This is a genomic window from Micromonospora sp. LOL_013, from assembly GCF_048060315.1.
Lineage (GTDB): Bacteria > Actinomycetota > Actinomycetes > Mycobacteriales > Micromonosporaceae > Micromonospora_E.
On the sequence record NZ_JBHMIQ010000021.1, the window covers coordinates 54584 to 110480 of the forward strand.

At 71.5% G+C, this 55897-nt stretch carries 56 protein-coding genes and 2 pseudogenes (2 of these 58 cut by a window edge); 28 read left to right on the top strand and 30 right to left on the bottom strand.

The annotated features are described in order from the left end of the window. Positions 1 to 751: the 3' portion of a PaaX family transcriptional regulator C-terminal domain-containing protein gene (locus ACFHWS_RS15755; RefSeq protein ID WP_416556231.1), read on the top strand. The gene continues 62 nt to the left of window position 1, outside the view; 751 of the gene's 813 nt are visible here — the last part of the coding sequence; its start codon lies beyond the left edge, outside the window; it ends in the stop codon at positions 749 to 751. Between the two features lie 48 nt (positions 752 to 799). After that, positions 800 to 1591: an enoyl-CoA hydratase-related protein gene (locus tag ACFHWS_RS15760; protein ID WP_416556232.1), complete on the top strand. Its 792-nt coding sequence runs from the start codon at positions 800 to 802 to the stop codon at positions 1589 to 1591. Between the two features lie 52 nt (positions 1592 to 1643). Here the strand turns inward: ACFHWS_RS15760 and ACFHWS_RS15765 are convergent, their stop codons facing one another. From ACFHWS_RS15765 to ACFHWS_RS15780, 4 genes are read right to left on the bottom strand one after another with little or no spacing between them, the layout of a single operon-like run. Next, complete coding sequence (locus ACFHWS_RS15765) at positions 1644 to 2270, bottom strand: hypothetical protein (protein ID WP_416556233.1); 627 nt, start codon at positions 2268 to 2270, stop codon at positions 1644 to 1646. Between the two features lie 32 nt (positions 2271 to 2302). After that, the gene (locus ACFHWS_RS15770; RefSeq protein ID WP_416568435.1) at positions 2303 to 2905 is read right to left on the bottom strand and encodes a DNA-3-methyladenine glycosylase I; all 603 of its coding nucleotides are present in this window, start codon (positions 2903 to 2905) and stop codon (positions 2303 to 2305) included. Further along, positions 2902 to 3387 carry an SRPBCC family protein gene (locus tag ACFHWS_RS15775; protein ID WP_416556235.1) on the bottom strand — a complete coding sequence of 162 codons (486 nt, stop codon included), beginning with the start codon at positions 3385 to 3387 and terminating at the stop codon, positions 2902 to 2904. Before ACFHWS_RS15775 ends, ACFHWS_RS15770 begins: the two co-directional genes overlap by 4 nt. Beyond that, positions 3384 to 3938, bottom strand: coding sequence for a DivIVA domain-containing protein (locus ACFHWS_RS15780; RefSeq protein WP_416568436.1), 555 nt, complete (start codon positions 3936 to 3938; stop codon positions 3384 to 3386). The genes ACFHWS_RS15775 and ACFHWS_RS15780 overlap by 4 nt, the downstream gene beginning before the upstream one ends. Before the next feature lie 166 nt (positions 3939 to 4104). On the opposite strand from ACFHWS_RS15780, the gene folP reads away from it, so the two are divergent. Continuing rightward, positions 4105 to 4974 (top strand): dihydropteroate synthase, encoded by an 870-nt coding sequence (gene folP, locus ACFHWS_RS15785; protein WP_416556237.1) that lies wholly within the window; start codon positions 4105 to 4107, stop codon positions 4972 to 4974. A gap of 34 nt (positions 4975 to 5008) precedes the next feature. Here the strand turns inward: folP and ACFHWS_RS15790 are convergent, their stop codons facing one another. Beyond that, positions 5009 to 5386 (bottom strand): NADH-quinone oxidoreductase subunit A, encoded by a 378-nt coding sequence (locus tag ACFHWS_RS15790; protein WP_278171611.1) that lies wholly within the window; start codon positions 5384 to 5386, stop codon positions 5009 to 5011. Between the two features lie 325 nt (positions 5387 to 5711). Between ACFHWS_RS15790 and ACFHWS_RS15795 the strand changes: the two genes are divergently transcribed. Further along, positions 5712 to 7559 carry a 2-oxoacid:acceptor oxidoreductase subunit alpha gene (locus ACFHWS_RS15795; RefSeq protein ID WP_416556238.1) on the top strand — a complete coding sequence of 616 codons (1848 nt, stop codon included), beginning with the start codon at positions 5712 to 5714 and terminating at the stop codon, positions 7557 to 7559. Next, positions 7552 to 8616 carry a 2-oxoacid:ferredoxin oxidoreductase subunit beta gene (locus ACFHWS_RS15800; protein ID WP_416556239.1) on the top strand — a complete coding sequence of 355 codons (1065 nt, stop codon included), beginning with the start codon at positions 7552 to 7554 and terminating at the stop codon, positions 8614 to 8616. The genes ACFHWS_RS15795 and ACFHWS_RS15800 overlap by 8 nt, the downstream gene beginning before the upstream one ends. A 22-nt stretch (positions 8617 to 8638) precedes the next feature. Here ACFHWS_RS15800 and ACFHWS_RS15805 read toward each other — a convergent pair whose 3' ends face one another. Continuing rightward, the gene (locus tag ACFHWS_RS15805) at positions 8639 to 9658 is read right to left on the bottom strand and encodes a potassium channel family protein (protein ID WP_416556240.1); all 1020 of its coding nucleotides are present in this window, start codon (positions 9656 to 9658) and stop codon (positions 8639 to 8641) included. 336 nt (positions 9659 to 9994) lie between these two features. Between ACFHWS_RS15805 and ACFHWS_RS15810 the strand changes: the two genes are divergently transcribed. Together ACFHWS_RS15810 and ACFHWS_RS15815 are read left to right on the top strand one after the other, a co-directional pair. Then, on the top strand, positions 9995 to 10153 hold the full coding sequence (locus ACFHWS_RS15810; protein ID WP_416556241.1) for a hypothetical protein: 159 nt from the start codon (positions 9995 to 9997) through the stop codon (positions 10151 to 10153). 255 nt (positions 10154 to 10408) lie between these two features. Further along, a complete protein-coding gene (locus ACFHWS_RS15815; protein WP_416556242.1) occupies positions 10409 to 10939 on the top strand; it encodes a phospholipase in 531 nt (176 codons plus the stop codon). Between the two features lie 67 nt (positions 10940 to 11006). Here ACFHWS_RS15815 and ACFHWS_RS15820 read toward each other — a convergent pair whose 3' ends face one another. Both ACFHWS_RS15820 and ACFHWS_RS15825 read right to left on the bottom strand, forming a co-directional pair. After that, positions 11007 to 13787 (bottom strand): ATP-binding protein, encoded by a 2781-nt coding sequence (locus ACFHWS_RS15820; protein WP_416556243.1) that lies wholly within the window; start codon positions 13785 to 13787, stop codon positions 11007 to 11009. A gap of 92 nt (positions 13788 to 13879) precedes the next feature. Beyond that, on the bottom strand, positions 13880 to 14116 hold the full coding sequence (locus tag ACFHWS_RS15825; RefSeq protein WP_416556244.1) for an FmdB family zinc ribbon protein: 237 nt from the start codon (positions 14114 to 14116) through the stop codon (positions 13880 to 13882). 57 nt (positions 14117 to 14173) lie between these two features. Here ACFHWS_RS15825 and ACFHWS_RS15830 point away from each other — a divergent pair, with 57 nt between their 5' ends. Next, complete coding sequence (locus ACFHWS_RS15830) at positions 14174 to 15454, top strand: lytic transglycosylase domain-containing protein (RefSeq protein ID WP_416556245.1); 1281 nt, start codon at positions 14174 to 14176, stop codon at positions 15452 to 15454. Between the two features lie 70 nt (positions 15455 to 15524). After that, the gene (locus tag ACFHWS_RS15835) at positions 15525 to 16547 is read left to right on the top strand and encodes a GNAT family N-acetyltransferase (RefSeq protein ID WP_416556246.1); all 1023 of its coding nucleotides are present in this window, start codon (positions 15525 to 15527) and stop codon (positions 16545 to 16547) included. A gap of 36 nt (positions 16548 to 16583) precedes the next feature. Here the strand turns inward: ACFHWS_RS15835 and hemB are convergent, their stop codons facing one another. From hemB to ACFHWS_RS15860, 5 genes and pseudogenes are all read right to left on the bottom strand, one after another. Continuing rightward, on the bottom strand, positions 16584 to 17555 hold the full coding sequence (gene hemB / locus ACFHWS_RS15840) for a porphobilinogen synthase (protein WP_416556247.1): 972 nt from the start codon (positions 17553 to 17555) through the stop codon (positions 16584 to 16586). 75 nt (positions 17556 to 17630) lie between these two features. Then, positions 17631 to 19211 carry a uroporphyrinogen-III synthase gene (locus ACFHWS_RS15845; protein WP_416556248.1) on the bottom strand — a complete coding sequence of 527 codons (1581 nt, stop codon included), beginning with the start codon at positions 19209 to 19211 and terminating at the stop codon, positions 17631 to 17633. 92 nt (positions 19212 to 19303) lie between these two features. Then, a pseudogene (hemC, locus tag ACFHWS_RS15850) lies at positions 19304 to 20239 on the bottom strand (hydroxymethylbilane synthase); the annotation flags it as partial. Further along, entirely contained in the window at positions 20236 to 21555 is a 1320-nt protein-coding gene (locus ACFHWS_RS15855) for a glutamyl-tRNA reductase (RefSeq protein WP_416568437.1), read from the bottom strand. The gene ACFHWS_RS15855 and the pseudogene hemC, both read right to left, overlap by 4 nt. Beyond that, a complete protein-coding gene (locus ACFHWS_RS15860; protein WP_416556250.1) occupies positions 21552 to 22388 on the bottom strand; it encodes a redox-sensing transcriptional repressor Rex in 837 nt (278 codons plus the stop codon). The genes ACFHWS_RS15855 and ACFHWS_RS15860 overlap by 4 nt, the downstream gene beginning before the upstream one ends. 338 nt (positions 22389 to 22726) lie before the next feature. On the opposite strand from ACFHWS_RS15860, the gene ACFHWS_RS15865 reads away from it, so the two are divergent. After that, a complete protein-coding gene (locus tag ACFHWS_RS15865; RefSeq protein ID WP_416556251.1) occupies positions 22727 to 24025 on the top strand; it encodes a sensor histidine kinase in 1299 nt (432 codons plus the stop codon). A gap of 24 nt (positions 24026 to 24049) precedes the next feature. Next, complete coding sequence (locus tag ACFHWS_RS15870; protein WP_416556286.1) at positions 24050 to 24694, top strand: response regulator; 645 nt, start codon at positions 24050 to 24052, stop codon at positions 24692 to 24694. A gap of 5 nt (positions 24695 to 24699) precedes the next feature. On the opposite strand, the gene ACFHWS_RS15875 is transcribed toward ACFHWS_RS15870, so the two are convergent. After that, positions 24700 to 25347, bottom strand: a complete 648-nt coding sequence (locus ACFHWS_RS15875) for an HAD family hydrolase (RefSeq protein ID WP_416556252.1) — start codon at positions 25345 to 25347, stop codon at positions 24700 to 24702. An 84-nt stretch (positions 25348 to 25431) separates the two neighbouring features. Continuing rightward, positions 25432 to 25689, bottom strand: coding sequence for a glutaredoxin family protein (locus ACFHWS_RS15880; RefSeq protein WP_416556253.1), 258 nt, complete (start codon positions 25687 to 25689; stop codon positions 25432 to 25434). A 255-nt stretch (positions 25690 to 25944) separates the two neighbouring features. Here ACFHWS_RS15880 and ACFHWS_RS15885 point away from each other — a divergent pair, with 255 nt between their 5' ends. The 5 genes and pseudogenes from ACFHWS_RS15885 to ACFHWS_RS15905 all read left to right on the top strand — a co-directional run bounded on the left by ACFHWS_RS15885 (position 25945) and on the right by ACFHWS_RS15905 (position 30587). After that, a complete protein-coding gene (locus ACFHWS_RS15885) occupies positions 25945 to 26076 on the top strand; it encodes a hypothetical protein (RefSeq protein ID WP_416568438.1) in 132 nt (43 codons plus the stop codon). Beyond that, positions 26073 to 27011, top strand: coding sequence for an ECF subfamily RNA polymerase sigma factor, BldN family (locus tag ACFHWS_RS15890; RefSeq protein ID WP_416556255.1), 939 nt, complete (start codon positions 26073 to 26075; stop codon positions 27009 to 27011). Before ACFHWS_RS15885 ends, ACFHWS_RS15890 begins: the two co-directional genes overlap by 4 nt. Positions 27012 to 27254: 243 nt before the next feature. Next, positions 27255 to 28139: pseudogene (locus tag ACFHWS_RS15895) on the top strand (DUF5667 domain-containing protein); the annotation flags it as partial. 315 nt (positions 28140 to 28454) lie between these two features. Further along, complete coding sequence (locus ACFHWS_RS15900) at positions 28455 to 29330, top strand: HAD family hydrolase (protein ID WP_416556256.1); 876 nt, start codon at positions 28455 to 28457, stop codon at positions 29328 to 29330. An 87-nt stretch (positions 29331 to 29417) separates the two neighbouring features. Then, positions 29418 to 30587: a hypothetical protein gene (locus ACFHWS_RS15905; protein ID WP_416556257.1), complete on the top strand. Its 1170-nt coding sequence runs from the start codon at positions 29418 to 29420 to the stop codon at positions 30585 to 30587. Positions 30588 to 30592: 5 nt separating this feature from the next. Here ACFHWS_RS15905 and ACFHWS_RS15910 read toward each other — a convergent pair whose 3' ends face one another. The 6 genes from ACFHWS_RS15910 to ACFHWS_RS15935 form a co-directional block, all read right to left on the bottom strand. Further along, entirely contained in the window at positions 30593 to 31456 is an 864-nt protein-coding gene (locus tag ACFHWS_RS15910; RefSeq protein WP_416556258.1) for a lysophospholipid acyltransferase family protein, read from the bottom strand. Next, positions 31453 to 32520 (bottom strand): NAD-dependent epimerase/dehydratase family protein, encoded by a 1068-nt coding sequence (locus ACFHWS_RS15915; protein WP_416556259.1) that lies wholly within the window; start codon positions 32518 to 32520, stop codon positions 31453 to 31455. Before ACFHWS_RS15915 ends, ACFHWS_RS15910 begins: the two co-directional genes overlap by 4 nt. A gap of 64 nt (positions 32521 to 32584) precedes the next feature. Continuing rightward, complete coding sequence (locus tag ACFHWS_RS15920; protein WP_007465623.1) at positions 32585 to 32686, bottom strand: 30S ribosomal protein bS22; 102 nt, start codon at positions 32684 to 32686, stop codon at positions 32585 to 32587. A 221-nt stretch (positions 32687 to 32907) separates the two neighbouring features. Further along, positions 32908 to 33120, bottom strand: coding sequence for a helix-turn-helix domain-containing protein (locus ACFHWS_RS15925; RefSeq protein WP_123605749.1), 213 nt, complete (start codon positions 33118 to 33120; stop codon positions 32908 to 32910). A gap of 195 nt (positions 33121 to 33315) precedes the next feature. Next, complete coding sequence (locus ACFHWS_RS15930) at positions 33316 to 34929, bottom strand: hypothetical protein (protein WP_416568439.1); 1614 nt, start codon at positions 34927 to 34929, stop codon at positions 33316 to 33318. Between the two features lie 71 nt (positions 34930 to 35000). Further along, the gene (locus ACFHWS_RS15935; protein ID WP_416568440.1) at positions 35001 to 35921 is read right to left on the bottom strand and encodes a proline dehydrogenase family protein; all 921 of its coding nucleotides are present in this window, start codon (positions 35919 to 35921) and stop codon (positions 35001 to 35003) included. A gap of 92 nt (positions 35922 to 36013) precedes the next feature. Between ACFHWS_RS15935 and ACFHWS_RS15940 the strand changes: the two genes are divergently transcribed. From ACFHWS_RS15940 to ACFHWS_RS15950, 3 genes are read left to right on the top strand one after another with little or no spacing between them, the layout of a single operon-like run. After that, a complete protein-coding gene (locus ACFHWS_RS15940) occupies positions 36014 to 36319 on the top strand; it encodes a hypothetical protein (protein ID WP_416568441.1) in 306 nt (101 codons plus the stop codon). A gap of 2 nt (positions 36320 to 36321) precedes the next feature. Continuing rightward, positions 36322 to 37488 carry a glutathionylspermidine synthase family protein gene (locus tag ACFHWS_RS15945; protein ID WP_416556263.1) on the top strand — a complete coding sequence of 389 codons (1167 nt, stop codon included), beginning with the start codon at positions 36322 to 36324 and terminating at the stop codon, positions 37486 to 37488. An 18-nt stretch (positions 37489 to 37506) separates the two neighbouring features. Beyond that, positions 37507 to 38058 (top strand): CGNR zinc finger domain-containing protein, encoded by a 552-nt coding sequence (locus tag ACFHWS_RS15950; RefSeq protein ID WP_278171648.1) that lies wholly within the window; start codon positions 37507 to 37509, stop codon positions 38056 to 38058. Between the two features lie 37 nt (positions 38059 to 38095). Here the strand turns inward: ACFHWS_RS15950 and ACFHWS_RS15955 are convergent, their stop codons facing one another. Continuing rightward, on the bottom strand, positions 38096 to 38935 hold the full coding sequence (locus ACFHWS_RS15955) for a sugar phosphate isomerase/epimerase family protein (protein ID WP_416556264.1): 840 nt from the start codon (positions 38933 to 38935) through the stop codon (positions 38096 to 38098). A gap of 10 nt (positions 38936 to 38945) precedes the next feature. Beyond that, on the bottom strand, positions 38946 to 39944 hold the full coding sequence (locus ACFHWS_RS15960) for a Ppx/GppA phosphatase family protein (RefSeq protein ID WP_416556265.1): 999 nt from the start codon (positions 39942 to 39944) through the stop codon (positions 38946 to 38948). A gap of 100 nt (positions 39945 to 40044) precedes the next feature. On the opposite strand from ACFHWS_RS15960, the gene ACFHWS_RS15965 reads away from it, so the two are divergent. Continuing rightward, entirely contained in the window at positions 40045 to 40860 is an 816-nt protein-coding gene (locus tag ACFHWS_RS15965) for a hypothetical protein (RefSeq protein WP_416556287.1), read from the top strand. Positions 40861 to 40903: 43 nt separating this feature from the next. On the opposite strand, the gene ACFHWS_RS15970 is transcribed toward ACFHWS_RS15965, so the two are convergent. Both ACFHWS_RS15970 and ACFHWS_RS15975 read right to left on the bottom strand, forming a co-directional pair. Then, entirely contained in the window at positions 40904 to 41587 is a 684-nt protein-coding gene (locus tag ACFHWS_RS15970; protein WP_416556266.1) for a response regulator, read from the bottom strand. A gap of 41 nt (positions 41588 to 41628) precedes the next feature. Then, positions 41629 to 42945 (bottom strand): sensor histidine kinase, encoded by a 1317-nt coding sequence (locus ACFHWS_RS15975; protein WP_416556267.1) that lies wholly within the window; start codon positions 42943 to 42945, stop codon positions 41629 to 41631. Between the two features lie 198 nt (positions 42946 to 43143). Between ACFHWS_RS15975 and phoU the strand changes: the two genes are divergently transcribed. Further along, entirely contained in the window at positions 43144 to 43791 is a 648-nt protein-coding gene (gene phoU / locus ACFHWS_RS15980) for a phosphate signaling complex protein PhoU (protein WP_416556268.1), read from the top strand. An 88-nt stretch (positions 43792 to 43879) separates the two neighbouring features. On the opposite strand, the gene ACFHWS_RS15985 is transcribed toward phoU, so the two are convergent. Beyond that, on the bottom strand, positions 43880 to 44629 hold the full coding sequence (locus tag ACFHWS_RS15985; RefSeq protein WP_416556269.1) for a phosphoglyceromutase: 750 nt from the start codon (positions 44627 to 44629) through the stop codon (positions 43880 to 43882). Positions 44630 to 44802: 173 nt separating this feature from the next. On the opposite strand from ACFHWS_RS15985, the gene ACFHWS_RS15990 reads away from it, so the two are divergent. Next, positions 44803 to 46122 carry an MDR family MFS transporter gene (locus ACFHWS_RS15990; RefSeq protein ID WP_416556270.1) on the top strand — a complete coding sequence of 440 codons (1320 nt, stop codon included), beginning with the start codon at positions 44803 to 44805 and terminating at the stop codon, positions 46120 to 46122. A 321-nt stretch (positions 46123 to 46443) separates the two neighbouring features. On the opposite strand, the gene ACFHWS_RS15995 is transcribed toward ACFHWS_RS15990, so the two are convergent. The 3 genes from ACFHWS_RS15995 to mshA all read right to left on the bottom strand — a co-directional run bounded on the left by ACFHWS_RS15995 (position 46444) and on the right by mshA (position 49228). Further along, positions 46444 to 47250, bottom strand: a complete 807-nt coding sequence (locus ACFHWS_RS15995; protein ID WP_416568442.1) for a hypothetical protein — start codon at positions 47248 to 47250, stop codon at positions 46444 to 46446. Between the two features lie 86 nt (positions 47251 to 47336). Beyond that, positions 47337 to 47852 (bottom strand): YbjN domain-containing protein, encoded by a 516-nt coding sequence (locus ACFHWS_RS16000; protein ID WP_416556272.1) that lies wholly within the window; start codon positions 47850 to 47852, stop codon positions 47337 to 47339. 11 nt (positions 47853 to 47863) lie between these two features. After that, positions 47864 to 49228 (bottom strand): D-inositol-3-phosphate glycosyltransferase, encoded by a 1365-nt coding sequence (mshA, locus tag ACFHWS_RS16005; protein ID WP_416556273.1) that lies wholly within the window; start codon positions 49226 to 49228, stop codon positions 47864 to 47866. Positions 49229 to 49417: 189 nt separating this feature from the next. On the opposite strand from mshA, the gene ACFHWS_RS16010 reads away from it, so the two are divergent. Both ACFHWS_RS16010 and ACFHWS_RS16015 read left to right on the top strand, forming a co-directional pair. Continuing rightward, positions 49418 to 50206: an SDR family oxidoreductase gene (locus ACFHWS_RS16010; RefSeq protein ID WP_416556274.1), complete on the top strand. Its 789-nt coding sequence runs from the start codon at positions 49418 to 49420 to the stop codon at positions 50204 to 50206. 11 nt (positions 50207 to 50217) lie between these two features. Next, entirely contained in the window at positions 50218 to 51054 is an 837-nt protein-coding gene (locus tag ACFHWS_RS16015) for a class I SAM-dependent methyltransferase (protein ID WP_416556288.1), read from the top strand. Positions 51055 to 51321: 267 nt separating this feature from the next. Here the strand turns inward: ACFHWS_RS16015 and ACFHWS_RS16020 are convergent, their stop codons facing one another. Continuing rightward, positions 51322 to 52443, bottom strand: a complete 1122-nt coding sequence (locus tag ACFHWS_RS16020; protein ID WP_416556275.1) for a UDP-N-acetylmuramate dehydrogenase — start codon at positions 52441 to 52443, stop codon at positions 51322 to 51324. A gap of 69 nt (positions 52444 to 52512) precedes the next feature. Between ACFHWS_RS16020 and ACFHWS_RS16025 the strand changes: the two genes are divergently transcribed. The 4 genes from ACFHWS_RS16025 to ACFHWS_RS16040 all read left to right on the top strand — a co-directional run. Beyond that, a complete protein-coding gene (locus tag ACFHWS_RS16025) occupies positions 52513 to 53274 on the top strand; it encodes a maleylpyruvate isomerase family mycothiol-dependent enzyme (protein WP_416568449.1) in 762 nt (253 codons plus the stop codon). A gap of 222 nt (positions 53275 to 53496) precedes the next feature. Further along, a complete protein-coding gene (locus ACFHWS_RS16030; RefSeq protein WP_416556277.1) occupies positions 53497 to 54801 on the top strand; it encodes an ABC transporter substrate-binding protein in 1305 nt (434 codons plus the stop codon). Between the two features lie 11 nt (positions 54802 to 54812). After that, complete coding sequence (locus tag ACFHWS_RS16035; protein ID WP_416568443.1) at positions 54813 to 55814, top strand: carbohydrate ABC transporter permease; 1002 nt, start codon at positions 54813 to 54815, stop codon at positions 55812 to 55814. A gap of 74 nt (positions 55815 to 55888) precedes the next feature. Next, positions 55889 to 55897, top strand: partial view of a carbohydrate ABC transporter permease gene (locus ACFHWS_RS16040; RefSeq protein ID WP_123607253.1) — the beginning only. 765 nt of this gene lie beyond the right edge of the window; 9 of the gene's 774 nt are visible here — the first part of the coding sequence; its start codon is at positions 55889 to 55891; the stop codon falls past the right edge of the window.

Below are 55897 nucleotides of genomic sequence, written 5' to 3' on the forward strand. Positions count from 1 at the left end.
CGCGCCCGTTGCTGCCCTGGTCAAGCTGCTGGCCCCACTCGGGATCGCGCCGCCCGCCGTACGCACCGCCGTCTCCCGGATGGTCCGGCAGGGATGGCTGCAACCGTCTCGGCTGGCCGCTGGCCCGGGCTATCTGCTGACCCCGAAAGCCGCCCGACGGCTGGACGAGGCGGCCGCCCGAATCTACCGCACCGGCAGAATCAGCTGGGACGGCAAGTTCGACCTGCTGGTGCTCGACCCACCCGGCGGTCGGCGGGAGCGGCGACGGCTGGGCGCCAACCTGAGCTACCTCGGCTACGGGATGTTGGACGAGCACACCTGGGTGGCTACCCGGGCCGCCGGCGAGGTCGACGGCATGCTGACCGAGGCCGGCGTACGGTTCGAGCGGTTCACCGCCGCGCACGCCGCCGGCACCGCCGGGGCCGCCGCGCTGGTCCGCCGCGCCTGGGATCTGACCGAGATCGGACAGGCCTACGAGCGGTTCGTCGCCGGGCAGCGACCACAGTTGGCCAAGGTGACCGTACGCAGTGACGACGAGCAGGCGTACGCCGCCCGGTTCCAGTTGGTCCACGCCTGGCGCGGGTTTCTGTTCCGGGATCCGCAACTCCCCCCGGCGCTTTTGCCGGAACGCTGGCCTGGGACGAGCGCGGCGACCTTCTTCGACCGGCACGCCACCCGGCTGCGCCCGGCCGCCGACCGGTACGTCGACAAGTGCCTGGAGCTCGGCCAGCGCGACGGCGGCCCGCGCTGAGCCGCACCGACGCAAACTCCAGCCAGCCTAACGAAAGGGGCGTCCGAGGTGACCGAGGCACTGATCGTCGACCGTCGGGGTGCGGTCGTCACGTTGACCCTGAACCGACCTGACTCGCTCAACTCGCTGAACGTCGAGCTCAAGGAGGCGCTGCGCGACGCGCTGGCCGAGGTGGAGACCGACCCCGGCTGCCGGGCGGTGCTGCTGACCGGCGCCGGACGGGCCTTCTGCGTGGGGCAGGATCTGCGCGAACACGTCGAGACGCTGGAATCCGAGACGGCTGAGCCGCTCGACACCGTACGGGAGCACTACAACCCGATCGCCACCCGGCTGGCCGGGCTGTCCAAGCCGGTGGTCGCCGCGGTCCGCGGCGCGGCGGCCGGTGCCGGCGCCTCACTGGCCATGCTGGCCGATCTGCGGATCGGCGGGCCACGGACCAGCTTCCTGATGGCGTTCGCCAACGTCGGGCTGGCGATGGACACCGGCGCCTCGTGGGCGTTGCCCCGGCTGGTCGGCTACCCGAGGGCGACCGAACTGCTGCTGCTGGCACAGCCGGTGCCGGCCGCCGAGGCGCACCGGATCGGGCTGCTCAACCAACTGGTCGACGACGACGAGCAGATTCTGCCGGTAGCCCACGAACTCGCCGAACGGTTGGCGGCCGGGCCGACCGTCGCGTACGGGGCGATCAAGCGGGCGCTGTCCATCGGCGCTTCCGGTTCGCTGGCCGACGCGCTGGCTGCGGAGACGCAGGCCCAGTCGATCTGTGGTGCCACCACCGACCACCGGCAGGCGACAGCGGCGTTCGTCGCCAAGCAGCGGCCGGTGTTCGACGGGCACTGAAGCCGGCACGGCCTGACCAGGAGCCGCGTGCCCGCTGACCGGGCCACAGCCGTCAGTCGTCCTCCTCCGGGTCCTGGTTGGCCTCGGCACCGAGCACGAACGCCTGCATGGCCAGCTCGTTGCCGCTCGGACAGACGAAGGCCGGCAGTTCGCGGGGGCCGAGCTCACGCACGTACGACCAGAACAGCCGGACCGCCTCCGCCGCCGTCGGTGCCTCGATCGGCAGATCGAGGCTGACCAGCCAGGCACGACGATCACCGGCCGGGGAGAGCCGGCTGGCCAACGACCGGTAGGTGGTCACGTCCACCGGGGTCACCGCCCCGGTCAGCCGCAGGGCGGCCGCCGGCACCGGCTCGTCAAAGGCCCGGCAGGTGTAGTGCACCACCAGCGGTTCGGGCTCGGCCGCCCGGGTCTCCCCGCCCTCGACGCCGCCGCCGGCGCCACCGATCCGGCCGAGCGCGACGACGAACCGGGGGTCACCGTCGGTGACGACCAGCACTGGCGCGCCGTACGGCGGCCGGGGGTCACCGTCGAGGCCGGTCACCTCCAGGGTGTCGTGGTGGAACAGCCGCTCCGCCTCGTAGCGCTGGGCCGGGATGACCACCGCCCAGGCACCGGTGCCGGGCCGGGCCGGGCCGGGCGTCGCGGGCTGATCGTCGAGCTGGCTGGTCTCGCGCATGCTCCTATCTCATCACGACGCGGGGCGGCGGATCACCGGACCACGACCGGACCGCCGGGCCGCGTCGACGGCGGCACGTGGCAGCCAGCGACATGGTCGTCGACCATCCCTGTCGCCTGCATCAACGCGTACGCGGTGGTGGGTCCGACAAACCGGAGGCCGTGTCGTTTGAGCGACCGGGCCAGCACGGTCGACTCGGCGGTGACCGCTGGCACCTGGTCCATCGAGGCGAGCCGGGCGGACCGGGGCGGCGGGGCGTGTCGCCAGAGCAGCTCGGACAGATCGGTGGGCAGGTCGAGCACGGCCCGCGCGTTCGACACGGCGGCCTCGATCTTGGCCCGGTTGCGGACGATGCCGGCGTCGGCGAGCAGCCGCTCGACGTCGGCCGGGCCGAACCCGGCGACCTTTTCGATCCGGAAACCGTCGAAGGCAGCCCTGAACGCCTCCCGCTTGCGCAGGATCGTCAGCCAGGACAGACCGGACTGAAATGCCTCCAGGGTCAGTCGTTCGTACAGCGCGTCGTCGTCGCGGACCGGTCGACCCCACTCCTGGTCGTGATACCGGCGGTAGTCCGCCGAGCCGGCGCTCCAGCCGCACCGGGCCAGGCCGTCCGCCCCGACGCTCAGCCCGGTCACGGCAGTGCCCCGGTCTCGACCAGCCGGCCGAACTTCTTCAACGCCTGGGTCAGGCTCACCTTGGATCCGGGCCAGAGCAACGGCCAGGCCATTCGGCCCGCGGCGCCGCCGGGCAGGTGGAACCACTCGTGCCAGACGACCTGGGTGCGGTCGTGGTCCATCTGGGTACAGCGCAGCACCCCCGGGCCACGCAGCAGGGTGCCGCAGTGCACCACCCGGACCTCGTAGGGAGCGTCGACCCGGACGACCCGCATCTCGTCGCGCAACGCCACCGGGCCGACCGCGGTGACCGCCGCGATCAGGCTGCCCTCGCCGCCGTCGCCCGAGACGACCTTCACGTCGGTGAAGGGAATCCACTCGGACTGCCGCTCCCAGGCGGTGAAGGCGGCGAAGACCCGTTCGGCCGGGGCCCGGATGATGACCGTCGCGGTCACCTCTCCGGCTCCGGGGGTGCCGGCGGCAGCCTCGTTCGGACCACTCACCTGGCAGCACCGTCCGCCGGGCGGACCTCCGGCCCGGCGGCTGCGTCGGCCGTGGGCGACAGGGCGGACTCCGACCCGTCGGCAGGCCCGGACTCCGACCCGTCGGCAGGCCCGGACTCCGACCCGTCGGCAGGCCCGGACTCGGTCGCGGACGTACCGGCCACCGGGTTCCCCGCCAGGTCGGCGGCCGGCACGAGGGCCGCGTCCCGGGCCCGCCGCAACTGGTCGGCGTCCTCGGTACGCCCCTCCCGCAGCGCGGCCACCTCGGCCTGCAGCACCTCGATCAACTCGTCCTTGTACCCGATGTCGTACGCCGCCCGGCGCAGTGCCTGGTCGACCTGCGCCATCCGGTACCCGCGCAGCGCGGTGTCGAACCGGACCTGACTGACGTCGTGCTCCAGCAACGGCCGGGTGCCGGGCAGCGGGACCGCCCGCCCGTCCGGCTCGACCGGGACCAGCCCCGGATCGTTGCCGGTGACGAGCACGGTGACCCCGAAGACGACTGCGGCGACGGTCAACGCGGCGACCAGAACGAGGAGAAACTGATCCATGACCGAATCGTGGCATGCCGGCACGGCGAGGGCGACCCCCTGCGGCGCGTCGTCGGTCGGCGGCGGGCTCTCCCGCCCCGGTGACCGCCGCTTGCGGCGACCGCCGGCAGTCGGCGTACCGCAGCCGGCTAGCCTCCTGGCAGGCGGGACGGGATCGGAGGCACGGATGGGGCGTACGCTGCGGCTCGGCCGACGGTCCCTGGCACCCGGGGACCTCGCGGTGATGGCGATCGTCAACCGTACGCCCGATTCGTTCTTCGACCGCGGCGCGACCTTCGCCGCGGACGCCGCGCTGCACGCGGTCGCCGCCGCGGTCGACGCCGGTGCGGACATCGTCGACATCGGCGGGGTGAAGGCCGGGCCCGGGACCGCCGTCGACGTGGCCGAGGAGATCGACCGTACGGTCGGCACGATCGCGACGGTCCGGGCTGCCTTCCCGGATCTGGTCATCTCGATCGACACCTGGCGGGCCGAGGTGGCCAGTGAGGCGGTCGCGGCCGGCGCCGACCTGCTCAACGACACCTGGGCCGGTGCCGACCCCCGGCTCGCCGAGGTCGCGGCGGCGACCGGGGCGGGGCTGATCTGCTCGCACACCGGTGGGACCACGCCGCGCACCCGACCGCACCGGGCCGCGTTCGACGACGTGGTGGCCGACGTGGTAGGCACCGTGACCGGCCTTGCCGAGCGCGCGGTCGGTCTCGGGGTACGACCGGACGGCATCCTGATCGACCCGGCGCATGACTTCGGCAAGAACACCCGGCACTCGCTGGAGGTCACCCGGCGGCTCGCCGAACTGGTCGACACCGGCTGGCCGGTCCTGGTCGCCCTCTCGAACAAGGATTTCATCGGCGAGACCCTGGATCTGCCGGTCGACCAGCGGCTGGAGGGCACCCTGGCGGCGACGGCGGTCTCCGCCTGGTTGGGTGCCCGGGTGTTCCGGGCGCACCAGGTGGCGGCGACCCGGCGAGCGCTGGACATGGTGGCGTCGATCCGGGGCGACCGCCCGCCGGCGGTGTCCCGCCGGGCGTTGGCCTGACCGGGTTCGGGTACGGGTGCAGGTCAGGTCGCGGTCAGGTCCAGCGGAGCACGTTCTTGCGCCAGGCGTAGAGGATGCCCAGCGCCAGGACCGCCACGAAGACGCCCATCTCAGCGACGGTGACCGGGCCGAACCCCGGCCGGTCGAAGATCACCGCCCAGGGGAAGAGGAAGACCGCCTCCACCGCGAAGAGCACGTACAGAAACGCGTACACGTAGTAGCGGATCTGCGCCTGGGCCCAGTCGCCGCCCACCGGGTCGAGGCCGCACTCGTAGCTGGCCCGTTTGCCGACCGGGTCGGCCGGCTGCCCCGGCCGCAGCAACCGGTTGGCGCCGTAGCCGACGGTGAAGAAGGCGACGCCGACCAGCAGCAACAGCCCCAACGTCGCGTACGAGCCGAGGTAGCCCTGCATGTCCGACAGCCTACCGTCCGACAGCCGACCGTCCGGTCGTCCGGTCGTCCGGGCCGGCTCGGACGACCGGCGGAGACCGGCGTCACCGCCCCGCGACCGTTGGGTGATTCCAGTCCCACCGGGCGGACCCGAGCCGGGTATCCGACCCGATCCGACGTAGGCTTCCCTCAGAGTGTCACCATGGTTAGGACGCCCTTACCGGGACACCCATCGTGGCACCGGGCAACGACAGCGCCACGGCCGGCAACAGCCGCAGGACGCCGGCAACCGCCCCAGCACAGCCGGCGATCCACGCCGCCGGCAGGAATCGAGGAGGTCAGCTCACGTGACCAAGCAGGTCCGTCAACTGGATCGGGTGGTCATCCGTTTCGCTGGCGACTCCGGTGACGGCATGCAGCTGACCGGCGACCGGTTCACCTCGGAGACCGCGCAGCTCGGCAACGACATCTCCACGTTGCCGAACTTCCCGGCCGAGATCCGGGCCCCCGCCGGCACCCTGCCCGGGGTGTCCAGCTTCCAGGTGCATTTCGCCGACTACGACATCCTCACTCCCGGTGACTCGCCGAACGTCCTGGTCGCCATGAACCCGGCGGCGCTGAAGGCGAACCTCGGCGACCTGCCGCGCGGCGCGGACATCATCGTCAACACCGACGAGTTCACCCGGCGCAACCTCGCCAAGGTCGGATACGCCGCCAGCCCGCTGGAGGACGGCTCGCTCGACGGGTACGCCGTACATCCGGTGGCGCTGACCTCGATGACCATCGGCGCGCTCGCCGAGTTGTCCGTTTCGAAGAAGGACGCCGAACGGGCAAAGAACATGTTCGCGCTGGGGCTGCTCTCGTGGATGTACTCCCGGCCGTACGAGTCCACCATCCGGTTCCTGGAGCGCAAGTTCGCCAAGCGTCCGGACCTGGTAGCAGCGAACATCGCCGCGTTCAAGGCCGGCTGGAACTTCGGCGAGACCACCGAGGACTTCTCGGTACGCTATGAGGTCAACCCGGCCCGGATGCGCCCGGGCACGTACCGCAACATCACCGGCAACGCGGCGCTGTCGCTGGGGCTGGTGGCCGCCGGGGTCCGGGCCAAGCTGCCGATCTTCCTCGGCGCCTACCCGATCACACCGGCCTCGGACATCCTGCACGAGTTGAGCAAGCACAAGCGGTTCGGTGTGGTCACCATGCAGGCCGAGGACGAGATCGCCGCGGTCGGCGCGGCGCTCGGCGCGGCGTACGGCGGCGCCCTCGGCGTCACCACCACCTCCGGGCCCGGCGTGGCGCTCAAGGGCGAGACCATCTCGCTCGCCGTCGCGTTGGAGCTGCCGCTGGTGATCGTCGATGTGCAGCGGGCCGGGCCGTCTACCGGCATGCCGACCAAGACCGAGCAGGCCGACCTGAACATGGCGCTGTTCGGCCGGCACGGCGAGGCACCGGTCGCGGTGATCGCGCCGCGGTCGCCGTCGGACTGCTTCCACGCCGCCATCGAGGCGGCCCGGATCGCACTCACCTACCGCACCCCGGTGCTGCTGCTGTCCGACAACTACGTGGCCAACGGTTCCGAGCCGTGGCTGCTGCCCGAGGTCGACTCCCTGCCCGACCTGCGGGTCGAGTTCGCCACCGAGGCCAACGACGACGACGGCAAGACCTTCCTGCCGTACCTGCGCGACCCGCAGACGCTGGCCCGGCCGTGGGCGATCCCCGGCACCCCCGGCCTGGAGCACCGCATCGGCGGTCTGGAGAAGGCCGACCGCACCGGCGACATCTCCTACGACCCGGCGAATCACGACTTCATGGTGCGGACCAGGCAGGCCCGCATCGACGCGATCCCGGTGCCGGACGTCGAGGTGGAGGACCCGAACGGCGACGCCCGAACGCTGGTGCTCGGCTGGGGGTCGACGTACGGGCCGATCGGTGCCGCTTGCCGGGCGTTGCGCCAGCGTGGCCTGTCGGTCGCCCAGGCGCATCTGCGGCACCTGGCACCGCTGCCGGCCAACCTCGGCGAGGTGCTGCGCAACTACGACCGGGTAGTGATTCCGGAGATGAACCTCGGTCAACTGGCCCACGTGATCCGGGCCCGTTACCTGGTCGACGCGATCGGTTACAACCAGGTCCGTGGCCTGCCGTTCACCGCCACGGAGCTGGAAACCATGCTGGAAGAGGTCGTGAAGAATGTCTGAGCCCGCCCGCAACGGACGCCCCGGCGGTACGCCGGTGGCGGTCAAGCTCACCGCTAAGGACTTCAAGTCCGACCAGGAGGTGCGCTGGTGCCCCGGGTGCGGTGACTACGCGATCCTCGCCGCGGTGCAGTCATTCATGCCGGAGCTGAACATGCCCCGGGAGCGGATCGTCTTTGTCTCCGGCATCGGCTGCTCGTCGCGCTTCCCGTACTACATGAACACGTACGGCATGCACTCCATCCACGGCCGGGCGCCGGCGATCGCCACCGGCCTGTCGGTGTCCCGCCCGGACCTGTCGGTCTGGGTGGTGACCGGGGACGGTGACGCGTTGTCGATCGGCGGCAACCACCTGATCCACGCGCTGCGCCGCAACGTCAACCTCAAGATCCTGCTGTTCAACAACCGGATCTACGGGCTGACCAAGGGGCAGTACTCGCCGACGTCGGAGCTGGGCAAGATCACCAAGTCGACGCCGGTCGGCTCGGCCGACTCGCCGTTCAACCCGCTGTCGCTCGCCCTTGGCGCCGAGGCGACGTTCGTCGCTCGGACCATCGACTCCGACCGTAAGCATCTGCAGTCGGTGCTGCGTGCCGCCGCCGAGCACCAGGGTTCGGCGTTCGTGGAGATCTACCAGAACTGCAACATCTTCAACGACGGCGCGTTCGAGCAGTTGAAGGAGCCGGCGACCCGGGACGACTACCTGATCCGGCTGGAGCACGGCAAGCCGATCACGTTCGGGGCCGACGGGCAGTTCTGCGTGGTCCACCCGCCCGGCGGTTTCGGGCTGGAGGTCCGCGAGACCGCGTCGGTGCCGGCCGAGCAGATCGTGGTGCACGACGCCACGATCGCCGAGCCCGCCTACGCGTTCGCGCTGTCCCGGCTGCCCGCCGCCGATCTGCGCAACACGCCCATCGGGGTGTTTCGCAGCGTGTCCCGGCCCAGCTACGACAGCTTGATCCAGACCCAGGTCGAGCAGGCCCGGGCAGCGGCCGAGGGCACCCCGGAGGAGCAGTTTGCCGGGCTGCTGCGCAGCGGCGACACCTGGTCGATCAACTGACCGGCGCCGGTCGGCTCGGCGGTCAGCCGATCGACGGCGTGCTGGCCGAGGTCCGGTCGTCGCGGACATAGACCAGCAGGTCACCTGTCTCGATCTTGACGCTGTCCGGGTCGGCGAGCGACACCACTCGGCCGCGCCGGATCAGCGCGATCACCAGGTTGGCCAGTTCCCGCGGTGAGGTGCCCACCTCGTCGCGGTTCGCCGAACGCATCGCCAGCGCCATCCCCTGTCCTGGGGTGAGCAGATCCTCGACCACGTCGATCAGCGGCGGCGCCGACGTGGACAGGCCGAGCAGCCGGCCCGCGGTGGCGGACGAGACGATGACATGGTGCGCGCCGCTCTGCCGTAGCAGCGGCGCGTTCTCCGCTTCGCGGGCGGCGGCGATGATCCGTACCTTCCCTGCGGTCAACTGCCGGACGGTCAGCGTGACCAGGACCGAGGCATCGTCGCTGTCGGTCGCGATGATCACCGCCTTGGCGTGCTTGACGTGCGCCTCGTTGAGCACCGACGAGCGGGTGGCCGATCCTTCGATGGCCACCAGCCCGGCGGAGGTCGCCTGCCGCAGAGCGATCCCGCTGCTCTCCACGACGACGATGTGCTGCTTGTCGAAGCCGTTCTCCAGCAGCGCGGAGACGGCGCTACGGCCCTTGGTGCCGTAGCCGCAGATGATCACGTGGTCCTTCACGTTCTTTCTCCACCGGGTCAGTCGAAGGTTCGTCCGGTACTGCTCGGTGAGCACCTCCAGGGTGGTGCCGACCAGGATGATCAGGAAGACCACTCGGGCGGGCGTGATGATCAGGACGTTGACCAGCCGGGCCGCCTCGGTGACCGGAGCGATGTCGCCGTACCCGGTGGTGGAGAGGCTGACCACCGCGTAGTAGAAGCTGTCGAGCAGCGAGACGCCGTCGCCGTTGGCGTCCCGGTAGCCGTCGCGGTCGGCGTACACCACGGCCACCACGCCGAGCACCAGTCCGACCGCCGCCATCAGCCGCAGACTCAGTGCCCGCAGCGGCCCCTGCCGTACGGCGGGAAAGTGGATCACCGCCGGCCCGCCTCCGCCTTCATGTCCCCGTACACGCCCACAACATAGCTGTTCCGTACCGCCTGATCTTGATCGCCTGGACAACACCTTGTGCCAGGTGCGTCCGGGACGGAAGCGGTCGTATCCCGCTGCCTCAAATCTTGCTTAGAGACATTGCATCGGGACGCAGTGTTGTCGATGCTCACCCAGCAGCCATCCATCCGCCAGCTTCCGGAGCAGTCTGTGCACCCACCACGACCGAACGCCATTCCCATGATCGCCCCGGGGACGGTGTTACGACTCAGCAAGGACGACTGGCGGTACGGCGGACACAATCTCATACTCCAGGTGCAGCAGATGCGACCCGATCTGTCGGTCTATTACGACAATCGGTGGGTGTGGATCGTCGGACGTTCCCTCGGAACGGATGGCGGCGGGCTCGGCCGAGTGGTCGCCCTGGTCCGGGTCGCCGCGCTGCCCGGTGCGACCCGAGCCGACGCCACCGACGTCGGCTGATCACGGGCCGTCCGGGCGGCTGATCACGGGCCGTCCGGGCGGCCGGGGACCAGACGGCAGGGAGGGCCGAACAGCCGAGACGGCCGGGCGATGTGACCGGTCCGGCCGACTCGTCTGTTCACACACTGGTCGACAAACAATCAGGCCACCTAAGGATCGACTCTAGCTGATACCACGAGACTGTGGACCCGCTTGTGACCCGCCGGTAACAAGCGCGCCGACACCACCCACGGACCGTCCACCGGAGGTATCGCGATGTCCCGACGCCTGACCACCCTGCTCACCGCCGCACTGCTCGGCCTCACCGCCGCCCTCGGCTCGGCCGGCCCAGCCGCCGCCGTGCCCGCTGACAAGCCCGCAGTGCTGTCCGGCTGGACCCAGACCAGCGCGAGCAGCTACAGCGTCTGGAACTCGGCCCGGCTCAACCAGGGAGCCTGGGCCGCCTACCAGTTCGACTGGTCGACCGACTACTGCTCGTCCAGCCCGGACAACCCGCTCGGCTTCGACTTCCGGCTCTCCTGCCACCGGCACGACTTCGGCTACCGCAACTACAAGGCGATCGGCCAGTTCTCCGCCAACAAGGCACGGGTGGACAGCGCCTTCTACGAGGACCTCAAGCGGGCGTGCGCCCGCTACAGCAGCTTCGTCCGGCCGGCATGCCTGAGCCTGGCCTGGACGTACTACCAGGCGGTGCGCATCTTCGGCGCGCCGGTCGTGACCGCCGCCGACCTGGAGCGGGCCCGGCAACTGCGGGCCGCCGGACCACGGCTGGCCGGCACCGATTGACCGGCACCGCCCCGCACCGCGCCGCACCGGCCGGCCCGCCCTCTCCCAGTGCCGGGCCGGCCGCCGGTCACCACGGCCGGGCCGGCCGCCGGTCACCACGGCCGCCGAGCGGGTCGGCGTCACCGACCGCGCCAGCGGACTCGTCGGCGAGCCACCGGGCGACGGTCGTCAGGTCCGGATGCTCAACGGCGAGCGCCAACGCCGCCGCCTCGACCAGACTCATCCGGCTACCCTGCGCGTACCCGGCGTCGAACGCCCTGTCGCCGATCGCCGACCGTACCTTGGCCTGCTCCTGCGCCCAGTAGCCGCCGAACATGCCGGCCGTGCTGCGCAGCGCCGAGCGGGTCGCCTGAGCGGCACCGAACAGGCGGGCAGCGGTCGACGGGTCACCGCCCAGCGCGCACCGGACCGCCATCGCGTTCAGCGTGTCGCAGGCCCGCCGGTGGAACCCGTACCGCATCCGGGAGCGCAGCGCCACCACCAGATGGTCGTGCGCGGCGACCAGGTCCCGGCGGCCCAACGCCACCAGCCCGAGCAGCATGTCCACGGTCCGCCGGCCGCGCTCCGCCGGCCGGGCGGCCTCCGCCGGCCGGGCGGTAGCCAGCACCTCGGCTGCCTCGTCCAACGCCCCTCGCCGGCAGAGCAGCTCGGCCAGGCTGTACACGGCGAACAGCGCGTCGCCGACCGCGCCGTTCGCCGCCGCCCAGTCGATCACCCGCCGGCACACCTGCTCGGCCTCGACGAACTGCCCGAGATCGATGAGCGAGGCGCCCCGACCGGCCAGCACCCGGGCCAGCAGGCCCGCGTCGCCGGCCTGCCGGGCGGCGGCCTCCGCCCGGTGCGAAAACCGCATCTCCTCGCCGAACTCGCCGTCCGCGCCCGCGTGCTGCGAATGCATGTGGTACGCGGCCGCCAACTCCGCCTCGGGAATCGCCTCGCCGGTCTCGGCGATCCGCCCGTACAGCCGGAACAGCCACAGCCGGCCTTCCCGGGCCAGGCCGCGTTCGCGCCACCACTGGTCGAGCCCGCTGGCGAGCTGCAGGCCACGCCGGGCACTGCCACCTGTGGTGCTCCACCGAAGCGCGGCCCGCAGCTCGTCGGCCAACGGATCGAGGGTGTACAGCGAAAGGGTGACCGGCTTGCCGTCCGGGCCCAGGTAGGCACGCTGCAACGCGTGCAGGGCCCAGGCCACGTGCCGGTCCCGGGCAGCCTGCTCCTCACCCGCTTCGACCAGCCGCCGTGCCGCGTACGCCCGGATCGGGTCGAGCATCCGGTAGCTGGTGCCGCCGGCCGCCGGCTCGGCCTGGATCATCGACTTGTCGACCAGCACCGCCAACGGCCCCAGCGGATCATCCTCGAGCAGCCACTCCACGGTGCCCAGATCGATCGGTCCGGCAAAGACCGACATCCAGCGCAGCAGGCGGGCCGCCCGGGGGGCCAGCGTCCGGTAGGACCAGGTGACCGTCGCCTGTAGTGTGCCGTGCCGCCGCCCGGCAGGGCGCTGCGCGCCGACCGGCTCCTCCTGCCCCGCGTCCAGCACCCCCAGGACATCGTCGAGGCGGTCCACGAGCTGCCCGACGGAGAGCACCCGAAGCCGGGCGGCGGCGAGCTCGATCGCCAGCGGCAACCCGTCCAGCCGAGCCGCCACCCGATGCAGCTGGGCGGTCTCGGTCGGACCCGGCGGGTGACCGCCCCGGGCCGCCGCCGTGCGGTCGAGCAACAGCGCCACGGCGTCGCTGGGGCCGCCGGCCGGCCCCGGTTCGGCCGACATCGGCGGTATCCGCCACACCACCTCGCCGGGCACCCCCAGCGGCTCCCTGCTGGTCGTCAACACCCGGACCTGCCGGCCACCGCCGAGCAGCCGGGCGATCACCTCGGCACACGCCGCCGGCTGGGCGTCGCAGGTGTCGAGCACCAGCAGCAGCCGGCGGGCGGCCGCATACTCGACGACGGTGTCCAGGATCGGCCGGCCCGGCTCCGGCCGCAGGCCGAACACCGCGGCGACGGCGAACGCGACCAGGCCGGGATCGGTCACCGTCGCAACATCGACGAACCACACCCCGTCCGGGTGGCCGGCCCTGGCCGGGTCCACGGCCGGTGGTTGCGCGGCGTCACCGCTGGCGTCGACCGCGACCTCGATCGCCAGCCGGGTCTTGCCGGCACCGCCGGCACCCACCACGGTGACCAGCCGGTGTTCGGCGACCAGCTGGCGCAGCTCCTGGCGTTCGATCCGGCGACCGACAAAGGAGCTGATCTGATTGGGCAGATTGTGGCTGGCCGAGTCGGCCGTACGCGGTCTGGGGAACTGGCGCTCCAGCCCGGCGGCGATCAACTGGAACAGCCGCTCCCGGTCGTCGAACCCGCGCAGCCGGTGCAGGCCGAGATCGAGCAGCGAGACGCCGACCGGCAACGGATCGGCGGCCTGGGCGGTCGCAGCGGAACAGAGGACCTGGCCACCGTGCGCCGCCGCCGCGATCCGCGCCGCGCGGTGCACCTCCGGGCTGGCGTACTCACCCCCGACCGGCTCGGCGTGCCCGGTGTGCAGCCCCATCCGCACCCGGGGTGCGACATCCGGGGTCGGCCACTCGTGCGCGGCCAGCGCCCGCTGCGCACGCCGGCAGGCGTCCAGTGCGGCGGACGCGTCGGCGAACGCCACAAAGAACGAATCCCCTTCGGTGAACAACTCCGTGCCGTCGCTGGCCGACAAGGTGCGCCGTACCAACCGACGGTGTTCGCTGAGCACCGGGCGGTAGTCGCGGCCGAGCAGTCGGGCCAGCCTCGTCGATCCTTCGATGTCGGTAAACATGAAGGTGACCAGTCCGCTCGGCAGTGCGATCGGTGCCGACACCCGTGGAACCTCCGCCCCGCTGGGAAGTCGCGTTCATGCTGCCGCAGTCCGGCAACCCAGCTCATCGCGAACCGGTCACCGCTGTGGGTCAACTAGCATCCGCACCCGCCACCGCAGCAGCCGCCACCGCCGCCGGCCGGGGCTGGCGGCATGACCGGCACTCCACCGGAGGTCCCGGCACCACGGCCGGTGATCGCGACGGTGGACAGCAGTTTGACCGAGTCGGAATGTCCCTGCGGGCAGGACGCCGGATCGCCAGCCTGAGTCATCGGACGGTTGACCTCGAAGGTGTCGCCACACGCGCGACAGCGGAACTCGTACCGGGGCATGTGGATAGGGTACGGCGGGAACTGACGCTTCCGGCCGGATGGGTGATACTCGACGGCATGGTCGAGGACGGGTCGGGCACGCCACCACCACATCGGTTGCGTCCGGCGGTGCCGACGGCTGCCCGGCCACCGCGGCAGGAAAGCATCCCGGGCCCGGACCCGGTACGGTCGACCGACGCCGCGTCGACCGGCGATATCGGACCAGGCAGCGACACCGGACCGACCAGCGAGCCCCGACCACCCGGCGATACCGGACCCACCGCAGGGGGCGGCGACGACACCCGGCCGACCGCCGACAGCGGCACCCAGCCGACCGGGGCCTGCGCAGACGAGCAGGCGCGACCGGCGACCGATCTGCCCGGGCCGGCACCGGCACCGGCACCGGCCACCACGCTTGCCGTGGTCGGCCGGCACCGGCGAGAGGACGCGCCGTTCGGCACCCGGATCGGCTGGCTGCACCCGGCGCGGCTGCGACCGGTCCGGCGTGGCCTCCGCCGGGCGGCCCGAGCGGCCGGCGCGTGGAGTCGCCGGCCGGCCGGGCGGCTGGCCCTGCCCGGGCTGCTCCTGCTCGCTCTGATCGCTGGCAGCGGTGCCGCCGGTGCGGTGCTGGTCCCAGCGGCCGCCGGCGACCGGCAACCGGCCGCCTCGCCCACGGCGCTCGGCACCACCGCCGTACCGCAGTTGCCCGAGACCACGGACCCCGACCTGCTCGAGCCACCGGCGGTTCCCCCGCTCGACGGCGGGCTGAACCCGGGTGCCCCGACCCGGCCGGCCACGGTCCTCGCCGCCTGGGCGACCCGCACAGCCAGCCGGGTCGACATTCCGGTAGTGGCGATGGAGGCGTACGGCTACGCCGAGTTGGTGCTGGCCACCACCACGCCGGACTGCCGCCTGTCGTGGACCACGCTGGCCGCGATCGGCATGATCGAGTCGACCCACGGCCGGGCGAACGGGTCACGGTTGGACGCCGACGGCCGCGCCGTACCGCCGATCACCGGGCTGCCGTTGGACGGTGCCGGCGGACGTCAGCGGATCACCGACACCGACAACGGCGAGCTGGACAACGACCCGGTGTACGACCGTGCGGTCGGCCCGATGCAGTTCATCCCGACCACCTGGGCGGAATTCGCGGTGGACGCGGACAACGACGGTGTCATCGATCCGCAGGATATCGATGACGCCAGCCTCGCCGCTGCTAACTACTTGTGCCGGAACGGGCGCGATCTGTCCACACCTTCTGATTGGTGGAGTGCGATCCTGTCGTACAACAACGTGCAGCCGTACGCCCAGGCAGTCTTCGACACCGCCAACGACTACGGCGTACGTAGCCGTACTTAGTGCAATCAGATAGCCACAATTTCCGGCCCGGCCACTTTCGCAACCGGCGACTTGGCGGCAAGCTAGACGCGTGAAGGTACGCGAGTGGGACCCCCGAACCGCGTCGTCCGCCGAGATCTCATCTCTGCTGGACTGTCTCAACCGGGTATTCGAGGCTGACCTGCCAGGCGATCCGTACTGGCGGCCAGACTCCCTGCGGGAGTACCTGACCGAAACGATGCCCGGGGTCCGACGGATCTGCTGGCTGGCCGAGGAGGCCGCCGGCGACGGCCGGCCAGGGCCGGTCAACGGGCACGTCAACGTGCTGCTCCTCGGCGACATCGGGGTGCTCGAGATCCTGGTCCGGCCCGACGCCCGGCGCACCGGCCTGGGCCGGGAGCTGCTGGCGCTCGCCGTACGCCGCGCCTACCACGAGGGGTTCAGCTCGGTCGGCGTCGAGGTCATCGGGGGCACCTGCGCCGTCGATTTCTACGATTCATTGGGGTTCGCCCGCCAGTTCCGGGAAATCCGCAGCGTGCTCCGGTTGCCGGCGGTCGACTGGACCGCGATCGAGAAGACGGCGCAGGACCCGGTCCCCGGGTACCAGATCGAGTTCCATCCGGGCGGGCCGCCGGATGCTCTGGTCGATGCGTACGCCCGGACCAAGGCCGAGCAGAGCATACCGGAGGACGGCGACCTGGATCTGCGGCCCAGCTCCTACGACCCGGACCGGCTCCGGGACAGCCTCGACTGCCTGCGTCGCCGCGGCATGACGCCGTACATCGTGCTGGCCCGGCACCTGGCCAGTGGTGCGGTGGCCGGGCTGACCGAGGTGGTGGTGCCAGCACAGCACCCGACCCGGGCCGACCAGTACGACACCATCGTCGCCCAGGCCCACCTGGGGCACGGCATCGACCGGGCGATCAAGGCCCGGATGCTGCTGGAGCTGCGTACCGTCGAGCCGAGGCTGGCCGAGGTGCAGACCTGGAACGCCGAGGGCGACGAGGATCTGATCGCAATCAATGCCGAGCTCGGCTACCAGCCCGACCGGGACTGGTGGGACTACGGAGCCGACATCCCGACCCTGATGCACCGGCTCGGCGTGCGCAGCTGAACGACCCGGGTCGGCGGCTGGCTCCGGCAGCCCCGGTCAGAGGGTGTTCGCGACCTCCGTCGCCCAGTAGGTAAGGATGATCTGCGCGCCGGCCCGCCGGATCGACGTCAACGTTTCCAGGATCACCCGGTCCCGGTCGATCCAGCCGTTCGCGGCAGCCGCCTCGACCATCGCGTACTCGCCGGAGACCTGGTAGGCGGCGACCGGAACGTGCACCCGCTGGCGGACCGCCGCGATCACGTCCAGGTACGGCAGCGCCGGCTTGACCATCACCAGGTCGGCACCTTCGGCGACGTCCAGCTCGACCTCGCGCAGCGACTCCCGAAGATTCGCCGGATCCTGCTGGTAGGTCCGCCGGTCACCGACCAGTGCCGACTCCACCGCGTCGCGGAACGGCCCGTAGAACGCCGAGGCGTACTTCGCCGCGTACGCGAGCAGTGCGGTGTCGGTGTACCCGGCCGCGTCCAACGCCCGGCGCACCACCCCGACCTGGCCGTCCATCATCCCGGACGGGCCGAGCATGTCCGCGCCAGCTTCGGCCTGCGCGATCGCCAGCTGCGCGTACGCGGCGAGCGTCGCGTCGTTGTCCACCGTCCCATCGGCGGCGAGCAGGCCACAGTGCCCATGCGAGGTGAACTCGTCGAGGCAGAGGTCGCTCATCACCACGGTAGCGTCACCGACCTCGGCGACCACGTCCCGGATGGCGACGTTCAGCACCCCGGCCGGGTCGACACCGGCGGAACCGGTCGCGTCCCGGCGCTGCGGCACGCCGAACAGCATGATCCCGCCGACCCCGGCCGCCGCCGCCTCGGCGGCGGCCTTGCGCAACGAGTCCCGGCTGTGCTGGACCACACCGGGCAGCGACGGGATCGGTCGCGGCCCGGTGAGCCCTTCCTTGACGAACATCGGCAGCACCAGCTCGGCCGGGGACAGCCGGGTCTCCTCGACCAGCCGCCGCACCGCGGCGGTGCGGCGCAGCCGGCGTGGCCGGCTCTGCGGATACGTCATCGCCCATCGTCTCCTGGCTCAGGCGTTCGCCGGCTCGGTGGCCGCCGGCTCAGCGGTCAGCCGGCGGCCACCGGCTCAGCGGAACCGCAGCGCCGTCGGACCCTGCACCTTGGAGCCGCGCCGCTGCTTGGCCGGCATCGCCACCAGCTTCTCCCGCAGCTCGACCGCGTAGCCGGCCAGCGCCTCGACCAGCTCCGGCACCGACGCGTGCGCCGGCTGCACGTCCACCCGCAGGCCGAACTCGGTGGCGGTCTCGGCGGTCTTCGGGCCGATCACCGCGACCACCGTCCGGGCGTGCGGCTTGCCGGCGATGCCGACCAGGTTGCGAACGGTGGACGAGGAGGTGAACAGCACCGCATCGAATCCGCCGGACTTGATCGCGTCGCGGATCTCGGCCGGCGGCGGCGCGGCCCGCACCGTTCGGTACGCGGTGACGTCGTCGACCTCCCAGCCACGCTCGGTCAGCCCGGCGGCGAGGGTCTCGGTGGCGATGTCCGCCCGGGGCAGCAGCACCCGGCCGACCGGGTCGAGGATCTCGTCGTGCGGCGAGAACTCGGCCAGCAGCCCTTCGGAGGACTGCTCACCGGCCGGCACGAGCTCAGGCTGGATTCCGAAGGCGCGGACCGCGTCAGCGGTCGCCTCCCCGATGCAGGCGATCTTGACCCCGCCGAAGTGCCGGGCGTCCAGCCCATGCTCGGCGAACTTCTCCCACACCGCCCGTACGGCGTTGACCGAGGTGAAGACGATCCAGGCGTACCGGCCGTCGACCAGGCCCTTGACCGCCCGCTCCATCTGCGCCGGGGTACGCGGCGGCTCGACCGCGATGGTCGGCACCTCGCACGGGATGGCGCCGTAGGCGCGCAGCTGGGCGCTCATCACGCCGGCCTGCTCCTTGGTCCGCGGCACGAGCACCTTCCAGCCGTACAGTGGCCGGTTCTCCCACCAGCTCAGCTTGTCCCGCTCGGCGACCCCGGCACCGAGGGTGAGCACCACCCGGCCGGTGAAGCCGAGCGCGGCGGCGACGAAACTGTCCACCGTCGAGGTGGTGGTGTACTGGGTCTCGCCGGTCCCGTCCCCGGTCACCGCGACCGAGGTGGCACCGTCGACGCCGGCGGCGAGCAGTCCGTCGCGGACTGCGGCGAGCTCCCCTGCGTCCACCGCCAGGGCGAGCGAGCCCCGGCCGACCGCCGCGGCGAGCGCCTCGAAGTCGAGGCCGGCGGTGTCGTCGACATCGGCCACCGTACGGATGCCGGGCAGCGGCACCCCGGCGTAGCCGGCCACCCCTTCGGCCTGGCTGACCCCGGGCACCACCTCGAACGGCACCGCGGTACGCGCGACGGCCTGTACCTCGGTCACCACCGCATGGTGACCGAACGGGTCGCCGCAGACCAGCCGGACCGCCGCCTGCCCGGACCGGGCAGCGGAGATCAGCACCTTGGCCACGTCGCCTGGCGCGCCCTCGGCCGGGCTGAGCTGGGTGTCCGCCTTGGCGCTGGCGCGGACCGCAGCGAGCAGGGTCTCCGGGACACCCCGGTCGTAGACGACCTGGTCCGCCTCGACCAGGGCGTCGTGCGCCCGGCGGGTCAGCAGGCCCGGGTCGCCGGGGCCGGCGCCCACGAACGCGATGTGGCCGGCGAGCTTACGGGTGCGAGTCATTTATGCTCCCCATGTTCTGGGTCGTCGCGCCGGACGGATTGGGCGCTGAAGGTCGCTGGGGGCACCGCGCCGTCGCCATCCGCGGCCCTGGACGGACCGCCGGGCGTGGCCCCCGGAAGGATCGTGTCGGCTCCGGCGTCGAGCAGCTCGGCGGCGAGTGCCGCGCCGATCTCGACGGCGGTGGCCGGGGGACCGGTGCGCGACAGTCTGATCTCCCGGAGTCCGTCCGGGCTGATCACCGCCCCGCGCAGGTAGATCTCGTCGCCGTCATCCCCCTCGGCGACTTCCGCGTACGCCGCGACCGGTGCGCTGCAGCCGGCCTCCAGCGTCGCGAGCAACGACCGTTCCGCGGCGACCGCGGCTCGGGTCGGTGCATGGTCGAGCATGCCGAGCAGCTCGACCAGGTCGGTGTCGTCGGCCCGGCATTCGACGGCCAGGGCGCCCTGGGCGGGCGCCGGCAGCATCAGCATCGGGTCGAGAGTCTCGGTGATCTCGGCGGTCCGGCCGAGCCGGGCCAGGCCGGCCCGGGCCAGCACGATCGCGTCGAGATCGGGCTGCGGGCCGCGCACCCGGCCGATCCGGGTGTCCACGTTGCCCCGGATCGGGGTGACCACGAGCTGACGCCCGAGGGCGTTCAGCTGGGCGATCCGGCGCAGTGCCCCGGTGCCGACGGTGGCCCCCGGCGCGAGTTCGGCGAGCATCCGGCCGTCCCGGCTGATCAACGCGTCGCGCGGATCCTCCCGGGGCGGCACCGCCGCGACCAGCAGCTCCGCCTGACCGGCGGTGGGCAGGTCCTTGTACGAGTGGACCGCGAAGTCGATCTCCTTGGCCAGCAGCGCGTCGCGTAGCGCGGAAACGAACACGCCGACGCCGAGCGCGGCGACCGGCGCGGTGGACCGGTCCCCGGCGGTGACGATCTCCACCAGTTCGACGTCGCGGCCGGTGGCGGCGCGCAGTGCGGCGGCGACCCGACCGGACTGGGCGGTGGCCAGGGCGCTGCCCCGGGTGCCCAGGCGCAACACACTCATCGGTCGGCCTCCAGGTCCGGCACGTCGCCGGCGGCGGAGGTGCCCGGCACCTCCAGGTCGAACAGTTGGCGCAGCAGCGCGGCGTACTGGTCACCACCGGGCTCGGCGGCGAGCTGACGCACCCGTACGGTCGGCGAGTGCAGCAGCCGCTGGACCACCCGGTGCACGGTGTGCGCGACCTCGGCGCGCTGGTCGTCGGTGAGGTCCGGCCGACGCTGCGCGAGTCGGCGCAGCTCGGCGCCGACCACGTCGTCGGCCCGGCCGCGTAGCGCGGCCACGGTGGGTGCCACGTCCGCGCCGCGCATCCAGCTGAGGAAGGACTCCACCTCGGTGTCGACGATCCGGGTGACGGCCGCCGTGTCGGTCGCGGCGGGCGCGTCGGTGAGTGCGCCGGCCAGGCCGTCGATGTCGATCACCGCGACGCCGGGCAGCGCCGCGGCGGCCGGCTCCACGTCCCGGGGCACTGCGAGGTCGAGCAGGACCAGCGGGCCGGTCCGGTCGGCCGGGCGGGCAGCCAGGACCCCGGTGACGGCGTCGCGAGTGAGTACCGGCTCGGCCGAGGCGGTGGCGCTGATCACCAGGTCGACCTGGCTGAGCGCGGCCGGCAACTGGTCGTACGGCACCGCAGTGGCACCGTAAGCACCGGCCAGCCGGACCGCCCGGTCGTCCCGGCGGTTGACCACCCGGATCGACTCGACTCCCAGCCGGGCCAGGGTGGCGACCGCCAGGGCGCCCATTGCGCCCGCGCCGAGAACCAGCACCGGCCGGCCGGGCAGCCCACCGGGCAGCAGGTCGCCGCCGACCCGCAGGGCCGCGCTGACCACGCTCTGCCCGGCCCGGTCGATCCCGGTCTCGGCGTGTGCCCGCTTGCCGACCCGCAGCGCCTGCTGCATGAGCTCGTGCAGCAGCCGGCCGGTGGCGTCGGCCTCGTTGGCGACGTGGTAGGCGTCGCGCAACTGGCCGAGGATCTGCGCCTCGCCGACCACCATCGAGTCGAGCCCGGCCGCCACCCGGAACGCGTGTTCGACGGCGGCCTGGCCGTAGTGCACGTACAGGTGGTCGGCCAGTTCGCCGGGGGCGCTGCCGACCCGCTCGCCCAGCACGCCGCAGATGTCGGCGAGACCGCCGTGGAAGCCGGTGACCGCCGCGTACACCTCCACCCGGTTACAGGTGGAGAGCACGACGGCGGCGTCGACGTACGGCTGGGCGAGCAGCCGGCGCAGCGTCTCGGGCACGTCGGTGGGGGCGACGGCCAACCGCTCCAGGGTGGCGACCGGCGTGGTCCGGTAGGACGCGCCGACGACGAGAAGGTTCATGAGCCGACCGCCTCCGCCGGGCCGGACGCGTCGAAGCTGGCACCGGACGCGTCGAAGCTGGCCGCTGCGGCGTCGAAGGATGCCGCGGCGGCGGGCCCGCCGCCCAGGCCACCCGGCAGCGCCGTCAGCCCCGGCACGCCGTGGTCGTGACCGGAGGCCGACTTGCGGTGCTCGTGGAAGGAGAGGATCTGCAACTCGATCGCCAGGTCGACCTTACGCACGTCTACTCCGGCGGGCACCACCAGTACGCACGGTGCGAAGTTGAGGATGCTGGTGACTCCGGCGGCCACCAACTGGTCGGCGACCTGCTGCGCGGCGGCGGCCGGGGTGGCGATCACCCCGATGGCGATCGACTCCTCGGCGGCCACCGCCGGCAGGTCGTCGATGTGCCGGACCACCAGTCCGTTGATCTGTTCACCGACCCGGTCGGTGTCGGCGTCGAAGAGCGCGGCGATGCGGAACCCCCGGCTGGCGAAGCCGGCGTAGCCGGCCAGCGCGTGGCCGAGGTTGCCGACCCCGACGAGCGCGACGGCCCGCCGATGGGTGAGCCCGAGCACGTACTCGATCTGCTCGATCAGCAACGCGATGTCGTAGCCGACGCCACGGGTACCGTACGAGCCGAGTTGAGACAGGTCCTTGCGCAGCTTGGCGGAGTTGACCCCGGCCGCGCTGGCCAGCCCTTCGCTGGAAACGGTCTCGTGACCGGCGTCGGCGAGAGTGTGCAGGGCACGGAGATACTCCGGGAGTCGCGCGACCGTCGCCTCAGGGAGGTCCGGCAGCGCCGGAACGGCGTCGACCCGGCCGGACGCGCCTGGCTGGCGGTGCTGACTCATGTGTCTCCGTGCGATGCGATCATTGACCCGCCGGCCCGGCCGGTCAGTCCGGTGCCCCTGTGGCAACCGCCGCCACCTGTTGTGCTATCGGGGCTCGTCAGGATTACAGCGTAGGCGCTTGTGAACGCGTGCACAAATCGCGATCTTGATCGACGGTGATAGACGAACCGCTGGATCCACGCTACCCGCCACACCGGTTCCATCCGGCGACAGCAGCACCATTATTACCAATTTCCGGCTTTTTGCCGCGCGCCGCTCCGACCGGGGGGACAACCCCACCGCGATCGGCGGGCCGGCAGGAGTGACCAGCCCGCCACCTCGCACCTAGCGTCACTGCCATGACCGCAGTCGGCATTCCGCCCGCCCTCGCACCGGCCAGCCGGCCGACGACGTTGCGCCGGCTGGCCAGCGACTCCCTCTACGTACTCACCAGCCTGCCGCTCGCGCTGGCGAACTTCGTCGTCGGCGTCGTCGGTTTCGCGCTCGGCGTCGGTCTGGTGGTCACCGTCGTCGGCCTGCCGGTGCTAAGCGGCACGCTGGCCACCGTCCGCGGGTTCGCCCAACTCGAACGGCACCGGATGGCGGGGGTCCTGGCCACCGCCCAGGTGCAGCCGCGATACGTGACGCCGGGACCGGACGCGGGCACCTGGCGACGGGTCCTGGCCCCGATCACCGACCCCCAGTCCTGGCTTGACCTGACTTTCGGCGTGCTGCGCCTGCCGGTGGCCCTGATCGCCGTGCCGGTCACCGTCACCTGGTGGGCCGGGGCACTGGCCGGCTCGCTCTACTGGACGTACGACTGGTTGCTGCCCGCCGACCCGGACGACGGCCTGGCGCCGCTGCTCGGCCTCGGCGACGCACCGGGCACCCGGGTCGCGTTGTACACCGCCATCGGACTGTTCTTCCTGGTCACCCTGCCGATCGTGGTACGCGGTTGTGCGTTGCTGCAGGCCGGCTTCGCCCGCGGTCTGCTCACCGGGGTGGCCCAGATGCGCGACCGGATCACCGACCTGGAGGAGCAGCGGCAGGCCGCGGTCAGCGCGGAGGCCACCGCGCTGCGCCGGCTGGAACGCGACATCCACGACGGGCCGCAGCAGCGACTCGTCCGGCTCGCCATGGACCTGGGGCGGGCCCGCGAGCAGTTGGCAGCTGACCCGGACGCCGCCCGGCGTACCCTGGACGAGGCGCTGGACCAGACCCGGGAGACACTGGCCGAGCTACGTGCCCTGTCCCGTGGCATCGCACCGCCGATCCTGGTCGACCGAGGGCTGCCCAGCGCGCTCGCCGCCCTGGCCGGACGCGGCGTGATACCGGTAGACCTGTCGGTCGACCCCCGGCTCGGCACGGCCGCGACGCGACCCGACCCGGCGGTGGAGAGCAGCGCCTACTTCGTGGTGGCCGAGGCGCTGACCAACGTCGCCAAGCACAGCGGGGCGGCCGCCTGCAGTGTCGGGGTACACCGCCACGACGGCGGGTTGACGATCGTGGTGGCCGACGACGGGACCGGCGGTGCCCACCTCGCCAAGGGGCACGGACTGGTCGGACTCGCCGACCGGGTACGGGCGCACGGCGGCACTCTCGCGGTGCACAGCCCGCCGGGCGGGCCTACCGAGATCCGCGCCGAGCTGCCCGGCTGAACCGCGATGGTAGACATGGCACCCATGCGAGTGGTGATCGCCGACGACGCCGTACTGCTGCGAGAGGGCCTGGTCCGGCTGCTGAGCGAGCACGGCCACCGAGTGGCGGCCGCGGTCGGCGACGGCCCGGCCCTGGTCGAGGCGGTCACCGAACACCGTCCGGACGTCTCGATCGTCGACGTACGCATGCCGCCGACGCACACCGACGAAGGGCTACGGGCGGCGGTGCGGATCCGCGAACTGGTCCCGGGGGCGCCGGTGCTGGTGCTGTCCCAGTACGTCGAGGTGTCGTACGCCGACGATCTGCTCGCCGACCGCGCCGGCGCCGTCGGCTACCTGCTCAAGGACCGGGTCGCCGCGATCGCCGAATTCCTCGACGCCCTCGCCCGGGTGGCCGCCGGCGGCACGGTGCTCGACCCGGAGGTGGTCGGTCAGCTGCTGGTCCGGCGCCGCCGCGACGACCCGCTGCGCCAGCTCACCCCGCGGGAACGGGAGGTGCTCGGGCTGATGGCCGAGGGGCGGTCGAACACCGCCATCGCCCGGCTGCTGGTGGTCACCGACGGGGCCGTCGAGAAGCACATCCACAACATCTTCAACAAACTCCAGCTGGCGCCGGACACCGAACAGCACCGGCGGGTGCTCGCCGCACTGACCTACCTACGAGGCTGACCGGATCAGTGATCGGCCGCCAGCCGTACCGCCTCGGTGAGGGACTCCGCGACCGGCACGCCACGGGCCCGGAGCCGGTCCGGGTCGGTAAAGCCGCCGGTGTACAGGATGCAACCTGCACCGACCGCCTCGGCGGCGTCCGCATCGTCGATCGAGTCGCCGATCAGTACGGTCCGGGCCGGGTCCACACCCAGCGCGGTCAGGTGCCGGTCGAGGTGACCGGCCTTGCGGTCGCCGCCGACCGCTGTCCGCAGCCCGTCGATGCGGCGAAAGGTCCGGGTCAGGCCGTACGTGTCGACCAACGGGACCAGCTCGTCGTGGAACCACATCGAGAGCAGCGACTGGCTGCCCGACCAGCTGAGCAGCGCCCGTTCGGCGTCCTCGGCGAGTCCGCAGGTGGTCAGACCGGCCCGGTACGCGGCGTGGAAGATCTGGTCCAGCCGGCCGAACTCCTCGGCGTCGACCGCCCGGCCGAGAACGTCTGCGTAGTAGTCCGCGACCGGCCGACGGAAGGCCACCCGGTGCTGCTCGGGGGTGAGCACCGGGCCGTCGACGGTGGCGATCGCGTGGTTGGTCGAGGTGACGACCAGCGCCAGGTCGTTGAGCAGGGTGCCGTTCCAGTCCCAGACCAGATGGGTGTCAAGCGGGGCCACGGCGGCACGATACCGGCCATTGGCGTCACCGGACCAGCAGGTCAGCCGACCGATCGGCCGCAGGCCACTCGACCGGTCACCCGGTCAGCCGACCGGTCGGCGCAGATCGTCGAGCAGCCGCTGCTCCTCGACCCGCCAGTACCCGTGTTCCCGGCCGTCGAGCAGCACCACCGGGAGCCGTTCGCCGTAGTCGCGCTCCAGCTCGATGTCAGCGGTGACGTCCTGCTCAACCCATTCGTCGCCGGTCTGCCCCGCCACCCGGGCGATCGCCGCACGGGCGTCGTCGCAGAGGTGGCAGCCGGGGCGGGTGATCAAGGTGATTCTGGGCTGGCGGCGCGACACGCCGGGGAGCTTACCGCTTCCCGACAAGCAAAGCGTCGGGTAACCGACAGCGGACAGCCAGTGCGACATGGGCACGCCGCCCTGCGGAAATACTTCGTCGTTGTGTAACGGACTCCACACGCGTGGGTGACGTTGGCCCTATCATCGCCTTGGGTCGACTCACCCGTTTTGCCGTGAGTCGCCACCCCTCAGCCCGAGGAGGCCGCCGTGCCCGTTGTCGCACCGCACCAGCACCTCAGGAGGGTTCGCCGGTCCATGAGGCTCACCACCGACCCGCCGGTCTGCGCCGGCATCAGCGCCGGTACCAGCACCCAGCTCACCGACCCAGGTGCCCGGGCCCGGCAACACGCCGGGTCGCCGCAGGCACGAACGGAGGACGCCCAATGAGTGTCTACTCCCCGCAGATCGTTCTCCCGTCGGCCAGCCGCGAGGTAGCTGCCGCCCGGATCGCCCTCGGCGAGGGGTTGTCGCTGCTACGTGCGTCGATGCACGAGATGCTCAGCATCACGATGCGCGGCGACGGCGACACCCGAGGTACCAGGCCACGCACCCAGCCCAACGAGGGGCCGAGCCGACGTCAGCCCGGCGCCAACAGCAAGCCGATGGGTGGCGCGGTGGCCGCCCCGGCCCGGCCGACCATGCCGACCCAGCCGGACGGCAACGAGGCGGAGACCACCGTTCTGCCGGTCATCCCCGACCAGGGCAGTCGGTCCGGCGCACCACCAGGCGGCTATCCGGACCGGCCGGACCCGTCCGATCCCGCCCGCGAGGTCTGGGCGCTGGTGGAACGGGCCCAGGCTGGCGAGACCGAGGCGTTCGGTCTGATCTACGACCGGTACGTGGACACCGTATTCCGATTTGTCTACTTCCGGGTGGGCAACCGGCAACTCGCCGAGGATCTCACATCGGATACCTTCCTGCGCGCCCTGAAGCGGATCGGCAGCTTCACCTGGCAGGGCCGGGACCTCGGGGCCTGGCTGGTGACCATCGCCCGCAACCTGGTCGCGGACCACTTCAAGTCGGGACGGTACCGACTAGAAGTTACTACGGGTGACGTGATGGATGCGGAACGCGAGGATCGCGGCCCGGAGGGAAGCCCCGAGGCAGCGGTCGTCGACCACATCACCAACGTCGCCCTACTGACCGCCGTCAAGCAGCTCAACCCGGAGCAGCAGGAGTGCATCGTTCTCCGTTTCCTGCAAGGCTTCTCGGTCGCCGAGACCGCCCGGGCGATGGGCAAGAACGAGGGGGCGATCAAGGCCCTGCAGTACCGGGCGGTACGGGCGCTGGCCCGACTCCTGCCCGACGGTTTCCAACCGTGACTAAGCCAGCACAGAAAGCAACTGCGGTCACGCGTAGTGATGAATCTCGCCACCGGCCCGTAACCCAACTGACCGCTCAGGCGTTTCTTGGGTTGCGACCGATGATGCCAGCACCTCGCCAGCCATCAGGCAGCGTGCCAGGACCCGCAACGGGTCACCTCCCCAGCGACCCTGGCCGTGGTCGCACCGGATAGTGGCGACACCCGCCACTGAAGCCGTGACCCGCGAAGGGAGGTGTCCGCGATGAGCAAGCTCTATCTCTTCCGCCGACGCGCCGAACGATTCGCACAACTTCTCGACCGCGCCGAGGGCGGAGGGCGGCACCAGGTCCGCGATCCGCTGGACGACGAGCTGGCCGGGCTCACGGCACTCGGGCGCCGAATGTCCGAAATGCCGAAATCACCGGACAGCGGCGTGGACCCGGACTACCGGGCACACCTGCGCGCCGTGCTGATCGCCACCGCCGAGCGCGAAGGCATCGGCGCCGGCGCGCCGACGGCTCCGTACGGCCGCCTGCCCGAACGGCCCCGGTCCCGCTGGTTCGCCGGTCGGGCGGCGGGGGCCCGCGCGGCGACGACCGCCGGCCGGGCCCGGACCCGCGCGGTCATCATCGCCACCGTCGCGTTCGGGGCGATCACCGTCTCCGGCATGTCCGCCGCCACCGAGCAGGCGGTGCCGGGCGACACCCTGTACGGGATGAAGCGGTCCACCGAACGGGCCCAGCTCGCTCTGGTCCAGTCCGACTCCTCCCGCGGACAACTGTTCCTCAGCTTCGCAGAAGTACGGATGGGCGAAGCGCTCATCGTGTACGACGAGCCCACCGCGTTCAGCGCAGTGCTGGACGACATGGACGGCCAGACCCGGGAAGGCGTCCGGCTGCTCACCTCCGCCGCCGCTGTCGGCGGTGACGAGAGCCCACTGGACGTGATCGACTCTTTCGTGTCCACGCAGCGTCCCATGTTGCGGCAACTCGCCGACGGGTCGGCGGCGAACCGGGACCGGGTCGGCGAATCACTCACCCTCCTCGACCGGGTCCGGGCCCGGACCACGGCATTGCGCGACGAGCTGACCTGCTCGGCTCCGGCGACCAGCGCCAGCGACGAACTCGGCCCGCTGCCGACCAGCTGCGTATCGGCCGAGCCGGCCGGTAGCATTCGTGTCCCGGGCGGCCTGGTCGGGCCGCCCGTCGGCGAGTCGTCGGGCGACCAGGGTCGCGCTGACGTAGCACCCGCCCCCGCCGCAGGTGCCGACTCGTCGATCGACCCGGAGGTCGACGACCGGCCGTCGACCAGTCCGCAGCAGCCGAGCCTCGCCGAGCCACAGGTCGGCGAGGCCACCGAGACGGATCTGCCAGGCCCGCGCCCGGCGGTCAAGGACAACCCGGCCGCTGACCGGTGACCTGACCGGGCCGGTGGCGCCGCCCGACGGGAGAGTGATGCCGGCGTGCCCCGCACCCGCAAGGTGACCATCAGTACGGACGCTGCCGGTCACACCACGGGTTGGGCGACCATCGGGCTGGCAGCCGCGACACCGGTGGCCGCTGACCAACGGGCAGCGGCCTTCTTCGACGTCGACAACACCATGCTGCGCGGTGCGTCAATCTACTGGCTGGCGCGCGGCCTGGCCGCCCGCAACTACTTCACCACCGCCGACCTCGCCCAGTTCGCCTGGCGGCAGGCGCGGTTCCGGCTGCTCGCCGCGGAACACGCCGGGGACATGTCGCACGCCCGGGAAGCGGCCCTGGCGTTCGTCGCCGGTTGGCGGGTCAGCGACGTGGAACGCCTCACCGAGGAGATCTTCGACGAGTTGATAACGTCGCGGATCTGGCCCGGCAGCCGGGCCCTGGCGCAGGTGCACCTCGACGCCGGGCAACGGGTGTGGCTGGTCAGCGCAACTCCGGTCGAGGTCGGCCGGGTAATCGCCCAGCGTCTCGGGTTGACCGGTGCGCTCGGTACCGTCGCCGAGGTCGTCGACGGAACGTACACCGGTCGGCTGGCTGGCGAACTGATGCACGGCCCGGCCAAGGCCGAGGCGATCGTGCAGCTCGCCGCAGTCGAAGGGCTCGAGCTCGCCCGCTGCAGCGCGTACAGCGACTCCGCCAACGACCTGCCGATGCTCACCGCCGTCGGACACCCGGTCGCGGTCAACCCGGACACCGCGCTGCGCCGCCAGGCACGGGAGCGGGGCTGGCAGGTCCGGGACTTCCGGACCGGTCGCAAGGCGGCGCGGATCGCGGTACCGTCGACGGTCGCCGCCGGTTTCCTGGCCGGCGCGGTGACGGCCGGCCTGGCCATCCGCCGCCGCCGGGCAACAGGCTGACCAGGACAGAGACATCCGGCTCATTCGGGCCGGGCATCCGGCCCACCCCGGCCGGCGACGCCGGCATCGGATCAGGAAGGCATCGGTGTGACGGTCACCGCACGCCCGGTCGAGTCGACCGGGGCACCCAGCCACCCGCCGGGTCGGCACCGCCACCACCGTCCGTGGCATCTGGCCGGGCTGGCCGGGGCGCTGGCAGCTGCGGTCCTGCTGGTCGTGTTGCCGCAGGCCGGCCCGACGACCAGCGCGGACGAGCCGGACCGGCTGCGTACCGTCGCCGAGGTCTGGCCGGCGGTTGAGATCACCGAGGTACCCGCCAACCTCACCGACGGGCCGGCGTACAGCCCGGTGCTGTTCCTCGACGGCGCCACCTCGGTCGGCACCGCGCCGAGCCCGGACGGCACCGCGCTGCGGCTGGTCGTGCGGGCCGCCGACGGATCGGTCCGGGAACTGCGCCGGCTCCCGCTCGGCGCTACCCCGCAGTTCGGTGGGTTCACCACCAACGGGGACACGTTGGCCTGGTCCGAGTCGGTCGCGGACGAGGACGGCCGCGGGCGGACCGAGATGTGGGCCGCCGGCTGGGCCGACGACGCCGAGCCACGCCGGCTCACTACCGACACCGGCGACGTGGTCTTCTTCAACTCCCAGTACGACATGGTGATCAACGAAGGCAGTCTGTACTGGGTCGCCGTGGCGCCCGGGACCGAACCGGCGACCGAACTGCGATCGGTCCCGCTGGCCGGCGGCGAGGTGACCGTACGCACCGATCCGGGTGCCTGGGCGTTGTCCAGGTGGCCGACGATGGTCAGCGCTGGCAGCGGCGGGACCGGCCCGATCCGGATCCGTGACCTCGTGCAACGCCGGATCACCGACGTCCCCGCCGGCCCGACCGAGCTGGTCACCTGCGGTCCCACCTGGTGCCGGGTGCTGGTGCTGGCGGCGGACGGCCCAGGCCGGATCGACCTGATGCGCCCGGACGGTACGGACCGTCGGCGCATCGGCGACGGCTCGGTGACCGCAAGCACAATCGACGTCGCCGTGCTGGACCGGTTCGAGGTGCTGTCGCTGTCGTCGGCACCCACCTCACTGACCAACTCGCAGCAGTTGATCATTTACGATCTGCAGCTCGACGAGGCGATCGTGGTGAGCGACGACGTGGGCATGGTGCTCTGCCGTGGCGGTATGCTGTGGTGGTCGGTCGGCGACGACAGCGCCGCCTCCTGGCAGGTGCTGGATCTGCGAAGCTTGACGGACTGACCGGCTCAGCGGCCGAACGGGTCCGGCCGACGATCCAGCAGCCGGTGCAGGGCCTGCTGGATCGTCTCCCGCACCTGATCAGCCAGGTTGAACACGACCAACGGGTCATCGGCGTGGTCGGCGAACTGGGTGGTCGGGATCGGCGGGCAGAACTCGATCAGCCATTTGCTCGGCAACGGCACCAGGCCAAGCGGCCCCAGCCACGGAAAGGTCGGCGTCACCGGGAAGTACGGCAGGCCGAGAATCCGGGCGAGCGGGGCGATGTTCGCCAGCATCGGATAGGTCTCCTCGGCGCCGACGATCGCCACCGGAACGATCGGCGATCCGGTCCGGATGGCCGCCGAGACGAACCCACCCCGACCGAACCGTTGCAGCTTGTAACGCTGCGAGTACGGCTTTCCGACTCCCTTGAAGCCCTCCGGGAAGACCCCGACCAGTTCCCCACCACCGAGCAACCGCTCGGCGTCCGGGTTGCAGGCCACCGTGCCGCCGAACTTGCGGGTCAGTTCGGACAGGAACGGCAGCCGGAAGACCAGGTCGGCGCTGAGCAGCCGCAGGTGCCGATGCTGCGGATGCTCGTCGTGCAGGATCGCGGTGAGCACGGCCGCATCCAGCGCGACCGTGCCGGAGTGGTTGCCGACCACGAGCCCGGCACCGTCCACCGGCAGGTGTTCGATCCCGGACACCTCGGTGCGGAACCACTCGCGGTAGAGCGCCCGCAGCACCGGCAGGAACACGCTTTCGGTGAGCTCGGGATCAAAGCCGAACTCGTCCACCTCGTACTCGCCGGCCAACCGGCGGCGCAGGAACGCCAGGCTGGCGGCCACCCGTTGATCCCAGACGTCGCCGGGTCGGTCCGGCACGGTCATGCCAGTTTCCGCTGATCGCCGACACGGGCGGCGCGGGCCCGGCGGATGCCGGCCAGGATCGCCTGTTCGGCGGCGGCCAGCCGGTCACCGGCGAGCAGCGTTCCGTCCGGGTGGGCGCGCAGGAAATCGTCGAAGGCGGCCTGCGTCGACCGCGGCTCGAACCCGAACTCGCGGATCAACCGGGAGGTGTCGACCACCCGGCCGTGGACGAACAGGTCGATTTGGTCGAACCCGTAGCGCCCTACGCCGAAGGCCCGGGTGACGCCAGCAGCGCCGGACAGCCCCGGCTCCAGCACCGGTACGGCGACCCGGCCGGCCCGCCGGATCGCCTGGGAGAGGGTGAGTACGCCCGGACCGGCGACGTTGAACGTGCCCGGACGGTCTTCCACCACGGCCCGGTGTAGCACCTCGAGCGCGTCGTCGACGTGCACGAACTGCAGCCGGGGGTCCCGTCCGAAGACGGTCGGCACCAGCGGCTGGGCGAAGTAGCGGGTCAGACTGGTCTCGGCGGTCGAGCCGATGAACGGGGCGAACCGTAACACGGTGGCGGTGACGTCGGGCCGGCGGCGGCGGAAGCCGCGCACGTACGCCTCGATGTCCAGGATGTCGCGGGCGAACCCGCCGCGCGGCACCTCACGGGGCTCGGTGTCCTCGGTGAAGACCGCCGGATCGCGGAACGAGGCACCGTACGCCGCCGTCGACGAACGCACCACCAGCTTACGCAGACCAGACGCCCGCTGGCAGGCGGCGAGCAGCTGCATGGTGCCGATGACGTTCTGTTCCTTCATCGCAGCGCGGCCGCCGTACTGCTGATCCGGTCCACTGACCACGGCCAGGTGCACGACGGCAGACGCATCGAGGTCCGCGATGATGCCACTGGCCGCACCAGCGTCGGCGCGGACCTGGTCGACGTCGCGCAACAGATCTGCGAAGTCCGGCACCGGTGTGGCGGTGTCCAGCCCGACGACCCGGCCGACCCGGGGGTCGGCGGCTAGTCGACCGGCGACCCGGGCACCGATGAATCGACTCGTTCCGGTTACCACCACGGTCGGGGACCTCACCATCGGGCCCTCCAAGTGCCGGCGGGTGACCGGAGCGTTGCTGAGCCGGGCCTGGGCCCGGCCACGGTCACTTGCCGAGACGTCGACGCTGGACGCGGGTCTTGCGCAGCAGCTTGCGGTGCTTCTTCTTGGCCATACGCTTGCGGCGCTTCTTGACCACCGAGCCCATACGAAAGCCTTTCCAACGAACGTTCGGGTCGGCCCGTGCGCAGCATGCGGGGAGGCTGACGCGTGGACCGAACGGGACAACCGGCCGGGCCGGCGGGCGGACTCACCCGCGCATACGACGGCACGGCCGGCGTCAAGCCTAGCCCGCGCGTTTCATCAGCACCAACGCGGCCCCGGCGCCAGCCGGGGGACGCGTCGGTGCTGGGCATCTCCGGATACCCGCTAGGCGGTCTCCCGGAAAGCCCCTCGCAGGTACTCGTGCACCGCGTGTTCCGGCACCCGGAACGACCGGCCGACCCGTACTGCGGAAAGCTCACCGGAGTGCACGAGTCGATAGACGGTCATCTTGGACACCCGCATCACCCTCGCCACCTCGGCGACGGTCAGGAACTTGACCTCCGACAGCCTGTCCTCGGACTGTGGTGATCCTGCCATGGTTCACCGATCCATCCCATTTCCCCGGCGCGTGCCGCCCGGCGGGACCCTTCCGCGCCGCGACGGACAACGCACGTGTTACCAGTACGGTAACGGGGTCGCTGTGACCGGCGCGATCCGTTCCGTCATTTGATCCCGACGGCGGGGCGGCCGACACCCGTACGAGCTACCGGCACGACGGCGGCGGGTGACGGCTCAGCCGACCGCCCGCCGGACGTAGTCGACGCACGCCTCCTGCAGGCCCTCCCAGGCTTCACCGAACTGCGTCCGGGCGGCCTCGTCGAGACCCACGCCGTCGTGCACCACGGACCGGAAGAACGCCAACGTCCGCTCCTCGCCGAACCGGTCGACCAGGTGCCGGACCGCCAGGTAGCCCACCCCGTACCCGGCACCTACCTGCCAGTCCTCGGCGTCCGCGGTCGGCTCGACGCTGCTCAGCGGCCCCTGCCAGTCCTGTTCCAGGACCAGCCGGCGGACGTCGTCCAGCCCTTCGTAGCGGACCACCGGCCGGCCGCCGGCCGCCGCATGCTCCGCCAGTCCCTCGATCAGCCACCAGGCGGCCCGCTCCCGGTTCCCGCCGTCCGGCAGGGACGCGGCGTGGGTCAACTCATGACGCAGCAGGTCCGGCCGGACCACGTCGCGCAGATTGGTGCCGTTGAGCACGATCTCGTAGTGTCCGCCGCCGACCGCCACCGCATACCCGGCGGTCCAGTCCGGACGGTTTCCGCCGTACCAGCTGCCCCATTCGTCGGCACCGGCGTAGAAGACCCGGTACCGGTCCGGGGCGGCACCGGAGACCGCGTACCGGTCCGCGACCGCCGCCGCCTCCTCGGCGTCGCGCAGCAGGTCGGGCAGCAGATCCCGGTACTGCGGGGTGGTCGCCACCAAGGTCCGGTTGCCGGTCGCGACGACCAGTTCGCTGACCTCCCAGGGCCGGGGCCCGTCCTGCAGGGTCAGCGACGGCTCGACCGCCACGAGGCGCAGCCGTCCGCCCTCGGTGCTCCAGCGCTGACCGACCACCACTTCGCTGGTCTCGCAGGAGGGCGCCACGAAGCAGTGCTGGTAGCTGACCAGCAACCGCCATTCGGTGCCGGTCGGTGACGGGGCGGTCGGTGACGGTGGCGGGCCTGCGGTTACCGGCGCGGTCGCCGTCGGTGCGGCGGTGACCGTGGCCATGGCCGTCGGTGCGGTGGTCGTCGTCGCGGTCGGCGCGGCCGACCCGGTGGCCGCCGACGTGGGCGTGGCGCTGGCGGTCGGGTCGAACTCGACCGGCAGCGTACTGACCGACGGGCGCCACGTCGTCACCTGCATCGCGCGCAGGGTCTGGAACTGGCGGGCCAGATCGTCGTGGGCGGCCGAGCCGGGTTCGGCGACCGCGAGGAAGCCCCGTTCGTTGCCGGCGATCAGCGCGGCGGCCTGCTGGTCGAGCAGGGCGTTGATCTGGGTACGCAGCCAGGCCTGGACAGCGGCCGGCGGATCACCCGGCACCGGGCTGGCCGGCGGGCCGGTCTGCGGGGTGGCCGTCGGCTCGATCACCGGCGGTTCCGGGCTGGGCAACCGGTCGATCAGCGCCACCGCACCGACCACCGGCACGGCGCAGAGCAACACCGTCGCGACGATGCCGAGCACCGGCCAGAGCGACCAGCGCCGCTCCGGCGGCGGGATCACCGGGATCGGCGCAGGATCCGGCCGCTCCGGCTGGTCCATCGGGGACGAATCTGGTTCGTCCGATCCATCGGACTCCGGCCGGTCCGTCGAACTGTCCGGCTCCGGCTCATCGGTCGGTACGGAGTCCTGCCGGTCGGTCACCCGCCGAATGATACGGGGGCCGGAACCATCCCGGTCCAGCCCGGGTTGAGCGGCAACACAGGGTGCCGGCGTCAGTCGCGGGAGAGCAGCGCCCGGCCGAGAAACGCCACGTTGGCTGGACGCTCAGCGAGACGGCGCATCAGGTAGCCGTACCAGTCGGTGCCGTAGGGCAGGTAGACCCGCATGGTGTAGCCCTCCCCCGCGAGCCGGGCCTGTTCGGCCGGTCGAACCCCGTACAGCATCTGGAACTCGAACTCCTCCGGCGCCCGGTCGAACCAGCGGGCCCGGTCCTCGGCGATCGCGATCAGGCGCGGGTCGTGAGTGGCCAGCATCGGGTAGCCGGCGCCGGAGAACAGGATGTTGAGGCACCGCACGAAGGACTTGTCGACGTCGATCGCCGACTGGTAGGCGACCGACTCCGGCTCCGCATACGCCCCCTTGCACAGCCGCACCCGGGAACCGGCGGTGGCCAGCTCCCGGCAGTCCGTCTCGGTACGCCGCAGGTAAGCCTGCAGCACCGCCCCGGTGGATGGATGGTCGGCACGCAGCGTCTGCAGAACGTCCAGGGTCGAGTCGGTGGTGCTGTGGTCCTCCATGTCGAGGGTGACGGTGCCACCGACGGCGGCCGCCGCCGCGCAGATCGCCTGGGCGTGCCCGGTCGCCGCCGGCTCGTCGAACCGCTGCCCGAGCGCGGAGAGCTTCACGCTGACATCGGCGCCGGCGGCGAGACCGGCCCGGTCCAGCGCGTCCAGCAGGGCCAGGTACTCCGCCCGCACCGCGCTGGCCTGCTCGGCGGTGGTGGTGTCCTCACCGAGGTGGTCGATGCTGATCACCAGACCGGTACCGGTGAGCTCGGCCGCGGCGGTCAACGCCTCGTCGATGGTGGTGCCGCCGACGAATCGGCGTACCACGTCACGGCTGAACGGGGCGGCGGCGACCAGCCGTTCGATCGTGGTCGACCGGGACGCGGCGAGGATGACCGAGCGAAGCATAGGGCGAGCGTATCGCCCTTGACCACGACCGGCCCGGCCAGTGGCCGAGGTCCGGCCGCAGGCCGAGATCCACCGACGCCGGGCGTGCGTCGGTGAGCTACAACAGTGCTGTGGACAAGATCTCCCCGCGCCGGCTCCGGTCGACCAGTGTCCAGCTCGGTGCGCTCACCGCGCTGGCGCTCTCCCTCTCCGGCTGCAACCTGGTCCCGGACGACGACTGCGACGACGACCGGTCGATGGGTGCCGGCTCCGGCGGCGGCACGACGGTGCTGGCGATGGCCGCCGGCGGCGCCGGGGCGTTCGTCGCCCGTACCACGCCGGAAGCTCCGGCCGACACCACAGCGGCCATGCCCGACCGAGGCGGATTCGGCACCCACCTCGCCTCCTGCGGCGGCTGAGCGTGCGGCGCGAAACCTGTCGGCCCCGGCCGGACTGGGACGCGACGGTACGGCAGCAGGGTCTGGTGTACGCCGACACCGAACTGCCCAACGGCTCGGTGATGTCCTACTGGGATGAATCCGCCTGCTACGCCTTCGACCTACCGGAGGTGCTGCGGCTGGAGGAGGCGACCGAGGAACTGCACCGGATGGCGGTGGCGGCGGCCGAGCACGTGGTGACGCACCGGCGGTACGCCGATTTCGGCATCCCGGCGTGGGCCACCGACGCAGTCGCCCGGTCGTTGCGCGAGCGGCCACCGAGTCTGTACGGCCGGTTCGACCTCTGGTACGACGGCTCCTGGCCGCCGAAGCTGCTGGAGTACAACGCCGACACCCCCACCGCCCTGGTCGAAGCCGCGATCGTGCAGTGGTACTGGCTGGAGGACACCCGACCGCAGCTCGACCAGTGGAACAGCCTGCACGAACGGCTGGTGGCGGGCTGGGCGCAGATTAAGGCCGGGATGTACCATCCGACGCTGCACGTCACCTGGTCGAGCGAGGAGGAGACCGGCGAGGATCTGATGACCGCCGGATACCTCGCCGAGACCGCCCGCCAGGCCGGGCTGACCGCCGAGCTGCTGCCGATGCTCGACGTAGGCTGGGACGGCCGGCGCTTCGTCGACGCCGCCGACCAGCCGATCACCACCTGCTTCAAGCTCTACCCGTGGGAGTGGATGCTGGCCGAGCCGTACGGGCGGCTGGCGCTCGCACCGGGCACCCCGACCACCTGGATCGAGCCGGCGTGGAAGCTGCTGCTGTCGAACAAGGCGCTGCTGGCGGTGCTCTGGGAGCTGTTTCCGGACCACCCGTACCTGCTGCCGGCGTACCTGGACGGACCGCGCGGGATGCCGGAGTACGTCGCCAAGCCGCTGCTCGGCCGGGAAGGCGCGGCGGTACGGATCGTGGCTGCCGGCGGTGAGATCGAGAATCCGGGCGACTACGGCGCCGAAGGCTGGTGCTACCAGGAGTTCCGGGCGCTGCCGGCGTTCGACGGCAACCATCTGGTGCTGGGCAGCTGGGTGGTGGCCGGCGAGTCGGCCGGTGCCGGGTTACGGGAGAGTTCCGGATTGATAACCGACGGGTACGCCCGGTTTCTGCCGCACTACGTGGCCGCCCACCGGGCGATCTGAATCGTCTACGGTTGTCAGGTGGACTTCGACGCCTACGCGCGGACCGCAGTTGATCTGGTCAACTCCCCGTTGGCTGACCTCGACGACCTGAGGGCGCTGTTCCACGGCGACCACGTCTGGATGTGCGACGAGGTCTGTGACCGCGACCTGACGGTGTTCCGGCGGGCCGGTAGACGCCTGCGGGACGTCTTCGAGTACGGCACCACCGGGCGCGATGCCGACGCGGTCGCCGAGCTCAACTCGCTGCTCGCGGCGTTTCCGGTGCAGCCGCGGATCTCCGGCCACGACTCCAACGACTGGCACATGCACGTGACCGGCCGGGGAGCCTCGGTCAGCGCCGAGTATCTGGCTGGGGCGGTGTGGGGGCTGTCGGTCTGGCTGTGCGAGTACGGCAGTGCCCGGTTCGGCGTCTGTGCTGACGCCCGCTGCGGCAACGTCTACCTGGACACGTCGTCGAACTGCTGCCGGCGGTTCTGCTCGGAGCGCTGCGCCACCCGCTCGCACGTGGCCGCGCACCGGGCCCGCAAGCGCGCCGCGGTCGAGGACAAGCCGCTGCTGCCGGTCAGCTGACGGTCTTCCCCGGCTCCAGCCGGCCAGTCTTTCCGGCTCAGCCGGCCGGCTGGTCGGCGGTCGCCGACCGGCCGGGGCTGCCGCCGTCGATGGCGGCCAGGTGCCGGCGGGCGAACGCCAACGAATCGCGCAGGTCGGCCTCGCGCACCGTACGGCTGCGGGCGCCACGGGTGGCGACCTCGACCGCCACCGCGCCCCGGAAGCCGTTGCCGGCCAGCGAGCTGAGCAGCTCGCCGCACGGCTGGTTGCCCCGGCCGGGGACCAGATGCTCGTCGCGGCCGAGGCCGCTGCCGTCGCCGAGGTGCACGTGCTCCAGCCGGTCGCCCATCGCGGCGGCGAGGGCCAGTGCGTCGGCCCGCGACGCGGCGCAGTGCGACAGGTCAAGGGTGTACGCGTCGTAGCCGACCTCGGTCGGATCCCAGCCGGGCTGGTACGGAACGAACTCACGGCCGGCCATCCGGACCGGGAACATGTTCTCCACCGCGAACCGCACCTGTGGGTGGGCGTCGCGCAGGGTACGCAGCCCGTCGGCGAAGGTACGGGCGTAGTCACGTTGCCAGCTGAACGGAGGATGCACCACGACGGTCGGCGCGCCGAGCGTCTCGGCCAGTACGGCCGAGCGGCGCAGTCGTTCCCACGGGTCGGAGCTCCAGACCCGCTGGGTGACCAGCAGGCAGGGGGCATGCACAGCGAGTACCGGCACACCGTAGTGCGCGGCAAGCCCACGCAGCGCGCCAGCGTCCTGGCTGACCGCATCGGTCCAGACCATCACCTCGATGCCGTCGTAGCCGAGCGCGGCGGCCAGCTCGAAGGCGGCCGCCGTCGGCTCGGGAAACACCGATGAGCTGGAGAGCAGCACGGGTACCGCGGAGGTCACGACGCCCAGCCTAGCCCGGCCGGCGCGGACCTGCCGGGCCGGTGACCGTGCCCAGGTCACCGGCAGAGATCAGCTCCAGCTGTGCCATCCGGCGCAGGATCACCCCTTCCCGCAGCGCCCACGGACAGATGTCGAGCGACTCGATGCCCAACTGCCGCATGACCGACTCGGCCACCATCGCCCCCGCCAGCAACTGGTGCCCCCGGCTGGCGCTGACCCCTTCGAGTTCGCGCAACTCGGCAGGCGGGATGTGGCGGATGAACCCGGTCACCTGACGCAGCCCGGTACGGGTCAGCCGCCGGGGCGCCCACAGCCCGGCGCTGGACGGCGCGGCCCCGGTCAGCCGGGCCAGGGTGCGGAACGTCTTGGAGGTGCCGACCGTCCGGTCCCAGCCCTGCGCCTGCAGCAGCGGGACCATCGTCTGCACCTGGGCGTCGACGTACTCCCGCAGGTCGGCGACGAACTGTGCGGCCGGCGGGCTGGCGGTGAACGGGGTGACCCCGAGCCGTTCCCGGGTCAACCGGCCGGCCCCGAGCGGCAGCGACTGGGCCAGGTGCGGCTCCTCGTCGACACCGGCGGCCAGCTCCAGGGAGCCGCCGCCGATGTCCAGCACCAGCAGCCGGCCGGCGGACCAGCCGAACCAGCGGCGGACCGCGAGGAAGGTCATCCGGGCCTCGTCGGTGCCGGAGAGCACCTGCAGGTGCACGCCAGTCTCGACGCGGACCCGGGCCAGCACCGCCGCCGAGTTGGTGGCGTCGCGCACCGCCGAGGTGGCGAACGCGATCAGGTCGCTGGTCTTCCAGTGGTCGGCTGCGGCCCGCGCGGCGGCCACCGCTTCGACCAGGGCGTCCGCCCCGGCCGGGGTGAGCGCGCCGTCCGGACCGATCTGTTCGGCGAGCCGCAGCAGCGACTTCTCCGAGTGTGCCGGCCACGGGTGGGCGCCGGGGTGTGCGTCCACCACGAGCAGATGCACGGTGTTGGAGCCGACGTCGAGCACACCCAGTCGCATGTGATCACCCTAGGCCAATCCGGCGTACCGACCCGCTTGCCCGGCCCGCCGCAGGTGGCAGGCGTACCCTGGCCGGGTGGCACCCCGTGGCGAGCTCCGGATCCTGGTCGAGACCCCGGCCGACCCCCGCAGTCGGGAGGTCGAGCTGGACTTTCCCCGTGAGTGGATCGAGTTCGTCGACCCGGCCGATGCCGCGCATCTGATCCGGGCCGACCTGACCTGGTTGCTGTCCCGCTGGACCTGTGTGTTCGGTGGGTCCTGCCACGGCATCATCGCCGGCCGGGCTGGGGACGGCTGCTGTTCGCACGGTGCCTTCTTCACCGACAGCGACGACGAGAACCGGGTCAAGGCGGCCGCGAAGCGGCTCACCCCGCAGACCTGGCAGCACTACCGGCGCGGGTTCAAGAACTACACCGAGATGGACACCGTCGACGGTAAGAATCCGGCGCGGCGGACCGCCACCCGCAGCGCCGACGGGCCGTGCGTGTTCCACAACGACGCCGACTTCCCCGGTGGCGGGGGTTGTGCGCTGCACGCCCAGGCGCTGCGCGACGGGGTGCATCCGCTGGAGTACAAGCCGGACGTCTGCTGGCAGTTGCCGATCCGCCGGGACCAGGAGTGGGCCAAACGCCCGGACGGCAGCAAGGTGCTGGTCTCCACGCTGACCGAGTTCGACCGGCGGGGCTGGGGTGCCGGTGGGCACGATCTGGACTGGTGGTGCACCTCGTCGCCGGAGGCGCACGTCGGGGGCGAGCCGATGTACCGGTCGTACGAGCCGGAGCTGACCGCGCTGGTCGGCAAGGCGGCGTACGCCCGGTTGGCCGAGCTGTGCGCGGCACGGGCCCGGCGTGGCCTGGTGGCAGCGCACCCGGCCACGCCGCGCCGGCGGACGCCGAACGCCCGCCGGTCGGACTGACACCGAAGCGACCGCCGGCCCCGGCACCGGCCCCAACATTTGGTCAGGACTCGAACTTGTAGCCCAGCCCGCGCACGGTGACGATGAAGCGCGGGGCCGACGGCTCCGGTTCGATCTTGGAACGCAGCCGCTTGACGTGCACATCGAGGGTTTTGGTGTCCCCGACATAGTCGGCACCCCACACCCGGTCGATCAGCTGCCCCCGGGTGAGCACCCGGCCGGCGTTGCGCAGCAGCAGCTCGAGCAGCTCGAACTCCTTCAGTGGCAGCTGGACCGAGTCACCGTCGACGGTCACCACGTGCCGCTCGACATCCATCCGAACCGGTCCGGCGGTCAGCGTCGCGGTGGACGCTTCGATCACCTCGGTGCTCTGTCTGCGCAGCACCGCCCGGATCCGGGCGACCAGCTCCCGGGGCGAGTACGGCTTGGTGACATAGTCGTCGGCGCCGATCTCCAGGCCCACCACCTTGTCGATCTCGCTGTCCCGGGCAGTCACCATGATGATCGGTACCCGGGAGCGTTGCCGCAGTTCACGGCAGACCTCGGTGCCGGACATCTCGGGCAGCATCAGGTCGAGCAGCACGATGTCCGCTCCGGTGCGGTCGAACTCGGTGAGCGCGGCGGTGCCGGTTGGCGCCACCGACACCTCGAACCCCTCTTTGCGCAGCATGTAGGAGAGCGCGTCGGAGAAGGACTCCTCGTCCTCCACCACGAGTACCCGGGCCACTTGTCGTTTCCTTCCCTGTGTCCGGCCTGATCCGCTCAGACCTACTCGTGCGCGGCCGGACCGGTGTCGATCTCAACCGATTCGGGTAGCGGCAGTGCGGCGTCCGGCGGGCTGGCAGGCAGCCGCAGCGTGAACGTCGACCCTCCACCCAGCGTGCTGGAAACCTCGACCCGACCGCCATGGTTGGTGACGATGTGCTTGACGATGGCCAGGCCCAGCCCGGTGCCGCCGGTGCTGCGCGAGCGTGCCTGGTCGGCCCGGTAGAACCGTTCGAAGATCCGGTCAACCTCGTCGGGGGCGATGCCGATGCCCTGGTCCGCGACGGCGATGTCGACGTATTCGTCGGCCCGGGAGGCGGTCACCGTGACCCGGGTGTCCGCACCGGAGTAGGCGATCGCGTTCTCCACCAGGTTCGCCACCGCGGTGGCGATCTGGCTGTCGCGACCGTACACGGTCAGCCCGCGCTCGCCCGTCACCGTCACCTCGATCCGGCGGGCTGCGGCCGGGGTACGGGTCCGGTCCACGACCTCGGCCAGCACCCAGTCGACCGCGATCGGGTCGGGGGCCGGCAGCGGCTCGGCTCCCTGTAGCCGGGTGAGTTCGAGCAGCTCGTTGACCAGCCGGCCGAGCCGGGTCGACTCGTGCTGAATCCGTTCGGCGAATCGGCGGGCGGCGGCCACGTCCTCGGTCGGGTCGGTGACCGCGCTGTCCGGGTCGGTGGCGTCCAGCAACGCCTCGGCGAGCAGCTGCAGGGCACCGATCGGGGTCTTCAGCTCATGACTGACGTTGGCGACGAAGTCCCGGCGGACCCGGGCCACCCGGTGCGACTCGGTGACGTCGGCGGCTTCGACCGCCACGTGGTTGCCGCGCAGGCCGACGGCCCGCAGGTGCACCCCGAGCGGGTCCTGGGTGCCGCCTTCGCGGCCCCGGGGCAGGTCGAGCTCCACTTCGCGACGCACGCCAGTGCGGCGGACCTGCCCGGCCAGGGTACGGATGATCGGGTGCGCGGTGACGCTGCCCGGCGTCGGCCCGGCCCGGAGCATTCCCATCGCCCGGGCCGCCGGGTTGACCAGCACCGGCACGTCGGTGTCGTCGAGCACCACCACGCCGACCCGCAACGAGTCCAGGCTCCGGCGGGCCAACGAGTCGATGAGGCTGCGGGCCGGGGCCGGGGGTGCCGCAGCGGCGTCGTTCGCGACGATCTGCGGCCTCCCGTTGCTGGACGTACGCTGCCCGCCCCGGTGTTCGACCGGGGCGGATGCCAGTTGTCGTGCCCGGGCTCGCGCCAGGAGCAGACCGGCGACGAGCCCGCCGCCAGTGCCGACGGCCGCACCGCCGGCCAGAACCGCCCAATCCACGGGGCGATCGTAGGGCCATTGTTAACCTGGTCAGCCACCCGAACAGGACATATCTCACGGCAATCGCCAGATGTTCATACTGCCGCCCCGCTCTGTTCACCCCTGTTCATCTGGGTGCCGGCAAGCCGCCATACGGTGTGGGCGACACCGGGCGGGACCAGGACCGGAGACCTCCCACCACGACGACGGAAGGCCACCATGCGCGAGGAGTTCCAGGCCGAGCTGCAGGAAATCAGCGAGCTGCTGGTATCGATGGCGGAAGCCGCACAGACGGCGCTGCGCCGGGCGACCGGCGCGCTGCTCACCGCCGACCGCGAAGCCGGCGAGACGGTACTGGTCAACGATGCCGAGATCGATGCCCTTTACCGCACGGTGGAGGAGCGGGTGAGCGACTTGCTGGCCCGGCAGGCGCCGGTCGCCTCCGACCTGCGGATGGCGATCACCGCGCTGCACGTGGCCTCCGGGTTGGAGCGGATGGGTGACCTCGCCGACCACGTGGCCAAGACCGCGCTGCGTCGCCACCCGTCACCAGCTGTCCCGGCCGAGCTACGCGGAGTCTTCTCGGAGATGGCCGAGGTCGCCGACCGCATGATCGCCAAGGTGGTCGGGGTGCTGCGTACCCCGGACGCGGAGACCGCCGCCGAGCTCGACAGCGACGACGACGCGATGGACGAACTGCACCGCAAGCTGTTCCGGGTGCTACTGGGCAAGGACTGGCCGTACGGTGCGGAGACCGCCATCGACGGCGCGCTGCTGGGCCGGTTCTACGAGCGGTACGCCGACCACGCGGTCAACGCCGGCCGGCGGGTCGTCTACCACGTGACCGGGGTGAGTCCGAACGACTGACCGGCCGGCCGGGCAGCGGTGCCAGGCCGGCCATGACCAGGGCCAGGGGTACGGTGCGGACCACGTCCCGTACCCCTGGCCCGACGGCTCAACGGCCCTGGTTGGCGACCGCGGCGGCCGCTGCCGCGGCGGCGTCCGGGTCCAGGTAGTCACCGCCGGCGTTGACCGGTCGCAGCGCGCCGTCCAGGTCGTAGCGCAGCGGGATGCCGGTCGGGATGTTCAGCTTGGCGATCGCCTCGTCGGAGATCCCGTCGAGGTGCTTCACCAGCGCCCGCAGCGAGTTGCCGTGCGCCGCGACCAGCACCTGCTTGCCGGCGAGCAGGTCCGGCACGATCGCGTCGTACCAGTACGGCAGCATCCGCCGCACCACGTCGGCCAGGCATTCGGTGCGGGGCATCAGCTCCGGCGGCAGCTCCCGGTACCGAGGTTCGCCGACCTGCGACCAGTCGTCGTCGTCGGCGATCGGCGGCGGCGGGGTGTCGTAGGAGCGGCGCCAGAGCATGAACTGCTCCTCGCCGTACTCCTCCAGGGTCTGCTTCTTGTTCTTGCCCTGTAGCGCGCCGTAGTGCCGCTCGTTGAGCCGCCACGACCGGCGCACCGGGATCCAGCCCCGGTCCGCGGTGTGCAGCGCCAACTCGCTGGTCCGGATGGCCCGCCGCAGCACGCTGGTGTGCACCACGTCCGGCAGCAGGTTGTGCTGCGCCAGCAGCTCACCGCCGCGCCGCGCCTCGGCCTCGCCCTTGGCGGTCAGATCCACGTCGACCCAACCGGTGAAGAGGTTCTTCGCGTTCCACTCGCTCTCGCCGTGCCGGAGCAGCACCAGTGTCCCCACAGTCATGTCGTCCATCCTGCCGGACCCGGTGCCCGGAGGTTCACCGGCCCGGGGCACCGGCCGGCCGGGGTGACGACCGCCACGCGGAAATTCGCATGCTCGGTACGCCGCCCGACGCCTAGCGTGTAAGGCACAGATGTTGCACTGTTCATTACTGCACGGGGGGGGGTAGCTAGCCGATGTCGGGTGCGCGGGGATGGCTACAGCAGACCACCAGCGGCCTGCCCCGGGCCTTCTGGTACCTGTGGACCGGCAGCCTGATCAACCGGCTCGGCTCGTTCGTCGTGATCTTCCTGGCCATCTACCTGACCGCCGGGCGCGGCCTGTCCGGCTCCCAGGCCGGTCTGGTGCTCGGCGCCTGGGGCGCCGGCGGAGCCGTCGGCACCCTGCTCGGCGGGACGCTCGCCGACCGCTGGGGGCGCCGCCCAACGCTGCTCACCGCGCATCTGGGCGCTGCCACCATGCTGATCGTCCTCGGGTTGGCCGACCGGTGGTGGCTGCTCCTGGTGGGCGCCGCACTGCTCGGCCTGTTCAACGAGGGTGCCCGGCCGGCCTACGGGGCGATGATGATCGACGTGGTCCCGGCCGCCGACCGGCTGCGTGCCTTCTCGCTCAACTACTGGGCCATCAACCTGGGGTACGCGTTCGCGGCGGTGCTCGCCGGACTCGCCGCGCAGGTCGACTACTTCCTGCTGTTCGCGGTGAACGCGAGCACCACCCTGGCCACCGCCGCGCTGGTCTTCGCCAAGGTCGGTGAGACCCGGCCGGCGACCCAGGCGGCGGCACCACTCGGTCCGACCGTGGTCGCGGCCCGACCGGCCGGGTTGCTGGTTGTCGTCACCGACCGGGTCTTCCTCGGCTTCGTCGGGCTGAACGTGCTGCTGGCCATGGTGTTCATGCAGCACGGCGCGATGTTGCCGATCGCGATGGCCGACGACGGGCTGTCGCCCACCACGTTCGGCGTGGTGATGGCGCTCAACGGCGTACTCATCGTGGTCGGGCAGCTCTTCGTCCCCCGGTTGATCAGCGGCCGCAACCGTTCGCACGTGCTGGCTCTGGCGGCGGTGATCGTCGGGGTCGGCTTCGGCCTGACCGCCGTCGCCGACGTCGCCTGGTTGTACGCGGTGACAGTGCTGATCTGGACCGCTGGCGAGATGCTCAACTCGCCGTCGAACGCGACGCTGATCGCCGAGCTCACCCCGGCCGCACTGCGCGGCCGCTACCAGGGTGTTTTCTCGCTGTCCTGGTCGGTCGCCGCCTTCGCCGCGCCGATCACCGGCGGCTTCGTCTGGCAGTACGCGGGGAACACCGCACTGTGGCTCGGCTGCGCCGCGATCGGCGGGGTGGTCGCGGTGGGTCAGCTGATCGCCGGACCGGCCCGCGAGCGGCGAGCCGCCGAGCTGCGGACGGGCGCTTCGGCCGTAACTCTGCCGGCCCGGTCCCAGCTGGCGAAGCCGGACGGGTCTCAACAGCCGCTGGCGCCGGCTCATCCGCAGTAGTTGCCGGGCCGGCGGAAACGGATAACCGGCGGCGGGGAGCGACACTCACCCCCGTAAGCGTCGCTCCCCCTCGCCGCCGGTTTCGGGTGGCGCCGTCCCCCAACGGCCCAATGCCACCGGTCCCCCGGCACCCAGCCCGGTTGTTCGGACCGAACCGGTCCGACGGCCCCCAGCCAATCCCGGGCTCGGCGCGTGACTCAACCGTAGTTCCTGACACTTCCGATGGACAAGGCGATTCGGTTGTACGCCCAATCACACCATCCGAGGTGCCGAACGGGTTTACGCCCGCAACAACCCCGACGAGTGATGACCAATACACGCTCAGGCATCTTCACGGTCGGGAGATTCAAGCCGGAAGAAATTGCTCGGTGTACCGTCCGTGCGCTGTTCCTGGTAGATGAAGTTCAACCGACGCTGATCAAACGTCCCAAACCACTCATCCCAGGAGATCTTGCGTAAATTGCCGCCACCGTAGCCGGGGAAGTCGATCCGCAGCACGCTGGGCCGGCCATCGCGAGGGGCGCTGACGGTCGCCGGGGTACCGCCCCGGGCGTCGGCCCACTGCCGGATCGTCCGGTGATCGGTGGTGATCAGGCTACGCCCGGCACGTTCGGCATGCTGCTGCGGATCGTCGATACGCTGGGCGTACTTCAGCGAACTGGACGACTTGGCTCCGGACCGGATCTTGGCACCGCCGGACCGTCCGCCACCGCCCGCGCCAGAGGTGTTCCGCCCCGTCGAACTGGTGCTCTTGCGGGCCGCACTGGTGCTCTTGCGCGCCGCACCGGCGCTCTTGCCAGCCGGCGCCGAACGCTGGGAGGTCGGCGAACCGGCCTTCGGCCGGGACGCCTGCTTCGCCCGCGCCGGAGTACCCCGCCGCATCGCCCGCGCCAACGACTTGATCAGATCGGGCTTGCGCAGGTTGGACGTGCCGGTCACCCCGCGCTTGCGCAGCTGGTCTCGCAGTTCGTCGACGCGAAGGTCGGCGAGGTCGCTCTCCCGGACCGCGCCGCCGGCCCGGCCGATGGTCGCCGAGCTGGACTTGCGGGCCGAGCTGGAGCTACGGCCGGCCTTGGACCGTCCGTTCGACGCAGGGCTGCGGCGCCGGGTGCTGGTCTGTTGAGGCATGGTCTGCTCACTCCCTTTGACAGTGTGCCTGCGGGGGGCAGTGGGCGACGGTTGCGCCACCATGCGAGCAGTACCCTGCTGACTCCCTACAAACCTGGATCCTCCGGCGTCTTGTCGTCGAAAAGGTGCGCGAAGGCGCGCAGGTTCGCCACCGATTCACCTCTTTTGACCCGCCATTCCCACTCGCGGCGGATCGCCGAACCGAAGCCGATCTCCAGCATCGCGTCGAATGACTCGTCGGCATAGGTGAGCACCGATCCGAGTATCCGGTCCAGTTCGTCTTCGGTAATTCCGGCCAGCCCGACACGACCGGTAAGGTAGATGTCGCCGACCGCGTCGACCGAAAAGGCGACACCGTACATCCGGGCGTTGCGTTGCAGCAGCCAGGTCCACAACTCGGTACGCCGTTCATCGGGCTGCCGCATCACGAATGCTTCTATTCGCAGCGCCTGCTCGCCGACGATCAGATTGCACACCGTCTTCAGCTTGTGGGTACCCGGCAACGTCACCGCGTACGACAGGTCACCGGTTGGTTCCCAGCTCAGCTCGCGATCGGCGCAGACCGCCTCGATCAGCGCCGCCACCTCGGCTCGTCCGCTCATGGCACTCCTGGTCACCCCACGCTCGCCGACAGGGCGTCGGCGTCCCGGGACATCCCGGCGGCGGTCGCCGCGCGGTACGCCCGCACCGCCTCACCGTAAACGTCGAGCAGCCCGGCCGCAGTGCGTGTCCAGGAGAACTGCCGGGCGTGCTCCACCGCGCCCCGACCGAGCCGGTCCCGCAACGCCGGAGCGGCAAGCAGATCGCCGATCGCCCGGCCCCAGTCGTCCGGGTGGTGCCCGTCGACCAGCATCCCGCTGTGCCCGTCGCGGACCGCGGTGACCAGGCCACCGACTGAGGCGGCCAGCACCGGCGTGCCGCAGGCCTGAGCCTCCAGAGCGACCAGGCCGAATGATTCGTTGTACGACGGCACCGCGACCAGGTCGGCGGCCCGGAACAGAGCCGGCAGGTCGGTATGGCCCAGCGGCGGCATGAACCGCACCAGATCGTCGACTCCCAGCGATTTGGCCAGGTCGATCAGGGCACCCGGCTGGTCCAGACCGGTGCCGCTCGGGCCGCCGGCGACCACCACCGTGAGATCGGCGACCGCACCCGGATCCCGCCGACGCAGCGCGGCCACCGCGCGCAGCAGCACGTCCGGCGCCTTCAGCGGCTGGATCCGGCCGGCGAACGCCACCAGATGGCCACGGACCGGCAAGCCGAACCGCCGTCGGGCGGCCGCCCGGGCAGCCTGTTCCCGGCCGGGCGGGCCGGGCCGGAACCGGTCCAGGTCGACGCCCGGTTCGACCACGGAGACCCGGTCCGCCTCGGCGCCGTACCAGTCGATCAGCTCGCCGGCCTCGGTCCGGGTGTTCGCCACCAGATGGTCCGCCTCGGTGACCAGCTGTTCCTCGCCGATGATCCGAGGGGCCGGTTCCGGGCGGTCACCGGCCGCCAGCCGGGCGTTCTTGACCTTGGCGAGCGTGTGCGCGGTGTGCACCAGCGGCACCCCCCAGCGCCCCTTCGCCAGCCACCCGACCTGCCCGGAGAGCCAGTAGTGTGAGTGGATCAGGTCGTAGTAGCCGGGTGCCCGGGCGGCTTCTGCCCGCAGCACCCCGGCGGTGAATGCGCAGAGCTGCGCCGGCAGGTCCTCCTTCGGCAGCGGCTCCAGCGGGCCGGAGATCACCTGCCGCACCCGTACGCCGGGTGCCATCTCCACCACCGACGGTACGCCACCCGCCGTCGCCCGGGTGAAGATCTCGACCTCCACGCCGGCCTCGGCCAGCCGCCGGGACACCTCGACGATGTAGACGTTCATGCCGCCGGCGTCGCCGGTGCCCGGCGAGTCCAGCGGAGAGGTGTGCACCGACAGTGTCGCGACCCGCCGGGGACGCGGCGGCGGCTGGTTGTCACCCGGCCCGGCCTGACCCACCTGCACCACGTCGCTCCCTCCGCTCGCCTGATCGCAACCAACGCCACCAACCAGGACGACCCGTCACATCTTCCCGGTACTGGCAGCGACATGCCGCACTACAGCGGGTGGAGGTGACCCACCTCTCGTCGACGGCGACGCCCGGGACCGACCGGCGGCGACCGTCCCGGTCCGCCAAGCGGCGACAATGGCTGGATGACACCGATCGCCATCGTCACCGGAGCGTCCAGCGGAATCGGCGCGGCAACCGCCCGCCGGCTGGCCGCCGAGGGCTTCCACGTGGTCGCCGCCGCCCGCCGCGGCGACCGGCTCGCCGACCTGGTCGACTCGATTCGCGACAACGGCGGGGCCGCCACCGCGGTGACCTGCGACGTCACCGACGACGAATCGGTGGCCGGGCTGGTGCAGGCGGTCGGCGGGTTGGCTCAGCAGGCTGACCTGCCTGGCCGGGTCACCCTGCTGGTGAACAACGCCGGCGGGGCGCGCGGGCTGGACCCGGTCGAGTCCGCGCCGGTGGCCGACTGGCGGTGGATGTACGAGGTGAACGTGCTCGGCACGCTGCGGGTCACCCAGGCTCTGCTGCCGGCGCTGACCGCCAGCGGGTCCGGCACCGTCGTGGTGATCGGCTCCACCGCCGGGCAGGTCGTCTACGAGGGCGGTGGCGGCTACACCGCAGCCAAGCACGGCCAGACCGCGCTGACCGAGACGCTACGGCTGGAGCTGTGCGGCCGGCCGGTCCGGGTGGTCGAAATCGATCCGGGCATGGTGCGTACCGACGAGTTCAGCGTGAACCGGTTTGGCGGGAACACCGCACGTGCCGACGCGGTCTACGCCGGGGTGGCCGAGCCGCTGGTCGCCGACGACATCGCGGACTGCGTCGCCTGGTGCGCCACCCGGCCGCAGCACGTCAACGTGGACCGGCTGGTGGTCCGCCCGTTGGCCCAGGCAGCGCAGCACAAGGTGCACCGGGTGCTGCCCGGGTGAGCGGGAATCGAATGGCCCGACCGGTCGGAGCTCGCGCGCCCGACGCGGCCCGGCCGGTCGGCGAGGTCACCCGGGGCACCACCGCACCGAACCGGCTGCGCCGGGCCGACCGGTGGATCGCGTACCGCTGCGGGCCGGCACTGACGGACGCGGCCCGGCCACCGCTGGTGGTCGACCTCGGTTTCGGCGCCCACCCGGTGACCACCGTCGAGCTGGCCACCCGGCTGCGGTCGGTGCGACCGGACGTGCGGGTGGTCGGCCTGGAGATCGACCCGGACCGGGTCGCGGCGGCGGCTCCGGCTGCCGCGCCGCCACAACTGACCTTCGGCCGGGGTGGATTCGAGCTGGCCGGGCTCCGGCCGGTGCTGGTCCGGGCGTTCAACGTGCTGCGCCAGTACGCCGAGTCCGACGTCGCGGCGGCGTGGGCGACGATGCGCACCGCGCTCGCTCCCGGAGGTTCGCTGGTCGAGGGGACCTGTGACGAACCGGGCCGGGTCTGCTCCTGGGTGCTGCTCGACGCCACCGGGCCGGTCTCGCTGACCCTGGCCGGCCGGTTGGCAACGCTGGCCGGCCCGGCCGGTGGCGGGCCGGCGGTGCTCGCCGAACGGCTGCCGAAGGCGCTGATCCACCGCAACGTGCCGGGCGAGCGGGTGTACGCGCTGCTGCGGGCGCTCGACGAGAGTTGGCGGGCGGCGGCCGGCTATGCGCCGTACGGGCCACGGCAGCGCTGGCTGCACACGGTGTCGGCGCTGCGGGACGGCGGCTGGCCGGTGCTGGACCGACCGGCACGGTGGCGGCTCGGCGAGTTGACCGTGCCCTGGTCGGCGGTGGCCCCGCCCGGCGGCTGAGCGCTGGCCCGCCCGGCGGGCCGGGCCGGACGACCGGTTTCGTAACCTGCTGAACGGGTCCAAACCGGCATGTATCCCTTTCGACCCGTGGGCTTGGCCCATGTTGTGTGCAGTGGGCTCATCGAGGTGACGCTGACGCACGTCAAGATGCGAAAGTAACGTGCTTCAGCGTCACCTCGATGAGCGTTCATGCCACCGGGAGACCGGAGCACCTGTCACCCGGTCACGATTGCCTACGACCACTGGCCGAACTTCGGAACTACTCGGCTAGTCGAAGGAGCAGTTGACCAGGACCGGCTCCGGGTGCAGGGTCACGCCGTACCGGTCGCGGACCCCGTCCCTGATGGTGCCGGCCAGGTCGAGCAGCGCGGCGGTGCTGCCGCCGCCCCGGTGGGTGAGCGCCAGGGTGTGCTTGCTGGAGATGGCGACCGGCGCGTCGCCGCCCGGGTAGCCCTTGCCGTACCCGGCCTTGTCGATCAGCCACGCCGCGCTGACCTTGACCGCTTCGCCACCGGCGACCGGCCAGGTCGCCGGCTCACCCGTCCCGGCGACGGCGACCCGGGCGTGGAACCGCCGCGCGGCGGCGGCGTCCAGCACCGGGTTGGTAAAGAACGAGCCCACCGAGCGAGTGTCCGGGTCGGTGGCGTCGAGCACCATTCCCTTGCCGGCCCGTAGCCGCAGCACGGCGGCACGGGCGTCGGCCAGCGGCACCCGGTCACCGACGGCGACGCCGAGGCTGCGGGCCAGCTCGGCGTAGCGCACCGGGGTGGACAGCTCGCTGCGGGCCAGTCGAAAGTCCACCGCCAGCACCAGGTAGCGGTCGTTGCGTTTGAACAGGCTGTCGCGGTAGGCGAACCGGCAGTCGGTGGCGGGCAACGCGTACCGCTCGTCGGTGAGCCGGTCGTACACGTGCACGGCCTGCACGGTCTCGGCGACCTCCTGACCGTAGGCGCCGACGTTCTGGATCGGGGTGGCACCGGCTGCGCCCGGGATACCGGACAGGCATTCCACCCCGGACCAGCCGGCGGCGACGGTCGCCGCGACCAGGTCGTCCCACGGCTCGCCGGCCTCGACCCGGATGGTGACGGTGGCCGGATGGCCGACCGCCGCCGGTTCCTCGGCGATCACCTGGAAACCGGTGGAGCGGACCAGGATCACCGTGCCGGGGAAGCCGTCGTCGCCAATAACCACGTTGCTGCCGCCGCTGAGCAGCAGAATCCGCTCGCCGCGCCGGCCGGCGTCACGGACCGCCTCGGTCAACTCGTCGGCGGTGGACGCGGTGACCAGCCGGTCGGCCGGGCCGCCGAGGGCGAGCGTGGTATAGCGTGCCAACGGCGCAAGGGCCGTCGGGTCTTCAGCAGATGGCGCGTGGGCACTAACGTCAGGCACACCCCTCACCCTAGGCTGGAATCCACCCGCGCCACGCCACTGGCTGTCGGCTCGACCCGGAGGATCATGATGAGCAGGCTGCACGGCTCCAAGGACTTCTGGCTCGGCGCGCTACGGGCGGACGGTCCGGCGTTCCGGGCCGCCGTCGCTGAGGTGCCGCTGGACGCGCCGGTGCCGTCCTGCCCGGACTGGACGGTCGTCGACCTGGTGCACCATCTCGGCATCGTGTACATGTGGGTGCGGGAGACCGTGTCGCGCGGTGTCGCCGATCCGCGGGAGGAGCGGCCGCCGGTGGTTGCCAAACCCGACGGGGCCGAGGCGCTCGCCTGGTGGCAGCAGGAGTTCGAGGCGCTGGTCACCCTGCTGGACGGGCTCGACCCGGAGATGCCGGCATGGAACTGGGCGCCGCAGACCAAAAAGGTGAGCTTTTGGGTCCGGCGGATGGCGCACGAGACCGCGGTGCACCGCTGGGACGCGCAGACGGCGATCGCCGGGGTGGAGCCGGTGGAGGCGAAGCTGGCCGTTGATGGGATCAGCGAGGTGCTGGACTCCTGGCTGCCGGCGGGCCGGCGGCGCAGCCACCAGCCGGTGTACGGGGTGGCGCATCTGGTGGCGACCGATGCCGAGCAGGAGTGGTACGTCCGGTTGCGGGGCGAGGGCATTGCGTTGCTGGACACCGACACGATCCTCGATTCGGACGATCACCACACCCGGACCCTGGCTACCGGCTCCGCGAGTGACCTGCTCCTCGGGCTCTGGGGTCGGGTGCAGTTCGACATGCTGGACGTCTCCGGCGACGCAGCACTGCTGGACGCGCTGCGGGTCGGCTGACCACTGCCCGCTCTTTCCTCCGTCGGAACGGGTGTAGGTAACGCGCCGGCAACGTTCTGAGAGCGCTCTCTTGACAGGGAGCGATTGACGTCCCACTCTCGTGAGAGCGCTCTCACCGCCCGCACCGGCCAGTCGACCAGGTCGCCAGGGTCGACAGAGAGCCAGCCAGCAAACACGCAGTTTCCGCACCCCACCATGCCTGGACCTGAGAGGGGTCAACCCATGGGCACCAATTCAAGGCGCCGGCTGGTCACCGCGACCGCCGCTGCGGTCACCGTGCTCGCCGCAGCTACCGGCTGCGGCGGCGGCGAAGCCGCCGACGACGGCACCATCACCCTGACCGTCGACGTCTTCGGCCAGTTCGGCTATGAGGAGCTGTACAAGCAGTACGAGGCCGAGAACCCCGGAATCAAGATCGTCGAACGGGGCACCGGTACCAACCTCGACGAGTACTCCCCCAAGCTGACCCAGTGGCTGGCCGCCGGCAAAGGCGCTGGTGACATCGTCGCCATCGAGGAGGGCCTGCTCATCGAGTACAAGGCCAACCCGCAGAACTTCGTGAACCTGCTCGACCACGGCGCCGCCGAGCTCGAAGGCAACTTCATGCCGTGGAAGTGGGACCAGGCACTGACCGCCGACGGCAGCCAGCTGATCGGGCTCGGCACCGACGTCGGCGGCATGGCGATGTGCTACCGCACCGACCTGTTCGAGGCCGCCGGGCTGCCGACCGACCGCGACGAGGTCTCTGCGCTCTGGCCGACCTGGCAGGACTACATCTCCGTCGGCGAGCAGTTCGTCGAGGCCGACACCGGCGCGTCGTTCCTGGACGCGGCGACCCAGACGTTCAACACGATCGTGCTGCAGACCGCCGGTGCCGCCGAGGGCTACCACTACTACGACCTCGACGACAACCTCGTTGTCGACACCAACCCGGCCGTCAAGCAGGCCTGGGACATCACCATGGACATCATCGACTCCGACCTGAGCGGCAAGTACGGCGCCTGGTCCGACGAGTGGGTGGCCGCGTTCAAGCAGGCCAAGTTCGCCACCATCGCCTGCCCGGCCTGGATGACCGGGGTCATCGAGGGCAACGCCGGCCCGGAGGCGGCCGGCAAGTGGGACATCGCCAAGGTGCCCGGCGACGGCGGCAACTGGGGCGGATCGCACCTGGCCGTGCCGGCGCAGAGCGAGCACCAGGAGGAGGCCGTCAAGCTGGTCAAGTTCCTGACCAGCCCGGAGGGGCACATCGGGGCGTTCAAGGCCAAGGGCCCGCTGCCGTCGTCGCCGCAGGCGCTCGACGACCCGGCGATCCTGGAGGCGACCAGCGAGTACTTCAACGACGCCCCGATCGGGCAGATCTTCGGTGAGGGCGCCAAAAACCTCAAGCCGGTCTACATGGGACCGAAAAACCAGGCGGTCCGCACCGAGGTGGAGAACGCCGTCCGAACGGTCGAGCTGGGTCAGCGTACGCCCGACGAGGGCTGGACCGACGCGGTGAACAACGCCAAGACGGCGGCCGAGAAGTGACCGCAGGCCGGGTGGCACAGGTCGGGCCGGAGCAGCCGGCCGCCGACGCCACCCGGCCGGCCCGGCGACAGCCCGAGCCGCCGCACCGGCGGCCCCGGCTGTGGCTGGCCCGGCTGGACACCAAAGCATCCCCGTACCTGTACATCGCGCCGTTCTTCGTGCTGTTCGCGATCTTCGGCGCCTACCCGCTGGGCTACACGTTCTGGGTGTCGCTGCACGACTGGGACCTGCTCGCCGCCGAGCACCCGTTCGTCGGCTTCGACAACTACAGCCGGCTACTCGGCGACGGCGACTTCTGGAACTCGGTGCTCAACACGTTGGGCATCTTCGTCATCTCCACCGTGCCGCAGCTGCTGCTGGCGCTCTGGCTGGCCCACCTGTTGAACCGGCAGCTGCGGGCCCGTACGTCGTTCCGGATGAGCATCCTGATCCCGAACATCACCTCGACGGCGGCGGTGGCGATCGTCTTCGGTCAGCTGTTCAGCCGCGAGTTCGGCATGATCAACTGGGCGCTGGACCTGATCGGCATCGACGCCATCGACTGGCGCAACACCAGGTTCGGCGCCTGGGTGGCGATCTCGACGATGGTCGACTGGCGGTGGACCGGCTACAACGCGCTGATCTTCCTGGCCGCGATGCAGTCCATCCCGAAGGACCTGTACGAGTCGGCGGCGATCGACGGCGCACCCCCCGCCCGGCAGTTCTGGTCGATCACCGTGCCGATGCTGCGGCCGACGATCGTCTTCTGCGTCATCATCTCCACCATCGGCGGACTGCAGCTGTTCACCGAGCCGCTGCTGTTCAACTCCGGACCCAACCCGATCCGGGGTGGGCCGCTGCGCGAGTCGCAGACGATGACCATGTACATGTTCGAGAACGCCTTCGCGCCGCACTTCAACTTCGGCTACGGCTCGGCGATCGCCTGGATGCTGTTCGCCCTGATCGTCGTCATCTCGCTGATCAACGTGCTGGTGATCCGCCGGCTCGGCAACAGCACCCGGAAGCAGGGGTGAGCACCGTGAAAGCCAGTCAGCACCTGTGGAGCGCCAGCAAACTGACGTACGCGACGCTGATCGTCGCCGGGCTGATGTCGATC

Bases quoted from the DNA above. Each gene is read 5' to 3' on its own strand.
- ACFHWS_RS15765 (WP_416556233.1), bottom strand. From the start codon at position 2,270: ATGCGCGAGACCAGCCAGCTCGACGATCAGCCCGCGACGCCCGGCCCG.
- ACFHWS_RS15780 (WP_416568436.1), bottom strand. From the start codon at position 3,938: ATGGATCAGTTTCTCCTCGTTCTGGTCGCCGCGTTGACCGTCGCCGCA.
- folP (WP_416556237.1), top strand. From the start codon at position 4,105: ATGGGGCGTACGCTGCGGCTCGGCCGACGGTCCCTGGCACCCGGGGAC.
- ACFHWS_RS15790 (WP_278171611.1), bottom strand. From the start codon at position 5,386: ATGCAGGGCTACCTCGGCTCGTACGCGACGTTGGGGCTGTTGCTGCTG.
- ACFHWS_RS15800 (WP_416556239.1), top strand. From the start codon at position 7,552: ATGTCTGAGCCCGCCCGCAACGGACGCCCCGGCGGTACGCCGGTGGCG.
- ACFHWS_RS15810 (WP_416556241.1), top strand. From the start codon at position 9,995: ATGCGACCCGATCTGTCGGTCTATTACGACAATCGGTGGGTGTGGATC.
- ACFHWS_RS15815 (WP_416556242.1), top strand. From the start codon at position 10,409: ATGTCCCGACGCCTGACCACCCTGCTCACCGCCGCACTGCTCGGCCTC.
- ACFHWS_RS15825 (WP_416556244.1), bottom strand. From the start codon at position 14,116: ATGCCCCGGTACGAGTTCCGCTGTCGCGCGTGTGGCGACACCTTCGAG.
- ACFHWS_RS15830 (WP_416556245.1), top strand. From the start codon at position 14,174: ATGGTCGAGGACGGGTCGGGCACGCCACCACCACATCGGTTGCGTCCG.
- hemB (WP_416556247.1), bottom strand. From the start codon at position 17,555: ATGACGTATCCGCAGAGCCGGCCACGCCGGCTGCGCCGCACCGCCGCG.
- ACFHWS_RS15845 (WP_416556248.1), bottom strand. From the start codon at position 19,211: ATGACTCGCACCCGTAAGCTCGCCGGCCACATCGCGTTCGTGGGCGCC.
- ACFHWS_RS15855 (WP_416568437.1), bottom strand. From the start codon at position 21,555: ATGAACCTTCTCGTCGTCGGCGCGTCCTACCGGACCACGCCGGTCGCC.
- ACFHWS_RS15860 (WP_416556250.1), bottom strand. From the start codon at position 22,388: ATGAGTCAGCACCGCCAGCCAGGCGCGTCCGGCCGGGTCGACGCCGTT.
- ACFHWS_RS15865 (WP_416556251.1), top strand. From the start codon at position 22,727: ATGACCGCAGTCGGCATTCCGCCCGCCCTCGCACCGGCCAGCCGGCCG.
- ACFHWS_RS15870 (WP_416556286.1), top strand. From the start codon at position 24,050: ATGCGAGTGGTGATCGCCGACGACGCCGTACTGCTGCGAGAGGGCCTG.
- ACFHWS_RS15885 (WP_416568438.1), top strand. From the start codon at position 25,945: ATGAGGCTCACCACCGACCCGCCGGTCTGCGCCGGCATCAGCGCCGGT.
- ACFHWS_RS15890 (WP_416556255.1), top strand. From the start codon at position 26,073: ATGAGTGTCTACTCCCCGCAGATCGTTCTCCCGTCGGCCAGCCGCGAG.
- ACFHWS_RS15910 (WP_416556258.1), bottom strand. From the start codon at position 31,456: ATGACCGTGCCGGACCGACCCGGCGACGTCTGGGATCAACGGGTGGCC.
- ACFHWS_RS15915 (WP_416556259.1), bottom strand. From the start codon at position 32,520: ATGGTGAGGTCCCCGACCGTGGTGGTAACCGGAACGAGTCGATTCATC.
- ACFHWS_RS15920 (WP_007465623.1), bottom strand. From the start codon at position 32,686: ATGGGCTCGGTGGTCAAGAAGCGCCGCAAGCGTATGGCCAAGAAGAAG.
- ACFHWS_RS15925 (WP_123605749.1), bottom strand. From the start codon at position 33,120: ATGGCAGGATCACCACAGTCCGAGGACAGGCTGTCGGAGGTCAAGTTC.
- ACFHWS_RS15935 (WP_416568440.1), bottom strand. From the start codon at position 35,921: ATGCTTCGCTCGGTCATCCTCGCCGCGTCCCGGTCGACCACGATCGAA.
- ACFHWS_RS15960 (WP_416556265.1), bottom strand. From the start codon at position 39,944: ATGCGACTGGGTGTGCTCGACGTCGGCTCCAACACCGTGCATCTGCTC.
- phoU (WP_416556268.1), top strand. From the start codon at position 43,144: ATGCGCGAGGAGTTCCAGGCCGAGCTGCAGGAAATCAGCGAGCTGCTG.
- ACFHWS_RS15985 (WP_416556269.1), bottom strand. From the start codon at position 44,629: ATGACTGTGGGGACACTGGTGCTGCTCCGGCACGGCGAGAGCGAGTGG.
- ACFHWS_RS15990 (WP_416556270.1), top strand. From the start codon at position 44,803: ATGTCGGGTGCGCGGGGATGGCTACAGCAGACCACCAGCGGCCTGCCC.
- ACFHWS_RS15995 (WP_416568442.1), bottom strand. From the start codon at position 47,250: ATGCCTCAACAGACCAGCACCCGGCGCCGCAGCCCTGCGTCGAACGGA.
- ACFHWS_RS16000 (WP_416556272.1), bottom strand. From the start codon at position 47,852: ATGAGCGGACGAGCCGAGGTGGCGGCGCTGATCGAGGCGGTCTGCGCC.
- ACFHWS_RS16010 (WP_416556274.1), top strand. From the start codon at position 49,418: ATGACACCGATCGCCATCGTCACCGGAGCGTCCAGCGGAATCGGCGCG.
- ACFHWS_RS16015 (WP_416556288.1), top strand. From the start codon at position 50,218: ATGGCCCGACCGGTCGGAGCTCGCGCGCCCGACGCGGCCCGGCCGGTC.
- ACFHWS_RS16025 (WP_416568449.1), top strand. From the start codon at position 52,513: ATGAGCAGGCTGCACGGCTCCAAGGACTTCTGGCTCGGCGCGCTACGG.
- ACFHWS_RS16030 (WP_416556277.1), top strand. From the start codon at position 53,497: ATGGGCACCAATTCAAGGCGCCGGCTGGTCACCGCGACCGCCGCTGCG.